The organism is Microcoleus sp. Pol14D4 (assembly GCF_036701245.1).
Classification (GTDB): domain Bacteria; phylum Cyanobacteriota; class Cyanobacteriia; order Cyanobacteriales; family Microcoleaceae; genus Microcoleus.
Genome location: NZ_JAUBQM010000003.1, coordinates 78,830 through 136,500 on the forward strand (window position 1 = coordinate 78,830; position 57,671 = coordinate 136,500).

General features: G+C 45.4%; 43 protein-coding genes and 1 tRNA gene (2 of these 44 running past the window's edge). 20 read left to right on the forward strand and 24 right to left on the reverse strand.

The annotated features are described in order from the left end of the window. A protein-coding gene (locus QUA33_RS02685; protein WP_333146256.1) for a hypothetical protein crosses the window boundary here: on the reverse strand, nt 1-81 show its 5' portion. It extends 312 nt beyond the left edge of the window; 81 of the gene's 393 nt are visible here — the first part of the coding sequence; it begins with the start codon at nt 79-81; its stop codon lies off the left edge, out of view. On the opposite strand from QUA33_RS02685, the gene proS reads away from it, so the two are divergent. Both proS and QUA33_RS02695 read left to right on the forward strand, forming a co-directional pair. Next, nucleotides 80-1,885, forward strand: coding sequence for a proline--tRNA ligase (gene proS / locus QUA33_RS02690; RefSeq protein WP_333146258.1), 1,806 nt, complete (start codon nt 80-82; stop codon nt 1,883-1,885). The genes QUA33_RS02685 and proS overlap by 2 nt on opposite strands. A 175-nt stretch (nt 1,886-2,060) precedes the next feature. Beyond that, on the forward strand, nt 2,061-5,036 hold the full coding sequence (locus QUA33_RS02695; RefSeq protein ID WP_333146260.1) for an adenylate/guanylate cyclase domain-containing protein: 2,976 nt from the start codon (nt 2,061-2,063) through the stop codon (nt 5,034-5,036). Between the two features lie 78 nt (nt 5,037-5,114). On the opposite strand, the gene rpmB is transcribed toward QUA33_RS02695, so the two are convergent. From rpmB to rppA, 6 genes are all read right to left on the reverse strand, one after another. Beyond that, nucleotides 5,115-5,351, reverse strand: coding sequence for a 50S ribosomal protein L28 (rpmB, locus tag QUA33_RS02700; protein ID WP_333065932.1), 237 nt, complete (start codon nt 5,349-5,351; stop codon nt 5,115-5,117). A gap of 146 nt (nt 5,352-5,497) precedes the next feature. Further along, complete coding sequence (htpG, locus tag QUA33_RS02705) at nt 5,498-7,486, reverse strand: molecular chaperone HtpG (RefSeq protein WP_333146262.1); 1,989 nt, start codon at nt 7,484-7,486, stop codon at nt 5,498-5,500. 264 nt (nt 7,487-7,750) lie between these two features. After that, entirely contained in the window at nt 7,751-9,082 is a 1,332-nt protein-coding gene (gene rppB / locus QUA33_RS02710; RefSeq protein WP_333146264.1) for a two-component system sensor histidine kinase RppB, read from the reverse strand. 20 nt (nt 9,083-9,102) lie between these two features. Further along, nucleotides 9,103-9,450: a type II toxin-antitoxin system PemK/MazF family toxin gene (locus QUA33_RS02715; protein ID WP_333146266.1), complete on the reverse strand. Its 348-nt coding sequence runs from the start codon at nt 9,448-9,450 to the stop codon at nt 9,103-9,105. Next, on the reverse strand, nt 9,447-9,677 hold the full coding sequence (locus QUA33_RS02720; RefSeq protein ID WP_333146268.1) for a hypothetical protein: 231 nt from the start codon (nt 9,675-9,677) through the stop codon (nt 9,447-9,449). The genes QUA33_RS02715 and QUA33_RS02720 overlap by 4 nt, the downstream gene beginning before the upstream one ends. A gap of 86 nt (nt 9,678-9,763) precedes the next feature. Next, nucleotides 9,764-10,453, reverse strand: a complete 690-nt coding sequence (rppA, locus tag QUA33_RS02725) for a two-component system response regulator RppA (RefSeq protein WP_333146270.1) — start codon at nt 10,451-10,453, stop codon at nt 9,764-9,766. A 205-nt stretch (nt 10,454-10,658) separates the two neighbouring features. Between rppA and QUA33_RS02730 the strand changes: the two genes are divergently transcribed. The 3 genes from QUA33_RS02730 to QUA33_RS02740 all read left to right on the forward strand — a co-directional run bounded on the left by QUA33_RS02730 (nt 10,659) and on the right by QUA33_RS02740 (nt 13,884). Next, nucleotides 10,659-11,663, forward strand: a complete 1,005-nt coding sequence (locus QUA33_RS02730; RefSeq protein ID WP_333146272.1) for a multicopper oxidase domain-containing protein — start codon at nt 10,659-10,661, stop codon at nt 11,661-11,663. A gap of 160 nt (nt 11,664-11,823) precedes the next feature. After that, the gene (locus tag QUA33_RS02735; RefSeq protein ID WP_333146274.1) at nt 11,824-12,852 is read left to right on the forward strand and encodes a helix-hairpin-helix domain-containing protein; all 1,029 of its coding nucleotides are present in this window, start codon (nt 11,824-11,826) and stop codon (nt 12,850-12,852) included. An 87-nt stretch (nt 12,853-12,939) separates the two neighbouring features. After that, nucleotides 12,940-13,884, forward strand: a complete 945-nt coding sequence (locus tag QUA33_RS02740) for an FTR1 family protein (RefSeq protein WP_333146276.1) — start codon at nt 12,940-12,942, stop codon at nt 13,882-13,884. Nucleotides 13,885-13,997: 113 nt separating this feature from the next. Here QUA33_RS02740 and QUA33_RS02745 read toward each other — a convergent pair whose 3' ends face one another. The 5 genes from QUA33_RS02745 to QUA33_RS02765 form a co-directional block, all read right to left on the reverse strand. Next, nucleotides 13,998-14,477, reverse strand: coding sequence for a hypothetical protein (locus QUA33_RS02745; protein WP_333146278.1), 480 nt, complete (start codon nt 14,475-14,477; stop codon nt 13,998-14,000). 39 nt (nt 14,478-14,516) lie between these two features. After that, complete coding sequence (locus QUA33_RS02750; protein ID WP_333146280.1) at nt 14,517-17,630, reverse strand: efflux RND transporter permease subunit; 3,114 nt, start codon at nt 17,628-17,630, stop codon at nt 14,517-14,519. 243 nt (nt 17,631-17,873) lie between these two features. Then, complete coding sequence (locus QUA33_RS02755; protein ID WP_333146282.1) at nt 17,874-19,817, reverse strand: efflux RND transporter periplasmic adaptor subunit; 1,944 nt, start codon at nt 19,815-19,817, stop codon at nt 17,874-17,876. Between the two features lie 202 nt (nt 19,818-20,019). Then, a complete protein-coding gene (locus tag QUA33_RS02760) occupies nt 20,020-20,217 on the reverse strand; it encodes a hypothetical protein (RefSeq protein ID WP_333135785.1) in 198 nt (65 codons plus the stop codon). A 348-nt stretch (nt 20,218-20,565) separates the two neighbouring features. Then, nucleotides 20,566-21,288 carry a DUF305 domain-containing protein gene (locus tag QUA33_RS02765; protein WP_333146284.1) on the reverse strand — a complete coding sequence of 241 codons (723 nt, stop codon included), beginning with the start codon at nt 21,286-21,288 and terminating at the stop codon, nt 20,566-20,568. Between the two features lie 322 nt (nt 21,289-21,610). On the opposite strand from QUA33_RS02765, the gene QUA33_RS02770 reads away from it, so the two are divergent. The 4 genes from QUA33_RS02770 to gloA all read left to right on the forward strand — a co-directional run bounded on the left by QUA33_RS02770 (nt 21,611) and on the right by gloA (nt 25,168). Further along, nucleotides 21,611-21,805, forward strand: coding sequence for a heavy-metal-associated domain-containing protein (locus QUA33_RS02770; protein WP_333146286.1), 195 nt, complete (start codon nt 21,611-21,613; stop codon nt 21,803-21,805). 36 nt (nt 21,806-21,841) lie between these two features. Then, on the forward strand, nt 21,842-24,097 hold the full coding sequence (locus QUA33_RS02775) for a heavy metal translocating P-type ATPase (protein ID WP_333146288.1): 2,256 nt from the start codon (nt 21,842-21,844) through the stop codon (nt 24,095-24,097). A gap of 19 nt (nt 24,098-24,116) precedes the next feature. After that, entirely contained in the window at nt 24,117-24,629 is a 513-nt protein-coding gene (locus QUA33_RS02780) for a cupredoxin domain-containing protein (RefSeq protein WP_333146290.1), read from the forward strand. Nucleotides 24,630-24,739: 110 nt separating this feature from the next. Beyond that, a complete protein-coding gene (gene gloA / locus QUA33_RS02785; protein ID WP_333146292.1) occupies nt 24,740-25,168 on the forward strand; it encodes a lactoylglutathione lyase in 429 nt (142 codons plus the stop codon). 112 nt (nt 25,169-25,280) lie between these two features. Here gloA and QUA33_RS02790 read toward each other — a convergent pair whose 3' ends face one another. From QUA33_RS02790 to QUA33_RS02800, 3 genes are all read right to left on the reverse strand, one after another. Beyond that, nucleotides 25,281-27,050 carry a hypothetical protein gene (locus QUA33_RS02790; protein WP_333146294.1) on the reverse strand — a complete coding sequence of 590 codons (1,770 nt, stop codon included), beginning with the start codon at nt 27,048-27,050 and terminating at the stop codon, nt 25,281-25,283. 276 nt (nt 27,051-27,326) lie between these two features. Then, complete coding sequence (locus QUA33_RS02795; protein ID WP_333146295.1) at nt 27,327-28,298, reverse strand: DUF459 domain-containing protein; 972 nt, start codon at nt 28,296-28,298, stop codon at nt 27,327-27,329. Between the two features lie 5 nt (nt 28,299-28,303). Beyond that, the gene (locus QUA33_RS02800; RefSeq protein WP_333146297.1) at nt 28,304-29,656 is read right to left on the reverse strand and encodes an MBOAT family O-acyltransferase; all 1,353 of its coding nucleotides are present in this window, start codon (nt 29,654-29,656) and stop codon (nt 28,304-28,306) included. 338 nt (nt 29,657-29,994) lie between these two features. Between QUA33_RS02800 and QUA33_RS02805 the strand changes: the two genes are divergently transcribed. Beyond that, a complete protein-coding gene (locus tag QUA33_RS02805; RefSeq protein WP_333146299.1) occupies nt 29,995-32,934 on the forward strand; it encodes an AAA family ATPase in 2,940 nt (979 codons plus the stop codon). Nucleotides 32,935-33,033: 99 nt separating this feature from the next. Here the strand turns inward: QUA33_RS02805 and QUA33_RS02810 are convergent, their stop codons facing one another. Continuing rightward, nucleotides 33,034-33,264, reverse strand: a complete 231-nt coding sequence (locus tag QUA33_RS02810; protein WP_333072942.1) for a photosystem II protein, Psb35-related — start codon at nt 33,262-33,264, stop codon at nt 33,034-33,036. A gap of 573 nt (nt 33,265-33,837) precedes the next feature. On the opposite strand from QUA33_RS02810, the gene treS reads away from it, so the two are divergent. Continuing rightward, the gene (gene treS, locus QUA33_RS02815; RefSeq protein ID WP_333146301.1) at nt 33,838-37,206 is read left to right on the forward strand and encodes a maltose alpha-D-glucosyltransferase; all 3,369 of its coding nucleotides are present in this window, start codon (nt 33,838-33,840) and stop codon (nt 37,204-37,206) included. A 607-nt stretch (nt 37,207-37,813) separates the two neighbouring features. Here the strand turns inward: treS and QUA33_RS02820 are convergent. The 4 genes from QUA33_RS02820 to QUA33_RS02835 form a co-directional block, all read right to left on the reverse strand. Further along, complete coding sequence (locus QUA33_RS02820; RefSeq protein ID WP_333146303.1) at nt 37,814-38,137, reverse strand: 2Fe-2S iron-sulfur cluster-binding protein; 324 nt, start codon at nt 38,135-38,137, stop codon at nt 37,814-37,816. Between the two features lie 174 nt (nt 38,138-38,311). Continuing rightward, on the reverse strand, nt 38,312-38,959 hold the full coding sequence (locus QUA33_RS02825; RefSeq protein WP_333146305.1) for a sigma-70 family RNA polymerase sigma factor: 648 nt from the start codon (nt 38,957-38,959) through the stop codon (nt 38,312-38,314). Between the two features lie 435 nt (nt 38,960-39,394). Next, nucleotides 39,395-43,105 (reverse strand): hydantoinase B/oxoprolinase family protein, encoded by a 3,711-nt coding sequence (locus QUA33_RS02830; protein WP_333146307.1) that lies wholly within the window; start codon nt 43,103-43,105, stop codon nt 39,395-39,397. Between the two features lie 186 nt (nt 43,106-43,291). After that, nucleotides 43,292-44,161 (reverse strand): M20/M25/M40 family metallo-hydrolase, encoded by an 870-nt coding sequence (locus QUA33_RS02835; RefSeq protein ID WP_333146309.1) that lies wholly within the window; start codon nt 44,159-44,161, stop codon nt 43,292-43,294. 47 nt (nt 44,162-44,208) lie between these two features. Between QUA33_RS02835 and QUA33_RS02840 the strand changes: the two genes are divergently transcribed. The 4 genes from QUA33_RS02840 to QUA33_RS02855 are packed head-to-tail and all read left to right on the forward strand — an operon-like array spanning nt 44,209 to nt 46,823. Continuing rightward, nucleotides 44,209-45,378: an AAA family ATPase gene (locus QUA33_RS02840; RefSeq protein WP_333146311.1), complete on the forward strand. Its 1,170-nt coding sequence runs from the start codon at nt 44,209-44,211 to the stop codon at nt 45,376-45,378. A 1-nt stretch (nt 45,379) separates the two neighbouring features. After that, a complete protein-coding gene (locus QUA33_RS02845) occupies nt 45,380-46,057 on the forward strand; it encodes a phage tail protein (RefSeq protein WP_333146313.1) in 678 nt (225 codons plus the stop codon). 50 nt (nt 46,058-46,107) lie between these two features. After that, a complete protein-coding gene (locus QUA33_RS02850) occupies nt 46,108-46,407 on the forward strand; it encodes a hypothetical protein (RefSeq protein ID WP_333146315.1) in 300 nt (99 codons plus the stop codon). Further along, nucleotides 46,404-46,823 carry a PIN domain-containing protein gene (locus tag QUA33_RS02855; RefSeq protein ID WP_333146317.1) on the forward strand — a complete coding sequence of 140 codons (420 nt, stop codon included), beginning with the start codon at nt 46,404-46,406 and terminating at the stop codon, nt 46,821-46,823. The genes QUA33_RS02850 and QUA33_RS02855 overlap by 4 nt, the downstream gene beginning before the upstream one ends. A gap of 18 nt (nt 46,824-46,841) precedes the next feature. Here QUA33_RS02855 and QUA33_RS02860 read toward each other — a convergent pair whose 3' ends face one another. After that, nucleotides 46,842-47,915: a DMT family transporter gene (locus QUA33_RS02860; protein ID WP_333146319.1), complete on the reverse strand. Its 1,074-nt coding sequence runs from the start codon at nt 47,913-47,915 to the stop codon at nt 46,842-46,844. A 276-nt stretch (nt 47,916-48,191) separates the two neighbouring features. On the opposite strand from QUA33_RS02860, the gene sppA reads away from it, so the two are divergent. Next, on the forward strand, nt 48,192-49,010 hold the full coding sequence (sppA, locus tag QUA33_RS02865) for a signal peptide peptidase SppA (protein WP_333094683.1): 819 nt from the start codon (nt 48,192-48,194) through the stop codon (nt 49,008-49,010). Nucleotides 49,011-49,141: 131 nt separating this feature from the next. Then, nucleotides 49,142-49,549, forward strand: coding sequence for a chorismate mutase (gene aroH / locus QUA33_RS02870; protein ID WP_333072926.1), 408 nt, complete (start codon nt 49,142-49,144; stop codon nt 49,547-49,549). Nucleotides 49,550-49,710: 161 nt separating this feature from the next. On the opposite strand, the gene crtR is transcribed toward aroH, so the two are convergent. Continuing rightward, on the reverse strand, nt 49,711-50,601 hold the full coding sequence (gene crtR / locus QUA33_RS02875) for a beta-carotene hydroxylase (RefSeq protein WP_333094682.1): 891 nt from the start codon (nt 50,599-50,601) through the stop codon (nt 49,711-49,713). A gap of 431 nt (nt 50,602-51,032) precedes the next feature. Here crtR and pyk point away from each other — a divergent pair, with 431 nt between their 5' ends. The 3 genes from pyk to QUA33_RS02890 all read left to right on the forward strand — a co-directional run bounded on the left by pyk (nt 51,033) and on the right by QUA33_RS02890 (nt 55,978). After that, nucleotides 51,033-52,820, forward strand: a complete 1,788-nt coding sequence (pyk, locus tag QUA33_RS02880) for a pyruvate kinase (RefSeq protein WP_333146320.1) — start codon at nt 51,033-51,035, stop codon at nt 52,818-52,820. A 94-nt stretch (nt 52,821-52,914) separates the two neighbouring features. Further along, nucleotides 52,915-52,986, forward strand: a tRNA-Thr gene (locus QUA33_RS02885). 529 nt (nt 52,987-53,515) lie between these two features. Beyond that, the gene (locus QUA33_RS02890; RefSeq protein WP_333146323.1) at nt 53,516-55,978 is read left to right on the forward strand and encodes a protein kinase domain-containing protein; all 2,463 of its coding nucleotides are present in this window, start codon (nt 53,516-53,518) and stop codon (nt 55,976-55,978) included. A gap of 11 nt (nt 55,979-55,989) precedes the next feature. Here the strand turns inward: QUA33_RS02890 and QUA33_RS02895 are convergent, their stop codons facing one another. Together QUA33_RS02895 and QUA33_RS02900 are read right to left on the reverse strand one after the other, a co-directional pair. Continuing rightward, entirely contained in the window at nt 55,990-57,048 is a 1,059-nt protein-coding gene (locus tag QUA33_RS02895; RefSeq protein ID WP_333146325.1) for a potassium channel protein, read from the reverse strand. 265 nt (nt 57,049-57,313) lie between these two features. After that, nucleotides 57,314-57,671 carry the final stretch of an LpqB family beta-propeller domain-containing protein gene (locus tag QUA33_RS02900; RefSeq protein ID WP_333146327.1) on the reverse strand. It continues 2,456 nt past the right edge of the window, so the window shows 358 of its 2,814 coding nt (coding positions 2,457-2,814); its start codon lies off the right edge, out of view — the gene reads right to left on this strand; it ends in the stop codon at nt 57,314-57,316.

The following is a 57,671-nucleotide window of genomic DNA, read 5'->3' on the forward strand; positions in this document are numbered from 1 at the left end:
AATCAAAATCGCCTCACGTCTGATAATATCAGAAGTTAATCTGAGATTACAATCATCCGGTATTTTAAGGAAATCAGCCATGCGACTCTCTCAAATGCTTTTTGTCACCCTGCGCGAAGACCCGGCAGAAGCAGAAATCCCCAGCCACAAACTATTACTCCGTGCCGGATACATCCGGCGCATCGGTAGCGGAATTTACGCTTATCTACCTTTAATGTGGCGAGTTCTCAAAAAAGTATCTCAAATTGTGCGCGAAGAAATGGACGCTACCGGCGCTCAAGAATGTCTCCTCCCGCAATTGCAACCAGCCGATTTGTGGCGGGAATCCGGCCGCTGGGATACCTATACTCAAGCTGAAGGTATTATGTTTGCAATGACAGACAGGCAGCAGCGAGAATTGGGATTGGGCCCGACTCACGAAGAAGTAATTACTACAATTGCTAAAGATATGATTCGTTCCTATCGGCAATTGCCCGTACATCTCTATCAAATTCAAACTAAGTTTCGCGATGAAATTCGCCCGCGTTTTGGGTTGATGCGCGGTCGCGAATTCATTATGAAAGATGGCTATTCTTTCCACACTAACGAAGAAAGTTTGAAAAAAACTTATCAGGATATGGCTCAAGCTTATAGCAATATGCTGCGCCGATCGGGCTTGCAATTTCGAGCAGTAGATGCTGATTCGGGAGCAATTGGCGGTTCTGGTTCTCAAGAGTTTATGGTGCTGGCTGAAGCGGGAGAAGATGAAGTTCTCTATACTGAAGACGGTCAGTATGCCGCTAATGTGGAAAAGGCTGTCTCGATGCCTGCGGATGCCGAACCGTCGCCCTTTGCCACTTTTGAAAAGCGGGAAACGCCGGGAACTGAAACAATTGATAAACTTTGCAAGTTTTTGAAATGTTCTCCGACGCAAGTTGTCAAAAATGTGCTTTACCAAGCTGTTTACGATAATGGCATTACAGTCTTGGTATTGGTAAGCATTCGCGGCGACCAAGATGTGAATCAGGTAAAGTTGCTGAATGAATTGACGAAGTTAGCGGGCAATTATCAAGCTAAAACAGTTTTATTTTTGACTGTTCCCGATGCAGAAGCTCAGCGGAAATGGGCGGCTAAATCTTTACCTCTCGGTTATATGGCTCCCGATGTTGCTGATGATTATATCGCTGGGAGCAAAGAGGTAAACTCTAAGTTTTTGCGTTTAGTCGATCGCACTGCAGTTGACCTGACAAACTTTGTCACCGGTTCAAACGAATCAGGATACCACGTTGTCGGAGCCAATTGGAACAAAGAATTTCCGCTACCAGCAACGGTTGTAGGCGTCAGAACAGCCAAAAAGGGCGATCGGGCAGTGCACAACCCCGAACAAACCTTGCAAAGTGCCAGAGGCATCGAAGTCGGCCACATCTTCCAATTAGGAACCAAATACTCCCAAGCAATGGGCGCCACCTACACCAGCGAACAAGGCGAAGAAATGCCCTTTATGATGGGCTGCTACGGCGTCGGCGTGTCGCGGCTAGCTCAATCGGCCGTAGAACAATCCTACGACAAAGACGGGATAATTTGGCCGGTGGCGATCGCCCCGTATCACGCCATCATTAGCATCCCCAATATTTCCGACGCCCAACAAGTAGAAGTCGCCGAAAAACTCTACGCAGAACTCAACCAATCTGGCATTGAAACCCTACTCGACGATCGCGACGAACGAGCCGGAGTCAAATTCAAAGATGCCGATTTAATCGGCATTCCCTATCGGATTGTTCCGGGCCGTTCGCTGAAAGCAGGCAAAGTTGAAGTTGTGGAAAGAGCAACTCACAAATCACATGAAATTCTTGTTGATGAAGTCAATTCTACCTTGAAACAGTGGATTGAAGCCGCCATCAACTAAGCCTTTATAATTGGTAAGGTGCGGAGTGCATCGCCCTACATTAACGCGCAACGTATAGGGTAAGGTGCGCGCTGCGCACCCTACATTAGCTTCCTTCTTCCTTCATCCCTCTTCCTTCTTTCTGCTGTGAACTTTAAAGACCAAATGTGAAATTTCCTAAAACTTAAAACTCGGTATGAATCTGAACCTAAATCGGTTTCTGCGATTCCCTCAATCCCGAATTGGGCGGTACTTGGCCCAAGTAACTGTCGTTGCTGTCGCTTACGCCGTGGGGGCGAGGCTAGCAATTTCAATTCAAGGTGTCAATCCCTTTGCTGCCTCGGTGTGGCCGCCTGCAGGAATTGCACAAGCCGGACTTTTATTGTTTGGAAGTAAAGTCTGGCCTGCCATAGTTTTGGGCACATTTTTGCTCAATTTGGTTAACCCAAGTGAACAGATATTTGCACTTTGGCTGGGAGGAAATGTCGGGGCAATTCTGCAAGCGGTTTTTGCAGTAACTGCCCTGAGCTGGTTCCGGTTTCGTCCCTCTATCGAGCGATTGAAAGATGTAATTAATTTAATCTTGTTTGGCGGTCTAATTGCTACTCAAATCAGTTGCACTATTGGCGCATTTTCTCTATATTTAGCGGGAAAAATAGAGTGGAGCGAATATTGGTCTGCTCGATGGAATTGGTGGTTGGGAGACACAATGGGAGTTTTAATTATCACTCCCTTAATCTTAATATTTTTTCGTCCTCAAGCAACCGCCTATCGTTTAAAAATACAAACAGAAACAAAGAAAAATTATTTAATTGAGCGAGCAGTATGGTTAATATTATTAATTGTGGTGAGCTGGCTGGTCTTTGAGTCGAAACAAGAATCTTCTATTTCTCGTTATCCCCTGGAATATTTGCCGTTTCCTTTGATAATGTGGGCTGCGCTTCAATTCGGTCAGCGAGCCGCTGTCCTAGCATCGTTTATTGTCTCAATCATCGCAATTTTTGGCAGTTCTCATGGAGGGGGACCCTTCACAGCCAAAGCCGACAATATTAATCAGGCTATCTTATTGTTGCAAGCTTTTATGGGTGTAATTACGATTACCTCGCTGTTATTGGCCGCGACAGTAGCTGAACGCACATCAGCAGAGTATTCTCTGCGGGAGAGCGAAATTAAATATCGAGAATTGGTGGAAAATGCTAACAGTATTATTCTGCAACTGGACGCTGACGGCAATATTACTTTTTTTAACGAATTTGCCGAAAAATTCTTTGGTTACAAAGAGGAAGAAATTCAGGGAAGAAATGCTTTGGGGACCATTATTCCACCGACGGACTGTGAAGGAAATAACTTAGAGTTGGTTTATAGTCAAATTTTACAAAATCCCGATCGCTTTACCAGCTATGAAAATGAAAATATCCGGCGCAGTGGCGATCGCGTTTGGGTATCTTGGGCAAATAAACCGCTGGTTGATGCAGCGGGCAAACTTTTGGGCATCCTCTGCATCGGGACAGATATCACCGATCGCCGAAAAGCTGAAATAGCCCTGCAAAAGCTCAATGAAAAGCTGGAAATCCGAGTTGAAGAGCGGACAAATGCCCTGAAACAAAGCGAACTTCAGCTACAGAAACAGAAATCGGCATTAATTGATTTAGCCAAAAATAAAGCGCTGAATCAAGGCGACTTAACAAAGGCGCTTCAAGAAATAACTGAAACTGCTAGCCGAACTCTGGAAGTTGCCCGCTCGAGCGTCTGGCTGTACGATCGCACTAAATCCAAGATCGAGTGCCTAGATTTGTTCGATCGCACTCTCAACCAGCACTCACACGGCTTGGAATTAGCAGCAGCAGACTATCCTGTCTATTTTCAAACACTGCGAGAAGAACGTGCAATTGCTGCCTTTGACGCACAAAACGATTTTAGAACCAGAGAATTTACCCAATCTTACCTAATTCCGATCGGCATCACTTCTATGCTAGATACGCCGATTCAAATAGGCGGAGAAACAGCAGGAGTTCTCTGTTTAGAACACGTAGGAATGCCCCGCCCTTGGACGATTGAAGAACAAAGTTTCGCTGTTTCTCTAGCAGATTCTGTAACTTTCGCAATGGAAGCGCGAGAACGCCAGCGGGCTGAAGAAGCACTGCGGCAAGCTGAAGAAAAATACCGCAGCATCTTTGAAAATGCTATAGTCGGTATTTTTCAAACTACCCCAGATGGGCAATATCTCAGCGCTAATCCTGCTTTGCTTCGCATTTACGGTTACAGTTCGCGCCAGGAATTGGTCGGCACATTAACTAATATTAGCCAACAACTTTATGTTGACCCAGATCGCCGCGCCGAAGTTGTCCGCTTAATAGAAGAACAAGGCAAAGTATCTGATTTTGAATCTCAAATTTACCGCCGAGATGGCACCATAATTTGGATTTCGGAAAATACTTATACCGTGCGCGATTCCTACGGAAATTTGCTTTATTACGAAGGTACTGTTCAAGATATCACAACTCGCAAAGAAGCTGAAGCAGCTTTGCGCTTAGAACAAGAAAAATCCGATCGTCTCCTGCTAAACGTTTTACCACAACCCATTGCCGACAGATTAAAACAAGACCAAAGCATCATCGCCGATACTTTTGCCGAAGTAACAGTATTATTTGCAGATATAGTCGGTTTTACCACCATTAGTTCCCAAATTTCTCCGCCAGAATTAGTGTCGTTGCTTAACGACATTTTTTCCACATTCGATCGCCTAGCAGAAAAGCACGGATTGGAAAAAATTAAGACGATTGGCGACGCCTACATGGTAGTAGGAGGGCTGCCCATGCCCCGCAGCGATCATGCAGAGGCGATCGCCCAAATGGCCCTCGATATGCAGCAGGCAATTACTGAATTCAGCGATACCCACGATCGAGATTTTAGCATCAGAATTGGCATTAACACCGGCCCGGTTGTCGCCGGAGTAATCGGTATTAAAAAATTTATTTACGATTTATGGGGAGACACCGTTAACACCGCTTCCCGCATGGAATCCCACGGCTTGCCGGGGTGCATTCAAGTCACGTCGGCAATTTATGATATATTGCACGATAAGTATGTATTTGAAAGTCGGGGCGCGATCGAAGTTAAAGGCAAAGGCGTGATGACTACTTATTTACTGGAATGCCGAAAATTGCTCTAGTCAAGGTTTTTCCCTAAAATAAGGGCGATCGCACCAGTTAATTTGCCCGATCGCCCTTTTCTCAATTAGCCAAGTTTTTTAAAGCTTGTACAGGTTAATTCCAGCTTCCTTCGCCATGATTTCCAAACCCTTGTTTTGCAAGGTTTTAATCGCCTTTGTAGAAAGGTGCAATCTTACCCAGCGCTTTTCCTGCGGCCACCAAACCCGCTTCCACTGCAAATTGGCCTCTTGCAATTTGTGAGTGCGGTGGTGCGAGTGAGAAACTGCAAAACCGTTATTCGCCTTCTTTCCCGTTAGCTGACATTTCCGTGACATACTTCCCTCCTGATTACCGTTTTTTGCGTGCAGCATTTCATTATACCCGAAGGAAGAAGGAAGAAGGAAGAAGGCTTGACTTATCCCTTTAGCAATAGAAATAAACTCTTGCTCCCCCCCTTAGCAAGGGGGGTTCGGGGGGTTAATTACATTGCACGTTCAGTCAATTTTGTCAAGACTTGATTCGATCGCTCGACAAAATCCTTCATCCCTTCAGCATCGAAACCCTTCTGGGCCATCAAAGCCAAGTCGTAAACGTGGTGACAAATCATACTCGCCAACTGACTTGATGGAGACTCCCCGCCGCCTTGAATAATCGCACCCTGACTCAAACTAGCCAAATTTTGAATCAGCGGGTGAGACGTATTCACCAGCAAAACGTGTTCTTCGGGGAATTCGGCCGCTTGCTGCTGCAAAAGCGCCGTCATGTCGCGCATCCGGCGCAAAGCTTCCGGCAAAAGTACGATCGCAGGTGGCGTCGCCTCCGCAGAGTCAGACTTCAAAGCTTCTGTGCGAATGTTCACTTTCGGCTTGTTGAGAGCTTTTTGGAACATTTCTTTAACTTGTTCGCTGCGAGTCTTATTCGTCGCCGGATCGACAATTTCCGCTTCTTTCTCTTTGTCAATTAGCGTTTCGTCGATGTCGGAATCAACCCGCGAGAATTTGACATCTGAGTATTCTCTTTCCAAGAAGCTGATAAAGTGCGTGTCGATGAAAGAATCCATAAACAGCACTTCTAAACCTTGGCTTTTGTGCATTGCCACGTAAGTTGCTTGAGACGCCGGATCGGTACAATAAAACACGCGATTTTCGTGGCGTTTTTGATTGCGTTCCAAATACTCTTTTAGAGTCGTGTAAGGCTGCGTGGAACTAGAATTTTCCGACTTCGGAGTGACATCTTGCCACAAATCTCCTTCCTCACTTTGCACCTGAACTTCGGGCGTCACAGTTTCTGACTTCTCGGCTGTTGGTTCGTAGGTGCTGCGGTAGATTAAGATATCTTCGACTTGCTTTTTGAACTTGTCATCGTTGAGAGTTCCGAACTTGACAAAAGTGCCGATATCTTGCCAGCAGCGGATGTATTCGTCGCGGTCGTCGCGGTAGAGTTCTTTCAGGCGATCGCCCACTTTTTTAGCAATATAATCAGCGATTCTCCGCACAGTCCGATTGCTTTGCAAAGAACTGCGAGAAACGTTCAGGGGAATGTCGGTACTGTCAATAACGCCCCGCAGCGGCATCAAGAATTTCGGGATAATTTCTTCGCAGTGATCGCTGACAAAAACCTGGTTGCAGAATAGCTTGATATTGCCTTGGGTAACATCGACATCCGGCCGCAGTTTGGGAAAGTAAAGAATCCCGTTGACAATAAAAGGATAATCTGTATTCAGGTGTACCCACAGCAGCGGCTCGTCTTGGTACGGGTAAAGGTAGCGGTAGAGTTCTAAGTAATCTTCTTTTTGCAAATTGCTGGCTGATTCTCGCCAAATTGCTTTGTGCTTGTTGAGCTCCTCTCCCTCAAATTTGATGGGAACTGGCATGAAATCGCAGTAAGTTTTGATTAACTGCTTAATGCGAGTGGGTTCTAAATATTCTTCTTCTTCGTCTTGGAGGGTAAGAGTAATAGTAGTGCCGCGTTCCGTGCGGGAAGATTCTGATAGTTCAAAAGCGGGAGAACCGTCGCAAGACCAGTGTACTGCTTGGGAGCCTTCTTGGTAAGAAAGAGTATCAATGTCTACTTTCTTCGCCACCATGAAAGAAGAGTAGAAACCGAGACCGAAGTGACCGATAATTGCGTCCTCGCCGCTGCCTTGGTATTTTTCAATAAATTCTTCTGCGCTGGAGAAAGCGACTTGGTTGATGTATTTTTTTACCTCATCGGCGGTCATGCCGATGCCGTTATCGGAAATTGAGAGGGTTTTGTTTTCTTTGTCGATCGCTATGTTGATTTGCGGTTCGCCCGTGTCGCCGCCGTATTCGCCGGAACGGGAAACCATTTTGAGTTTGGCAATGGCATCGACGCCGTTAGAAATTAGTTCCCGCAAGAAGACTTCGTGGTCAGTATATAGCGACTTCTTGATAATCGGGAAAATATTTTCGGTATGGATTGAGATTGTTCCCTGTTCTAAAACTGTCATAATTTTTCTCTCTGATGACTGCTAGTTGCTTAGAAATAGCTATTTAATGATTTTCGGCGATCGTGCTCTCTTCTGCAAAAGGGATTACCACAAAAAGATGATTCGGTTTTCCCCACATCTTGCACAATTCTCAATTAGCCTTTCACGGGCGGGTTCTCCTGTCCAACCCCTACTCCCCACAAGATATTTCAATTTTTGTGGAACAGGCCGAAAAGCCTGTTAAGCGAACATGGTGCAAGATGTCAGTTGCCCTCACATAGTAGCTCACAAAGGCAACTGCAGGAGAAAGGTGCTGCCGGAACCCAATTCGCTGCGGGCGCTGAGGCTGCCGCGGTGTGCCCGGGCTATGGTTTGGGCGATCGCCAATCCCAGTCCCGAACCGCCGGTATTGCGCGATCGATCGCTGTTGACTCGGTAGAATCGATCGAATATTCGCTCTAAATCTGCCGCCGCTATCCCAATACCGGTATCTTGAACCTGAACGATGGCCTCTTGGTGGCTGCAATCTAAAATAACTGTTACTTTCCCGCCCGCCGGAGTGTATTGAATGGCATTAACAATTAAATTAGCAACTAAGCGATAAAGTTGGTCGGAATTGCCGACAACATTTAATTGCTGCTGCACTCGCACGGACGTTGTTAGGGCTACCTTAGAAGCGATCGCCAAAGCTGCCAATTCCTCTACTAAATCGCTAACAAGGTCATTCAAACAACATAATTGACGGCGATCGCGTATCACTTGATTATCCATGCGAGCCAGCAGCAGCAAATCAGCAACTAACTGAGTCAATCGTCGGTTTTGGCGCTCTACCGTCCGCAAAATTTCCCGCGCCTCTTTTTCATCTAATTGAGGCGTCAACAGCGCCGATTCTACAGTCGCCTGCGAAGCCGCTAAAGGCGTCCGCAATTCGTGAGCTGCATCCGCTGTAAACTGTTGGATTTGTCGGTAGGAAGAGTAAATCGGTTTCATGGCCAATCCAGCCAATAACCAACTAGCAAAGCCTATCAAAATCAATGCTGTAGGCAATCCTAATTTCAAAACCCATTTCACTGTACTGAGATAATCATTGAAGTCTTGCAGGCTCCGACCAACTTGAAAATATCCCCAATCTTGCTGTGTTTGGGTATGTAGCGCTACTGAAATTTGGTGATAAACATTGCCTTTGGTGTCAGTTATTGTTTGCCAGTATTGGGAATTCAATGCTGGTGGTAATTCTTCGGGATAAGCGCCTGCTGTAGCAATTAATTTCCCCGAATAATCAAATAAACGAATATAATAATAGCCTTGGTTGATAGCGCTTAAAATATGGCGGCTTGGCAACTGTTCTTTAATGCCTTTAACTCCAATTAGGCGGAGGTTGGGCAAAAGTTCGTTGACTATTGGCTCCAATCGTCCGGGCTGCTGCAATTTGAGTTCTAGGCTGTCGTGTAGCGTCCCCGCTACGGATTCTAATTCGCGGTCTATGGCTACCCAGTGAGCGTGGGCGATCGCCTTATATACGCCAAATCCCAACAAGCTTAAAATCAAACCCATTACAGCCGCATAGGAAATGGCTAATTGCCAGCGAGTTCGGTTAAAGAGTTTATTTTGATTCACATTGAGTCGAGCGCTCTTTTTTAAGGTAAATATCCCAAGGTAAATAATACATTATTTTCTAATTGTACCAAGATATCTGAATTAACTTCACCAATTTTATTTCGCAAGCGTGTTTTATCCAAAACTCGCATTTGATGGCACAATGCAACGGAATCTTGAGTCAATCCTCCCTCACCGCTGGGAATTAAAACACATGAAGGGAGAGAGGCACGGCGCAGATTAGTTGTTAGAGGAATACTGATAACAGTAGTCGTGTATCTCGCAATAGTATCGTTCTGGAAAATAATTATGGGACGTACACCGGCCTGTTCGGAACCTTGTGTAGGATCGAGGGCTGCAATCCAGATTTCACCTCGTCTGACTGTCATGCCAAATCCTCATGTTTTAGGAGTTCTGCATATTGGCTCATTCCGAGTTCCGCAAGTTGTCGGTCTTCTTCGGCAAATTCGCCGTATAGTGCAGCTAAGTTAGTTTCATCGATTGCTGGAATAGTAACTAATCTGGCACGGAATTTCAGGAAGGCAATAAATTCAAATACTTGTTTGAGTTGTTCTAGATCGAGCTTTTCTAACTCTTGTTGGATTAAATCTTTCATGGCAGTTATATTTCTGATGGAGCTTTCTATATTATAGCCAGATACTGGAAACGAGGTATATTCCCCCCGCCGTTGCCCCTACAGCTTTAATTTCTCATGCGGTATCCGACGCCGTGTACGGTTTCAATTAAATTCGCGCCGCCCACCGACTCAAGTTTGCGCCGCAGCAAGCGCACTTGAGCTGCTACCACATTGCTAAAGGTATCTGCACTAGCCTCCCATAGCTGATTCCGAATTTGGTCAGTAGTCACAATTTGGTTCGGATGTTTCATAAAGTATTGTAACAGTTGAAATTCTTTGTTTGTCAGCGAAATGATCGGCTTTTGGCCGTTGCGATCGAGATGGCACACAGTTCGATTTCCGCAGTCCAAAACCAGATTTCCTACCTGTAGCTGTTGCGGTTGAATTTGGGGCGATCGCCTTTGCAAGGCCCGCAATCTTGCTAACAGTTCCGCCATGCCAAACGGTTTAACTAAATAATCGTCAGCCCCGGCGTCTAGTCCCGCCACTTTATCTTCCATGCGGTCTTTTGCTGTTAGCATCAAGACGGGCAGGGCGCTATTTTTAGCACGCAATCTCCGCAGCAGTTCCAATCCTGACAATCCTGGTAGCAACCAGTCAAAAATAGCCAGGTTATATTGCGTCCACTGACTGTCTAAATATTCCCAAGCTTCACTGCCATCTACGGCCCAATCAACTATATATTTTTCCTGCTTTAAAGTGCGCTCGATCGCTTTCCCTAAATCTGGCTCATCTTCAACTAGCAAAACTCTCATAACTCTAATTTATAGCGGTAAATCCTTATACATTGTTAGCGATCGGCAGCATCTACCCCAACATCTAACCTCACATACTGAGATGAAATCAGCATGAAATTTTCTGACTTCGCAGAAAAAATAACTGTTGACAATAATTGACAACAAGCTGGTAATGTCTTATAATCAACCACGAGTAAATTTTTGCGAAAAATTATCAATAAGTATGACAGATTTATCCGATCGTCCCGCCATTAAAAAGGCTGGGCGCTGGAGTCGCCGCCAACTGCTACAGCTAGGAATAGCTGGGGCTGGGGTAGCGGGCGGCGCGATCGCACTTCAAAACTTGACTCGCAAACCGACATCAGTGGCGAGAATTCCGCCAATCCCGGCAGATGCACTCACCGTCAGCAATATCAACCCGATGCAAATTGCGCGGGATTTTGATTACGGCACCGTGACGCGCGAAAACGGGCGCACGGTTCGGGAATTTCGCCTGGAAGCTAATACTTCGATCGTCCAACTTAACAGCGCCGTCACTTTCAACACCTGGAACGTCAACAATCGCGTGCCCGGGCCGACATTGAGGGCAACAGAGGGCGATCGTATCCGCGTCATCTTTTCTAACAAAGGTGGACATTCTCACTCGCTGCATTTTCACGGCATTCACCCCACAGAAATGGATGGCGTTAAACCAGTAAGGAACGGTTCGGTATTTATTTATGAATTCGATGCCAATCCTTATGGAGTCCATCTATATCACTGCCATATTGCTCCCGTAACACGCCACATCGGTAAAGGACTATATGGAATGTTCATTATCGATCCGCCAAAACCCCGCCCTCCCGCCGATGAAATCATGTTAATCATGGGGGGATATGACGTAAACGAGGACGAAAAAAACGAACTATACGCTTTTAATGGGTTGCCCAATTATTATATGAACAACCCGATACCTATTTACAAAAATCAGTTAATTCGGCTCTACGTTCTCAACCTGATTGAGTACGAAGCAGCAGTAACTTTTCACTTGCACGCCAACTTTTTTGACGTATATCGCACGGGAATGACTTTAACTCCCAGTGAAAGAACTGATGTCATCACCATGGGAGTAGCTGAAAGACATATATTAGAATTTACCTACGGCTACCCTGGAAAATATATGTTTCATCCCCATCAAGATGCGATCGCCGAAGCAGGCTGCATGGGGGTATTTGAAGTCATCACTTAAACCGAATCCTGCTACCAGGGTGCGCCGATTCACATAAAGTATGAAATTATTTGACAAGCTCGATCGCAAATAGGTAAAATGAATAGCTCGCAAATAATTGAGAAAATTTCTTAATAACTTGCGATTCCAAATGCACATAACGTAAAAATTAGCAACTGCCATGTTATCAACTTTTCGTTTATTACCTACAGTCACTGCTACAGCCATCCTCGTTGCTCTGACCGGTTGCGTTTCCCCCACGGCTAGCAACACCGACAGCACACCCTCACCCGCTGCCACAGCCAGTCCCGCATCCACAAGCGGTCACAGCGGGAATCACGGCGGCAAGGGCGGCATCAACATCAATACTGCCATTCTTTCAGAGTTAGATAAACTCGAAGCCAAGTTAGGAGTGCCGGCACTTTCTAACAAAATTCAAGCCAGCCGCCCTTACGGAAAAGTCGAAGAATTGGTTTCAAAAAATGTCATTACTCAAGCCCAATTCGACCAAATTAAAGACCTGGTAACTATTGAAAATGTGGTGCTGACAGGCGAAGCCAAAGATGTAGATTACATGACTAAACTTGGCTTGATGAAAGGGCATCTTTTCGTAGCCCAAGAACTATTGGATCAAGGCAAACCCGACCAGGCAGAACCGCACATCGGGCATCCAGTCGAAGAAATTTATGCCGATGTGGAAGATCAGTTAAACGAGCGTAAAATTCCTGAATTTAAGGCTACTTTAATTAAATTGCAGGATTTAGTTAAAGCGGGTGCAAAAGATCCGGCTCAAGTCAAGGCGGAATTTGACACATCTATGCAAGCAGTTGATGGAGCAATTGCCGCCCTTCCCGAAACGCAGCGAAAAGATCCGAAGTTCGTGCTGCAAGTGATTAACGGCTTGCTGGATACAGCTAATTCCGAATACGGAGCCGCAGTTGCTAACGGCAAGATTTCCGCAATTATTGAATATCAAGATTCGCGGGGTTTTGTCATGTACGCGGAAATGCTGTACAAAGATATCGCCGAACAAGTGGCTAAAACCAGCCCTGAAATTGACAAAGCAATTGTTGCCAACATGGCTGAACTGAAGACAAATTGGCCAACGGCGATCGCACCAGCAGCACCCGTAAAAACAACCGAACAAGTCAACCAGCTAGTTAAAACGATCGAAAGCGACACCCAAAAAGTTCTCAAACCAGCATCCTAAAAACATTACTCTGATCGAGAGCGGTAATTGGTAAATAACCTGCCAATTACCTCGCTCATTAACCACTCTCATTCCCACCATAAAAAAATGAATTTTGGCGAAGCATTGCCCACATTTGTAATTACCCTCCGCGAAGGAGTCGAAGCCGCTTTAGTTGTCGGAATCGTTCTAGCTTGCCTCAAAAAATCAGGACAAAGTTATTTAAGTCCTTGGGTTTTCGGTGGTGTTGGCGTTGGACTTATCGCCAGCGCTTTGATAGGTGTACTTTTCGGCTGGACGATTCAAATTTTGTCCGCATCCAATCAGCCTTTTGCACCGATTATGGAGTCGCTGCTAGAGGGAATCTTTGGGCTGATAGCGATCGCAATGCTTAGCTGGATGCTGATTTGGATGACCAAGCAAGCGCGATTTATGAAAGCCGAAGTTGAAGGCGCTGTGAGTGCCGCCTTAACGCAAAACTCTCATGCTGGTTGGGGCGTATTTAGTTTAGTTTTTATTGCCGTTTTGCGCGAAGGGTTTGAAACTGTTTTGTTTGTCGTCGCCAAGTTTCAACAAGGCATTATTCCAGCCCTCGGCGCTTTGGCGGGCATTCTCTCAGCCGCCGGACTTGGCGTCCTGCTATTTAAATGGGGAGTCAAAATTAATATCCGCCTGTTTTTCAAATATATGGGCATTTTATTGCTCTTTATTGTAGCAGGTTTAGTGGTATCTACTTTGGGAATTTTTGACAGCGCGATGAATATTTTATCGCAAACAAATCGCGAATCAGCAGCACTGTGTTTCTATTACGAAAGATTTACTAAAATTCACTCTTGCATTCTCGGGCCGATGGTCTGGAATACCTCGCAACTGCTTCCCGAAGAAAAGTTTCCCGGTTTGTTGTTGAGTGCGCTGTTTGGCTACACGGATAAGCTCTATGTCGTGCAGGCGATCGCCTATTTGATGTTTTTAGGTACTGTCGGTGGCATCTACTTCCAAAGTCTGGCAGGTAGAGTTTTCTTCCCACTCAAAAAAACTCAGGCAACGAAATAGGAAATAAAGTGCGATCGAAATACGATCGGTTTTTTAGTGGAAATGCAGGAGGCTGTTGTTTGTTGCTAATAACTAATGCGCCCCTAACTTAGAGCGCATTAGTTATTAGCTATCTATTGATTGAAGGTAAAACGACCGTCAACTTTTTCTCCGTTAATATCCGCAGTCACTTTTACGGGATAACTTCCTGCATCTTTGCCGGGAAACACCACAGCGTAATGTTTGTCCTCAGCATCATACTTGAGAGCTAGGGTTTGCTGCTTTCCATTCGGCAACTGCACTTGAGCCGTCACTTTGGCGTTAGGAACTGGTTCCTTTTTCTCCCCTTTTTGCACAAAAACATCTAAATGAGTTCCGGTAGCTTCTTTTTCAGGTACAAACTCTAAATAGTAAGCTCCAGACTTTACAACTTGTCCCCCTTTAGTTGCTGTTGCAGGAGCAGTGGCGGGAGTAGAAGACGCAGGTTGAGAGGCGACAGGAGGGGAGGCTGGAGTGTTATTTGGATCGCTTGCTTGGTCGCCTTTACTGCAAGCTCCCAAAAACAGCAATCCGACACTACCTAGAATAACTAAGCTAGACTTGAGCGATTTCATTGGTTTGACTCCTTGTTGACGGACAATAATTAGAAAATATCACACATTAAGTACCTTACCGTCTTCAATAACTGGCTGAGGTTTTTGAGGTCGTAAAAATGTCCCAAATTGAGCATACAAAGCTGGCAAAACTAACAGAGTTAGTGCTGTAGAAGTAAATAAACCTCCTAAAACTACTACTGACAGCGGTTGGAGGATTTCCTTGCCCGCCCCGCCTTCAAATACTAAAGGTGCTAAACCCAAAGCTGAAGTTAAAGCGGTCATCAGGATGGCATTGAGCCGTTCCATCGAACCTTTAATTATTGCTTCCTTAAAAGGCAGTCCTTCGGCAAATTTAGAGTTGTAGTTGTCTACTAAAAGCAAGCCGTTACGGGTAGCAACGCCGAATAATGTGACAAAGCCAACCAGGGAAGCTACAGAGATGATGCCGCCAGTCAAAGCTACCGCAATTACTCCTCCCACTAAGCCGATCGGCAAATTAATCATAATCATAGCAGTTGAAGGAAGGGACTTGACGGACAAGTACATCAATACTGTAATTACCAAAAAGGCGATCGCACTAAATATCATAATATTTTGCGAAGCTCTTTGCTCAGCTTCAAATTGACCGCCGTACTGGATAAAATAGCCAAAAGGCAACTGCACCTCTCGTTTGACTTTAGCTTGAATTTCGTTCACAACCGATCGCAAATCCCTACCTTTAGCATTCGCCGCAGCCACAATCAAGCGAGAAACATTCTCGCGGTTAATCGTATTTGGGCCCGTACCGTATTTTACAGTAGCAACTTGGGCCAGGGGAATTTTGTTGCCACTTGGAGTATCAACCAGCAAATTCTGAATAGTTTCTAAGTTATTTCGGGCTTCAGGCTGCAACCAAACAACTAAGTCAAAAGTTTGCTGCACCTCCAAAACTTGAGAAACAACTTTGCCGTTCAAAGCTGTCTCAATTATTTCAGAAAGCTCTCCGATTTTCAAACCGTATCTACCCGCAGCTTGACGGTTAAACTTAATTTGAATTTGTGGCACTGGCACCTGCGGTTCGAGTTGCAAATCCACAATTCCGTCAACTGTTTTCATTTGCTCTTCAACTTGGGCACCGATGCTGCGAAGTTGATCCAAATCAGGGCCAAAGATTTTAACAGCAATCTGACTTCTGACACCAGATAAAACCTCATCCATCCGGTGAGAAATAAAACCGCCGATATTGGGTGCAACTCCCGGCAATCTAGCAAATTCCTGCCGCAGCGACTCCAAAGTTTTCGGCCTGTTTTTCATTCCTGCCTCGCTCAAACCGATATCGATGTGAGCTAAATTGACTCCTGCAGCATCAGCATCTCCCGGAGCTCTGCCCGATCGCACTTGCACGTATTCAAACCTGCTATCATCCTTAAGAGCATCTTCGATCGCAAAAGCCGCGCTATCTGTTGTCTCCAAAGACACCCCCGGATAAAGCTGAATAGTATTCACCAAAGTTTGCTCCTGAAACTCCGGCAAAAACACCCGTCCAAAGGATGGCAAAATAATTAATGCAGCCACCATGCTGGCAGCAGCCAAAGCTAAAATAATCCCCGAATAGCGCATTGACAAATTTATCAAAAAATGATATACTTTCTTGCAAAATCTCGGCAGCCAAGGTTCCGCAGCACTCATGCGTTTGTTAGGCAACAAAATAGCGCAAAGGGCCGGAGATATTAACAGCGATTCCAGACTAGAAATTACAACAACTACCAAATAAGTAATCCCCATCGGCGTAAAAATTCGACCTTCTACACCGGGCAAAGTAAAAATGGGCGAAAACACCACAATCCCAATTACAGTCGCCCCAATTAAAGAATCGCGCACCTCTTGACTGCCGTCAAAAATCACATCCATCACCGGGCGCGGATCGAGAGAAGACGTATTTTCTCTCAAATTGCGGTAGGTATTTTCCGCATAGACGATCGCATCGTCGATCGCAGTGCCGATCGCCACCGACAAACCCCCCAAAGTCATCGTATTCAGCCCCAGCCCCAGCCAATACATCGCCAGCAGCGCCAATAGCCAAGTCAGAAAGAAATCCAGCAAAACAACCGCCAGAGTGCGCCAATTCATCAAAAATGGGATGAGAATCAGGGTGACGATAATACTGCCTTCAACTAAAGCCGATCGCACATTCTCCACCGAGGAATTGATATATTCTTCCTGTCGAAAAGTCACAGTAACTTTAATATCTTTTGGCAGAGCTTGCTGCACCTGGGCCATTGCTGCCTCAACCGCCTTAGTTACCGTCGGAGTATCAGCAACTGGCTGTCTGTTTACCATCACAATCACAGCTTTTTTGCCGTTAAAACTGCCATCGCCCCGCTTGATTGCAGCACCAATTTTGACATCAGCCACATCAGCAATTCTGACGGGTGTTCCGTGGCGAGAGGCGATCGCCGATTGCTGCAAATCTTCCACAGACTCAATCCGCCCCACCCCCCGGATTAAAGTTTCTCGATCCGGCGTAATTAAATACCCCCCCGGCGCGTTAACATTTGCAGCAGCCGCCGCTTCAGCTACTTGCTGCAACGACACATTAAAAGCTTTCAATTTGGCAGGTTCTACTAATACTTGATACTGCCTTTCTTCGCCTCCGTAAGCCACCACTTGAGCAACGCCTGTCACTGCCAAAATCCGATTTGTGACTTGCCAATCAACTAGACGGCGCACTTCCATCAAAGGAGTAGTTTCCGAGGTAAAAGCATAGGTAATAACAGTGCCCACAGGAGAAGTTGTGGGAGAAATTTGCGGTGTTTCTACCCCAGCCGGGAGTTTGCTTTGAGCTTGCTGCAACCGTTCTGTTATCAACTGCCGCGCTTGATAAATTTCAGTTCCCCAATCAAAGATTACCTTAACCGAAGAAAGGCCCACAGCGGAAGACGATCGCACTGCTGTCACCCCAGGAGTTCCGTTAATTGCACTTTCAATTGGCAGTGTTACTAAAGACTCGATTTCTTCCGGCGCGAGCCCCGGTGCTTCCGTCTGAATTTCCACTTGCGGGGGCGCAAAAGGAGGGAAGACATCAAGCGACATTTGGGGGATGATATATAATGTCCAAAGACTAATAATAATGGTGGCGATAACGACTAGCCAGCGACGGTTAATTACCCATCTGAGAATTGTGCTGAACATTTAATAATTTGGGAATTGGGAATTGGGAATTGGGCATGGGGCATTGGGCATTGATAAAAACAGCTATCCGTGTATCCGTGACTTCCGTGTCGTGCTGTTACTTTAAACTCTTGACCGAAAGCATCCAGGATACAAGCCCCCGGATTCATCCGTGGAGAAATAAAAAACGTGTATCCGATGAAACTTGCCCCCCGAATTTATCCGTGGGGTCAATGCTTCAATCTAAAATCTAAAATCTAAAATCTAAAATCGATTGACTTCTGCCTCTTGAGTTTTAACGTGATGGTTGTTATTGTGTAACAACAATTCATTGTCCAACGCCGATGCAGAGGCGGAAAAACTATTGTTTCCGGCATTGTTTCCAGAATCCGCTGCTATTGCGGGCAATTTGCGCCGATTTCCCCACAACACGCCGGCTGTGAAAGTCAGAGAGGCGATCGCAACTCCTCCCCCTATTCCCGCCCACCATAAAGACACGGGTAAATTATTAAAATTAACCTCTGTTACCTTTGGAGTTGCGTCTTTCTTTGCCTCGTCTTTTGAGGGCTTGCTGCCGCCCCGCAAAGATTGTGCGTAAAGTTGAGGTGCTCGCTGCGTTACTATCAAATCTCCCTCGAATAAACCCCTCTTAACTTCAACTAAATCTCCCGCAGTTTGACCGAGTTCAATTTCAACAGCTTGATAAGCATTGCCATTTTGGAGGTAAACGGTTTTTTTACCGCTAACATCCACTACCGCCGCACTCGGAATTGCTAAAATATTTGTGGCAGTTTTGTCGGTTAAAATCTCCAACTCAGCAAACAGTCCTGGCTTTAATTCGCCGTTAATATTATCTAGTTCTGCTTTGACCGGCACAACCCGCGTTTCTCCTTCCACGGATGACCCAATTAAGGCGATTTTTCCATTGAAAGTGCGATCGGGTAAATTAGCGACTTTTACCCTGACTTCCTGACCCTTTTTTACTTGATTCAGGTCTTTTTCGTAAATATTGGCTGTGGCAAAAACGCGACTGTCATTTAACAGACTCATCAACGGTTTTTCAGCGTTTACTGACTCTCCTGGGGTGATTTCGCGATCGGCTACCGTCCCTGAAATCGGAGCAACTACGGTAACGAGTCCTCGATCGTTGGCAGCAGTTCCTAATTGTTGCAGTCGCGCTTGATAGGCTGCGTCAGCCAAGCGAATGCGCGATTGAGCGACTTCGACGGCAGTTTTGCCGCGTTTGAGTTGGTTCTCGGCTTCTAGGACTTCGCGGCGGCTCAGAGCTCTGGTAAGTTGAGCTTTTGCGTCTGCTACTCTGCCTTGAGATTCCCGCAATTCCCGCATTGGGAGGTCTACTTCGGCTTGTTTAATTTCGGTTTGGGCTTTGATAACTTCAGGACGGCTTTTTGCCTTAGCAACAGCGGCTTGTGCTTCGGCGAAGTGGGCTTGCGATTCCAGCATTGTGCGCCGTGCGATCGCCCCAGATGCCACTAATTCTTTGTCGCGATCGAACTGTTCTTTAGCAATAGTTAATTCTGTTTCTGCCCGCGCTATTTCTGCTTGCGCTATTTCAACTTGACGCTGATAGTTTTCTTGAGCGGCTTGCACCACGGAACGCTTGTTTACTAATTCTTGTTCTTGCTGGTACTGCTTAGTTACCGCTGTCAATTGGGTTTGGGCTTGGGCGATTTCTGCTGCGGATATTTGAAGTTGGCGAGCGTAATTTTCTCGTGCTAGTTTGAGATCGCCTTCGGCTTGCTGAAAATCTGCCTCAGCTTCGGCACGTTTCGAGAGAGATTCAACCCGCAATTGTCCTAATTCTGAACTCGATAAAACCGCAATTGGTTGACCTTTAGATACTTTGTCCCCAGGCTCAACCAGCAACTCTACTACTTTGCCAGCAACAGGAGCCGTCACTTCTACTTTTTGGTTGGGCAAAGTTTCAATTTGTCCTGTGGTTTTGATGCCGATATCTAGTCGCTGGCGGGCGGCAGGGGAGACTTTAATTCCTAATCGTTTTGCTGTTTCGGCATCGACAGAAATAGCAGCAGGAGTTTGAGGTGTTTCGCTGCTTTGGTGAAATTCATTTCCGTGGCCAGCGTGGGCAAAAACTGCGGCGGGAGAAGTTAGCAAAATTAGGCTGAACAAAATTCCAGAAAAGCTGCTAATAATTGCCGGAGACTGAGCATATTTGTGAAATATCATCGTTGGCATTGTCCTTGAAATCAGGTTGAGTGCCACAGGTTTAACGGTTGGTATTTTGCCAAGGTAAGTAAGTGATACCACTTAAGTAAAGCTACTTATTAGCATTTTCCAAGAAGCGACCGCTAAGCAATGACCGAGAGCTAGAAATGCTCTACTCAACCTAGTATTTCACCGTCAAATGAAATTAGGATGAAATTTTGAATCAGCAGCCCAGATGCCCACCAGATTCTAAAATACGAAGATAAGTTTCGCCTAATGACAAGCGATTTTGCTGTAGATTTTTTTCTGGTTTTTTTATCTCTGCTGGCGCTGCAATTTCTTTTGTCAATTCGCTCAGTAGCTCATCTACGGCTGCATTCGATTTATAAGTGCTGTTTAATTCCAAGGTATTCAATATCATAAACTACCCTCTCTATGTATATAGCTTTTTGCTGACCTATCTACTACTTTAGATGTAGGGCTGAGCAATTGTCTACAGTATTCTTACGTAACTTTCTACTACTTTAGAGGTAGAGCGGTTCAATTATCTACAGTAGGTGTAGGTACTCTCAGGGAAGTGAGGTGGAGTCAGACAAATGCTGACAGCCACAGTCGAGCTACATTACTTTGTCTACCAAGGTTGTCGCGACTTTTTCATTTGCTCAATTTCTTGCTTTGGTAAAGCAAGTATTTTCGGAACTCTTGAGCTACTGTGATTAATGTCACTCATTTTCGCGATTTGGGTCACTTTTTATTGAGGTGAGCTAAATTATTGTTTATACCAAGTTTGCCGCCACTGTTTCATTTGCTCAATTTCTTGCTTTTGCGAAGTCAAAATTTCTTGAGACAATTTCTTCATTTCCGGGCGTTTTGACTTCTTCAAAGCATCTTCAGCCATCACTAAAGCTCCTTCGTGATGAGGAATCATCGCATTGATAAATCGCAAGTCAAATTGGTCGTCAGCGGCCCCTAAATCCATGCTCATCATCATGCTTTGCATTTGTTCGGGAGTCATGGCCATCATGTGACCCATTGGAGCGTGATAAGCCATCGGCGTACTGCTGGCTTTGGGATACCAAGTTTTTCGCCACTCTTTCATTTGATTTATTTCGCGGTTTTGAGCAGCAATTATATTAGTGGCAAGTTTTTTCATTTCCGGGCGTTTGGATTGTTTAAGCACATCTTGAGCCATGTTTACAGCACCTTGATGGTGTACTGTCATGCCATCAATAAACCGCAAATCGTAATCGGCATCGGCAGGGCCTAAATCCATTGACATATCGTGATTCATGCCATGATTCATGCCATGATTCATGCCACCGCCTTGGGCCACGTTTTGCTTGTTGTTTGCTTCGGTTGCAGCCGTAACATTTGGGGCTTGAGTTTCGCTGGAAGGGGCTTTTGAACAAGCTGCAAGCACTCCGCTGGTTAAAGCGGCTGCGGCGGTCAATATCAGGACTGCAAAGCCTGTTTTTAATGAAATTGGTTTCATAGATTTTATATCCTTAAAACTGCCATTTATTTTCATTTTTTCATATATAAATGAAATTAGGATGAAATTTTTGCTGCGAACTTGTAAAGAATTATTGCTGTGCCGTCGATCGCACTCAAATTTAAGATTTACAGAACTCACTTGAATCTAATTATCTATGGTGCACAGCGCGTGCCTTACCCCTATGGGTAGCGTGTCAAACCAGTTTTTTTATAATTCCTGATTTATTTTGCAATTACCCTTGACTCTCCAGTTAACAGGAGACTTTACAATGGAGTTAATTCATTGATTGAGCAGAGTAGTTTCTGCTGAGGTTCAAATTATGACTTTACAGCTACAAGTTCCTAAAATGGCTTGTTCTGCTTGTGCGACTACGATCGCAAAAGCAGTCCAAGCCATTGACTCAGCCTCAACTGTTGAGGCGGATCTCAAGACAAAATTGGTCACGATTCAAACCGCTAAGTCGGAAAGTGAAGTTAGGAAAGCGATCGCATCGGCGGGCTATCCAACTATTTAAAGACAAAGGGTAAATGTCTCATTGAGGATGGCATATATGGACAATCTCACACTTAAATTGCGGGGCATGAGTTGTGCTTCTTGTGCTTCCTCTATCGAACAAGCAATTCAATCTGTTCCCGGCGTAATTGAGTGTCATGTCAATTTTGGGATGGAACAAGCAACCATCCAATACGACTCCCAGCAAACCGACTTAGAAACAATTCAATCGGCGGTTGATGATGCGGGATACCAAGCTTTGCCACTTCCAGAAATGGCGGCGACAGAGGATGATTCCGAACAAGCCGATCGCAAATCTGAATCTCAAACCTTGCAGCGGAAACTCTGGACAGCAGGCATCATAAGCATCCTGCTAGTTGTGGGCGCTATTCCAGCGATGACCGGCTTGCACCTGCCATTTATTCCCGCATGGCTGCACAATTTTTGGCTGCAATTAGTCCTGACATCCCCCGTACAATTTTGGTGCGGCAAATCGTTTTATGTGGGAGCTTGGAAATCCCTAAAACGGCGTGTAGCGACAATGGATACTCTGATTGCCTTGGGTACAAGTGCTGCTTACTTTTATTCTGTATTTGTGACATTTTTCCCAGGTTTCTTGACAGCCCAAGGTTTGACTCCTAGCGTTTACTACGAAGTAGCAGCTAGCGTTATTGCCTTAATTTTGTTGGGGAAAACCCTAGAAAATCGGGCGAAGGGAGAGACTTCCGAAGCCATTCGGAAACTCATGGGTTTGCAAGCAAAAACTGCTCGGATAGTTCGCAACGGGGAAGAGTTGGAAGTGCCGATCGCCCAAGTGGAAATTGGCGATGTTGTGCAGGTGCGGCCGGGAGAGCAAATCCCCGTAGATGGAGAGGTAATTGAAGGCTCTTCCACTGTAGACGAAGCAATGGTTACGGGAGAAAGTTTGCCTGTCAAAAAGCAGCTTGGCGACGAAGTTATCGGAGCGACAATTAACAAAACTGGCAGCTTCAAGTTTCGGGCGACAAGAGTTGGCAAAGATACCTTTTTAGCTCAAATTGTCAAGATGGTGCAGGATGCACAGGGTTCAAAAGCACCAATTCAAAAGTTAGCCGACCAAGTGACGGGTTGGTTTGTTCCTGTAGTAATTTCCGTCGCTTTAGCTACTTTTATTGTCTGGTTTAACACGACGGGAAACTTCACTCTAGCGACCGTGACAATGGTGGGAGTATTGATTATTGCTTGTCCCTGCGCTTTGGGTTTAGCGACTCCGACTGCTGTGATGGTTGGCACTGGTAAAGGTGCAGAAAACGGAATTTTAATTAAAGGAGCCGATAGTTTAGAATTGGCTCACAAAATCCAAATTATCGTGTTAGATAAAACTGGAACTCTTACCGAAGGTAAGCCGACTGTAACTGATTTTGTGACAATTAAAGGAACGGCGAACAGCAATGAGTTAAAATTGCTGCAATTGGCGGCGTCGGTCGAGCACAATTCGGAGCATCCTTTGGGGGAAGCTGTTGTTAGATACGCTCAATCTCAAGAGGTAAATTTGAGGGATGTTAAGGATTTTGAGGCGATCGCGGGGAGTGGTGTTCGAGGGGTTGTAGGCGGAAAGTCGATCGCCCTGGGAACGCTGAGGTGGATGCAGGAACTAGGCTGCGATACTGAATATCTGGAACTGCGCGCCAGAGCTTTGGAAGCTGCAAGCAAAACGGTTGTTTGGATGGCTGTAGAAGGCCAAATAGAGGCAATTCTCGGCATTGCTGATGCTCTCAAACCATCGTCAGCGCAGGCGGTGAAAGCACTTCAAAAACTCGGTTTGGAGGTAGCGATGCTGACGGGGGACAACCGCGCGACTGCGGAGTCGATCGCCCAATCCGTGGGCATTACTCGCGTTTTTGCCGAAGTTAGACCCGACCAAAAAGCAGCTCAAATTCAAGCCCTGCAACGGGGAGGAAAAATTGTCGCGATGGTGGGAGATGGGATTAACGACGCGCCGGCTTTGGCCGCTTCAGACGTGGGAATTGCGATCGGCACCGGCACAGATGTGGCGATCGCAGCCAGCGATATAACCTTAATTTCAGGAGATTTGCAAGGCATAGTTACAGCAATTAAACTTTCCCGTGCAACCATGCGGAACATCCGCGAAAATCTGTTTTTTGCGTTTATTTACAACATCGCTGGAATACCGATCGCGGCTGGCATTTTGTACCCTATTTTTGGCTGGCTGCTAAATCCAATTATCGCCGGTGCAGCAATGGCTTTTAGTTCAGTTTCCGTACTTACTAATGCTTTGCGCTTGCGGAATTTTAAACCAAAATCTATTGCCTAAATTTGGAGGAATTATAAAAATGTTACACCATCGTCAAATTTTGGGAATTCTCGCGAGTTTAGGAATTGTGATGGGAATGACATCGGGAGTTCAAGCTTCCGAAATGTCCGTCCAGCATTCTACTTCTACGACTCAATTCCGCAGCATTGAACAGCCACTAGGTTTAAAAGTTGGCGTCACAATAGGGGGTTTAACATTAATTGGTTGGGAATTGTGGTGGTTTTTGTTCAGTAAAACTAAAGGGCAGCAAGCTGAATCTATTCAGGGGATACAAGAGTTGACTATTACTGTAGACGGGGGTTATGAGCCTGCCACTGTAGTTGTGAAAGCAGGTCAATTAGTCCGGCTCAATTTCTTGAGGCGCGACCCCAATAGTTGTCTTGAAAAAGTGTTGTTACCAGATTTTCACATTGTGCGAGAATTACCTCTAAATCAGGTAACGGCTGTTGAATTCACCCCTGACCAACCTGGACGATACCTATTTACGTGCGGCATGAATATGTTTAGGGGTGTGGTGGAAGTACAAAGCTAAATCAAATAGACAGTTATCAACCTGCGGCAACTGCGACGGTTGAAGCGCGAGTTTTTTCAGCAAGAAATCGCTAAAATAGATGAAAGCTTAAGAAATTTGGAGTGAGCTAAATGCAACTACTACACACGATGCTCCGAGTCGGCAACCTGGAAGAGTCCCTCAAATTTTACACCGAGGTTCTGGGCATGAAATTGCTACGAAAAAAGGACTATCCAGACGGTAAATTTACTCTGGCTTTTGTGGGCTACGGCGACGAATCAGACACTACAGTTTTGGAATTAACATACAACTGGGGCGTCACAGAGTACAATTTGGGGGATGCTTACGGTCATATTGCGATCGGCGTTGACGACATTTACGGTACTTGCGAAGAAATTAAAGCTCGCGGCGGTAAAGTTAGTCGCGAACCCGGCCCGATGAAGCACGGTTCAACAGTCATCGCTTTTGTACAAGACCCAGATGGATATAAGGTTGAATTAATTCAACTGGCAAATCAAGGTAGCAACACCCAGAAAGTAAGTGCGGCAACCGCATCTTAGAGATCGTCCTCCTAGTCCTGGTAGGGTGCGTCAGAAACAAACTTTTTGAGTTAGGTTGAAACTCTTTCTCTGACGCACCCTACTGAGGGGATTTAGGAAGTTTTCAACATTTTTAATGCGATCGCACCGACGGTACAAACTGCTGCAAGTAACTCTTTTGCCACAAAATAGCAAAACTGCTGCCTATTTGACTTAAACTATCAAATTTAGGAATTAATTTAGATTCTCGGCGCTGGTCTAAAGCAGCGAACCCCGAAAAGAATACAGCTAATACTAACAAAAATACCACCATCACACTAAAAAAAATAGTCCAATAAACTAGAAATTCGCTTTGGTAGCTCACAGTGGATATCGAGTTAATTACTACATCAGATAAATATAAAAGCAGCCCTACTGAAAACCACACCCCGAATAATACCCACGTCCACTTAAACATATCTGTTGCAGTCTTGTTATTTTTGGACACAGAAAGTTCTAACTCTCTAATTTTGCTGTTAATATTTGAGGTGATTTCATACAAAGTATACTGCAAAGCGTCTCTGATATAATTAAGTTCATTGTCTAGGTTGATGCACTGCTCGGAGGTGTTTTTGTCTAAGCTCAGGTTTGTGAGTTGTTTGCGATGGGCAGCCAGTTTATTGTCGAGGGTGTAATCCCATTTTTCTAGCCGCTCTATAGTCAAATACAAAAGCTCCCTATTAGCATCTAACAAACTCTGGCAATATATGATTGATTTAACTAACTTGCTGAGATTGTTGATATGCTCGTCTAGAGTATTTTGGTATTTATTTTGTTTAGATGACAAGAAACTTGCGAGTTCGACATCCCGATCGCCGCACAGCGACAAAGCCTGACTATACATCTCGTCAATTTCCCTTTTACCTCGATACAGTGACGCTTTGTACTCCTCAATTTCGGGAATAGTCAGACATTCTAAGGGCTGATACTTTACATTAAATTTATATACGATCGCTGTCATAATCTGCGCCGCTTTTCGGTCTAGCTTGTCTTTGTACGGTTCTAAAATAATAGCAGCTAGATTTTTTACTCTCGCTTCCGGGTGGTGCAGGAACTCAAAAATTTTGGCAAGTATTTTGGAGAATTCCCAGTCATTAAAATTATTTTCGGCAACTTCCCAAAAGTTTGTTACCGCTGCATCGTTTTCGGCACTCAATTTGTACGGACTCGTAACTGCGATCGCAGCAAATACTCGCTCGATCCAAAACAGATATTCTTCGCAATCCATTGACAGGCTCGGCAGCAGCCAGCTCGGCCCGTACACCCAAAAATCGAGACAATTCTCATATTCCTTACTGCTGTCATTTCTGCTGCTGTCGCCCAAAGCAAATTTGTTGCTTGTTAACACTTTAATTTGCTCTTCTACAACCCGCCGCTCAATTTCCTCTGCATTGATGGTGATATTGACAGCACCTTCCTTGCCTTGCCGTGCTTCATCCAAGCAAATTGACTTAATACTAACAGCCGCAGACCAGCGAATTAAAGGAGTCGATCCCCCTCGCGCTTCCACTTCTAACGCCGCCAGCAGATTTTTGCTAAAATCAGTGGCTCTAGCCGCTATCTCACTTGATATCAGCCCCTCTCGCATCTTCCCAAATGCCTGAATTGCCAAAGCGCGAAACAGCAAATTCGGATGTGGTTTTCTGAGCGATTCCGGTATATTAGCCCTTAATATTCCGCTGTTCTGTACGCCCAAAACTTCAGCAAAAGGCTCGATCCCGCAATGTTGCAAAGTTCGTTCAACTGTGTTTGCTCTTTGCCAAGGTTGAGTATATTTAGTGAGAGCGATGATTAGTGCTGTACCACTGCATTCCATTGGCTCAGGGATGCTAGGGCGATCGAGTTTCCACATATTGCTCGTCATAATTTGTCCCCAGGACAATTACTAGATATGGACGCCGTTGTTTGATGCTAAATTCAGCATTACATTTACTGCTGCTTTTTGTCAATATTAGTCCTGGAGGCATAGGCAGTTATAAACCCGGTTTCACCAGTAAATTTCTCCTGACTAAACCCCAGATTTTTCTTATAAACCTGGTTGAGCAAGGCAAAGGCGCGCCCCTAACTAAATATATAATTTAGCAGTAATCGGTGAAATGTCAAAATTTTAGGTTTGGTCACGAAACCCAACCTACTATAGTCATTTCTTTGTCGGAACTTTTAATATTTTGTCGCTCACCATTTTGTCAACAATTAAGTCGCTGATAATTTGAGCTCCGTGGGAGGTAAAGTGCAACCCGTCATTATTTTTTACATAGCCTCGCTTACCCGATTTATTGGCAACTACAGGAACAAGTTTTCCGGCTTGTCCAAATGTCTCCCAAGTAGAAATAAATTCTATTTTGGATGAAGATTTGCTGGCATTTTTATAAATATCGTTCATGATGGGAAAAGCTTTGAGATAAAAAGACTTTTTAGGTATGGATTGACCTATCCAATACACTTTTCTCACGGATGACGCATCCAGTAACTTGGCATATCTTTCTACTCTTTCTTGATAAGCTTTTTGCCATTCTTTTGTCATAACAACCCGGGCTTTTCCTTGAAAATCAATAATATTTTGAGGATCGTTTGCTCCGAACAAAACTATCACTACATCGGGCTGGTAATTATTAAGAACTTGGCGAGTTCTGGCATACCAGTCATAATAATCTATCCGATTTAACCCCGTCGAGACTTTGTAGTCAATTTTCGTATCGGCGATATTGTATTTTTTCTTAAGAGTGTACTGGAGTTGAATTCCTAAGTCGAACATTACGGAATCTCCAATAAATAAAAATCTGCGATAAGGTCTGGTTAGTTTGGGTTTAGCTGGGGTTGGTTTTTTAGCATTAGCAGGCTTTGGGGGTTCAACGGTCGCTTTTGTTTCGGTTTTGACTGGAGGGATTTCTGGTTCTTTGGGGAGGCTATCAAAGTTAATATCTTTAATTTTGCTCCAAAAATCTTGTTCTGATTTTCGGAAACCGTGTATTTCTATTTGGCGCGCAGCTTGTTTAATTTCTGGACTGGCGAAAGGAGTTGAAGCAAAGCTTTTGAGAAATAATGATAAGTTTGAAAATATTAAAGTGAGAATTACAGAAGTAACAATCAGCAAAATTTCCCGGTCTTTCATATTTATTAGAAATTAAAGTAAATAAAAGGCGGAACGGTACTCGGCCCCAACATCAAGATAGTATATACGAGCAGCGAAACTAAGACAACCCGAAAGAAAATGTTTTTTAATGACAATACGGTTTGCAATAGTTTCGCGATGCGATCGCCCCACAAGTTAATCGCGCCGATAACTGCAATTACTAAATACAATTGCCAAAAGTTAAATTGAAAAGTTGCGACTGCAGGATGGACAATTCCTTCAAAAAAACTCACCGCAGTTTCCCAGTTGGGAGTGCCGAAAAATACCCAGCTACAAGTAACAAAACTAAATGTTAACAACCAACTGCAAAATTTTGCAAATCTGGGAAACGCATAGTCTAATTTAAAGTGGATAGCTTGGGGGATATCTTTACATAAATGGTTGACAATTAATCCTAAACCGTGAATTGCTCCCCAGAAAATAAAGTTTAAACCTGCGCCGTGCCAAAATCCACCGCTCGCCATTGTCATCAGTAAATTTACGTACTTCCTCAACTTGCCGTATTTGTTACCGCCCAAGGGAAAATAAACGTAATCCCTCAACCACTCGGAAAGACTGATGTGCCACCTTTTCCAAAATTCTTGCAGACTGAGCGATCGATATGGCATATTAAAGTTGGCAATCGGTTTGAAACCCAGCAAACAGGAGATACCGTTGGCTAAATCCGAATAGCCGCTGAAATCTACATAAATTAAACAGGAATAGGAAATTGCAGCGAGGATTAAATCGATGCTGCTGTACTGCTGGGGGACTTTGAATGGTAAGTCAGTGAAGTTAAACAAAAAGCTCGATAAAGTATATTTTTTGAAGAGCCCAGACAAAATCAAAACTATAACTTCTTCAATTTGATAGTCGTATTTTTTCCTTGAATTTAGCTGCCAATAAAATTCGCGAGGTCGCGAGATTGGCCCAGAGGCAATTTGCGGAAAGTAGGTAATGTAGGCGGCATAGTCTATAAATTTTGGACAGGGTATTTTTTGCTGGTAGCAGTCGATTAAATGAGAAATCATTCTAAAAGTGTAGAAAGACACGCCGACGGGGGCGATTATTTGCAAAACAGGAAAGCTGGCTGGAATTTGTAGCTGGTTCAGTATCTCAAATAAAGAAGTTACAAAGAAGTTGCAATATTTAAAGATGCCGAGATAGGCAATGTTAAAAACTAAGCCGGAGATTAAAGCAATTTTTTTATATTTATTGTTGCAGAGAACGCGGAGAATGATATAGTTAGAAGCTGTAGAGAAAATCAGAATTAAGAGAAAGTCGAAACTCCAAAATGAATAAAATAATAAACTTGAAATTAACAAGACAATTTTATACAAATTGACTTGAGGTTTCACAGATAGGATCGCGCTAAAAATAATTAGGAAAAAAACTAGAAATTGGTAAGTGGGAAATAGCATAAGTCTCAGCCGATAAAAAATCTTGTTTCTGGCAATATTTTTATAAGTACGACCAGCGAAACTATCCCGAAGGGAATCGCCAGAGTCGGTCTGACCTCACCAAATTTCGGGGTGGATTGCGGACTGTAAGCTTTTGTAAGAGGCCAATTATGCTACAACTTCCGCCCTAGTTAACCGCACTCATAAATTCATAATCCTGTTTAAAGATTATGATGGTTGTGAGACGATGTATTAACGGATAACAACAGGAATCCCCTTGATTGCGAGGAACCAACGTGCAGCCAACAGACCCTAGCAAATTTACAGATCAAGCCTGGGAAGCCATTGTCAAATCCCAGGATGTAGCCCGCCGCTTTGCCAATCAGCAGCTAGAGGTTGAACATTTAGCCATCGCCCTTCTCGAACAGCAAGGCCAGGCCAACAGCATTCTCAGCAAAGCTGGAGTCGATGCCGCCCGCTTTGGCCAGCAGTTAGATGCTTTTGCCAAACGACAGCCCAGAGTTGCCAACGCTGACCAACTATACCTCGGTCGCGGCTTAGAAGTGATGTTAGATGTTGCCGAGGCCACCAGGGCGACTTGGCAAGATAATTTTATCGCCGTTGAACATTTATTAATTGGTTTAGTAGAAGACGAACGAGTCGGCCGCAGGTTGCTGACAAAAGGCGACGGCCCGCCGGGCCGCCCAGGTTACGATCGCAAACCCCCAGCCGGTACACTCGATCGACCAAAACTCGAAGAAGCAATCAAATCTTTCCGCGCCACTGCTAAAACCCAAGAAAAAAATTCCGAAACGGGGAAAGGCAGCCGTAGCAGCGCTAAAGCCCAAGATCAAGATGGCGAAGCTAACTCCGACGCCCTCAGCAAGTACGGCCGCGATTTGACAGAAGCCGCCAAAGCCGGCAAACTCGACCCAGTAATCGGCCGCGACGAGGAAATCCGCCGCGTGGTACAAGTTCTTTCCCGTCGCCAAAAAAACAATCCAGTGTTAATTGGCGATCCCGGAGTCGGAAAAACGGCGATCGCCGAAGGTTTAGCCCAACGAATTGTCAACGGCGACGTACCGGAATCTTTGAAAAATCGCCAGCTATTTAGCCTCGACATGGGCAGTTTAATTGCTGGGGCAAAATTCCGGGGCGAATTTGAAGAACGATTGCGATCTGTTCTCCGGGAAGTCATCGATTCCGACGGGCAAATTGTCCTATTTATTGACGAATTGCACACGGTTGTCGGCACTGGCGGCGGTGGCAGTTCCGGTTCGGGAATGGATGCGGGAAATTTGTTAAAACCGATGTTGGCCAGAGGCGAATTGCGCTGCATCGGCGCTACAACTCTCGACGAATTCCGCAAGAATATTGAAAAAGATCCTGCCTTGGAACGCCGCTTTCAACAAGTATTTGTCGGCGAACCCAGTGTTGAAGATACTGTTTCGATTTTGCGCGGTTTGAAAGACCGTTACGAACGCCACCACGGGGTAAAAATTACTGATTCGGCCCTGGTAGCTGCTGCAACTTTGTCTTTTCGCTATATTTCCGATCGCTTTTTGCCGGACAAGGCGATCGACCTCGTAGATGAAGCGGCCGCCCACTTGAAAATGGAGATTACCTCTAAACCTGTGGAATTGGAAGGCATTGACCGCCGGGTGATGCAGTTGGAAATGGAAAAATTGTCGATCGAAGGCGAAGGAAAAGGTGCTCTCGCCCCTGGGCTCGGCTTCCGCGTCGAACGCATCACATCTGAGATTGACATTTTAAAAGTCAAGCAGGAAAAATTGTCCTCTCAGTGGTTGGGCGAAAAGCAGTTGTTGGATGCAATCAATAAATTGAAAGCAGAAGAAGACCAACTGCGAGTACAAATCGAACAAGCAGAAAGGGCTTACGATTTGAATAAAGCCGCACAGTTAAAGTATGGCAAGTTGGAAACTGCGGTGCGCGATCGCGAAGCCAAAGAAGCGGAACTTTTGAAACAGCAAGCTCAAGGTTCTTCCCTGCTGCGCGAAAAAGTTACTGAGGGCGACATTGCGGAAATTGTGGCCAAATGGACGGGCATTCCGGTTAATCGATTGTTAGAATCGGAACGCCAAAAATTGCTGCAATTGGAAAAACATTTGCACCAAAAAGTCATCGGTCAAGAGGAAGCTGTAACAGCCGTGGCGGCTGCAATTAGGCGCGCTAGGGCGGGGATGAAAGATCCCGGAAGACCGATCGGCTCTTTCTTGTTTATGGGCCCCACAGGCGTCGGCAAAACTGAGTTAGCGCGGGCGTTGGCGGAGTTTTTGTTTGACAGCGATGATGCGATCGTCCGCATCGATATGTCGGAATACATGGAGAAGCACAGCGTTTCCCGGTTGGTAGGAGCTCCTCCCGGATATGTCGGTTACGATGAAGGGGGACAACTTTCCGAAGCAGTGCGGAGACATCCTTATTCGGTAGTGCTGTTTGACGAAGTGGAAAAAGCGCACCCGGACGTATTTAACATTTTGCTGCAAGTGTTGGATGACGGCAGAATTACCGATTCTCAAGGTCGAGTGGTTGACTTTAGAAATACCGTAATTGTGATGACTAGCAATATCGGCAGCGACCACATTTTAGACGTGTTTACTAAAAAGGAAAAAACCGTCAAAAAACCTGCTAGCCGGAAGCAGGAAACGAAAGATTTGTCAAGTCAAAAGACAGATTATAAAGTGGCTGCCGACGGTACTGTTGAGGTGTCGGCCCAGCGAGTCGATGTTGATACTGTAACTAAGAGTGAAAACAAGACTGAAAATGAAAATTTATTGACTCAAGAACGGGAGACAGATCAAGAGTACGAACAGATGTTAAAACGGGTGATGACAGCGCTGCGATCGCACTTCCGGCCCGAATTTCTCAATCGGGTGGACGAGATAATTTTGTTCCACACTTTGAGCAAGGTCGAACTGCGGCAAATAGTCAGTATCCAAGTGAAGCGGATCGAGCGTTTGTTGGCCGAACAAAAAATCACTTTGGAACTGTCAGATGCGGCGAAAAACCATATCACAGATGTCGGTTACGACCCGGTTTACGGCGCTCGTCCCTTGAAACGCGCCATCCAGCGGGAGCTGGAAAACCCGCTGGCAAACAAGATTCTGGAAAATGCGTTTGTGGAGGGAGATACAATTGCGATCGACTGCGAAAATAATAGTTTACTATTTCGCAAAAAAGATTCTCGCCCAGCGCTGACAGGTAACAGTTTGTAGTTGCCGAATAGTTTGGAACAGGCAAGATGCCTGTTCCACAAACAATCAATTTTCTTGTGGAACAGGCATCCTGCCTGTGATTAAAAATGGTGAAATATGTCAAGAATTAGAGATGGTGCGGCTACCATAGGCATCCAGGCTGTAGGCGGGAACGCGAACGCTGTAATCCATCTCTGTTGCCGTGATTGCTACAGCCAATTTTTCAAAAGATTCATCGTTCCAATTCCGCTCGTGGATGGGCTTTGACTGTTCCCCGAGGAAATATGCTTGAGTGCCAATTACTGAGGCCGCGACCCAACCGACGATTAAAAGAGCGATTACAATAGCCATATTTGCTTTTTCCTTAACTTTTGTTGCTTTATGTAAACTAATGTAACGAAAATTAGTCATAAACGTCAAGGTACTGTAATGTCGTGGCAACCGCCCGGCAGGTAGTAAATACCGCACCTAATCCTGAGTCTGGAGGGTGCGCTTAGTGTCAACAAGGGCTCGATCCCCCCTAGCCCCCCTTAATAAGGGGGGGACAAGAGTGTTCTCAAAGTCCCATCAAGGGGGAGTTAGGGGCATCTAGACTGGGCTACCAGGGTGAGATTCAGGCTTAAGTTGACACGCCTTGGTAGGGTGTGCACCGCGGACCGGTCTTTCGGGTGTGCACCGCGCATATGTATCGGAATTGTGAACCGTATCCGAAATAGCAAAACAGCTTGTTGAGATTTTATAGTTAAGAAATTATAAGTTTTGCGTTAATAAATTACGATTAAAAGTCTGCCGCTGGCATGAGGAATAGCTGCTAAATTATGAGTTATGATTTATCGTTTGGATGGGGACTAACAAATCCCAATTACCAAATTTTAAGTACAAATTACCAATTACCAATCATCGCTACAAATCATGCCAAACTCAATGTTAAATGACGACCCCTTGTGGTTCAAAGACGCAATTATTTACGAAGTACCAGTTCGGGCTTTTGCGGACAGCAATGCAGACGGCATCGGCGACTTTAGAGGACTGACAGAAAAACTGGATTACCTGCAAAACTTGGGAGTAACAGCAATTTGGGTACTGCCATTTTTTCCCTCGCCGCTCCGAGACGACGGCTACGATACATCTCACTATACTACCGTCAACCCGATTTACGGCACATTAGAGGATTTTAAAGACCTTTTAGAAGCAGCGCACCAGCGGGGAATTCGAGTCATTATTGAGTTAATTGTCAACCACACTTCCGATCAGCACGCTTGGTTTCAGCGAGCGCGCCGCGCCCCGAAAGGAAGTAACGAAAGAGATTTTTATGTGTGGAGCGACACGCCAGAAAAATATCAAGATGCTCGGATTATTTTCCAAGATTTTGAAACATCTAATTGGGCTTGGGATGCGGTAGCAAAAGCTTATTACTGGCACCGTTTTTATTCTCACCAACCAGATTTAAATTACGACAATCCAGCCGTCCGCCAAGCCATCTTAGATGTGGTAGATTTCTGGTTGGCACTGGGAGTAGACGGACTGCGGATGGATGCGGTGCCTTACCTGTACGAGCGCGAAGGTACTAACTGCGAAAACCTGCCAGAAACTCACCAATTCCTGAAGCAATTGCGGCAGCACGTAGATGATAAATTTCCGAACCGGATGCTGCTGGCTGAGGCGAATCAGTGGCCGGAGGATGCAGTTCAATATTACGCTGCCGGGGATGAATGTCATATGAACTTTCATTTTCCGCTGATGCCGCGTTTATTTATGGCTTTGTACATGGAAGATAGCTTCCCAATTAGCGATATTCTCCAGCAAACTCCGCCGATTCCAAATAACTGTCAGTGGGCATTATTTTTGCGGAATCACGATGAATTGACGCTGGAAATGGTGAGTGATGAAGACCGAGATTATATGTATCGGGTTTACGCTCAAGACACTCAGGCGAGAATTAATTTGGGCATCCGCCGCCGCTTGGCTCCTTTGATGGGAAATAACCGCCGCCGCATCGAGTTGATGAATGCTTTGCTGCTGTCTCTTCCGGGTACGCCGGTGCTTTACTACGGCGATGAAATTGGCATGGGAGACAATATCTATTTGGGCGATCGCAACGGGGTGAGAACTCCGATGCAGTGGAGTGGCGATCGCAATGCCGGTTTTAGCCGCGCGAACCCGCAGCGCCTGTACGCGCCGCCAATTGTTGACCCTGAATATCACTACGAATCTGTTAACGTGGACGCGCAGCGGGCGAATCCGAGTTCTCTGTGGTGGTGGATGAAACGCCTGATTGCAATTAGGCAGCGCTTCCAAGCATTCGGCCGCGGAACTTGCGAGTTTCTGTACCCGGAAAACCGGAAAGTTTTAGCTTTTGTACGCACTTATCAAGACGAACACATCCTGGTAGTGGCTAATTTGTCACGCTTCGTCCAGACGGCAGAATTAGACCTTGCGCCCTTTAAAGGTGCTGTTCCGGTAGAGATTTTCGGTCGCACGGAGTTTCCGGCGGTTGGCGAATCGCCTTACTTTTTGTGCTTGAGTCCTCACACGTTTTACTGGTTTACTCTTACTGTTAAAAACGAAGATTTGGCGCTGCACGGCGTTCCCACAGACTTGCCTACTTTGGCGGTGATAGGCAATTGGAAAACTGCTTTTGCTACAAGTCAGTTAAGCGATATGCTGCTTAATATTTTGCCGGGATACCTGCGGCGAAATCGCTGGTTTAGCGGTACAGATCGGACAATTCAATCATTAGAAATAAGTGAGATTGTACCGATTGAATGTAAAGATAGTGCGGGGGAGGAATCTCAAGTTTACATTCTGTTTTTGCAGTTGAATTATACTGAAGGTATGCCGGAAACTTACGTTTTGCCTTTAGGGTGGGAAGAGATTAAAGGCGATGTGGACGATCGGGCGATCGCGCGCCTGCACTTCCCAGAAACCAAAAAGGAAATCGGGGTACTATTTGACGCTGCCGGGGACAAAGGTTTTCTGAGCGCGCTGCTGGGGGCGATCGCCAATTCTCGCAGTTACAGAGGTGCTGCAGGTCAACTGCTAGGAATTGCCGACAGTTCATTCAACTCAGAACAAGATTTATCGCAGCTCGACCCTCACCTGTTCAAAAAAGAACAAAGCAATACATCCGCAGGTTACGGCGACCGCTTCGTCCTGAAAATATTGCGAAAAATCGAGGAAGGAATCAACCCCGAATTAGAAATCGGACGCTTTTTAACAGAGCGCACCTCGATCCAACACTACGCTCCAATTGCCGGAGCATTGGAATATCACACACCAGCAAAACAAGTCCTTACCGTCGGAATACTGCAAAAATTAATCCCCGACAGCATAGACGCTTGGTCTTATACATTAGACACGCTGCGCGACTATTTCGAGCAAGTAATGACCGTAGAAGCAAAGCATTCCGGCGAGAATTTATCTACTGCCCCCGAAAATTATTTACCGAGCGCTTTGACCGGACAAATGCAGCGGAACTCAAACTCGCTAGTAGCGGATTTATCCCTAGAAATTCCCGCCTTAGCTCGCGAACTCATCGGCTCTTACTTAGCATCAGCCGAACTTTTAGGTCAGCGGACAGCCGAACTTCACCTCGCTTTAGCTGCTGACACAGAAAATCCCGCTTTTGCCCCAGAAAGCTTCACCTCCTTTTACCAGCGTTCCATCTATCAACACATGAGAAATCTGGCAGGAAGAACTTTGCTGGAGCTAAAAAAACGGCTGTCCAAACTGCCGCCAGAAATACAAAAATCGGCGCAAAAGCTCCTCAACCGTGAAGATTTGCTCATGGAACGTTTCAAGTCTATTCTGAACTTGAGAATCACTGCCGATCGAATTCGCTGTCACGGAGACTTTCATTTCGGGCAAGTTCTTTATACAGGCAAAGACTTCGTAATTATTGATTTCGGAGGAGAACGCGATCGACCCTTAAACGAGCGGCGGATGAAGAGGTCGCCCCTGCGAGATGTTGCGGGAATGCTGCAATCTATAAGTTACGCTGTTACTTTGGCACTCCGCAATGAAGTAGAAAGTGGGATGATTCGCCCGGAAAATCTCCCGGAGATGCAGCAGTGGGCGAACGTTTGGCACCGCTGGGTCAGCCTCACTTTTCTTAACAGCTATTTGCTAACAGCAGCCGATGCGAATTTCTTGCCCAAATCTATACCGGAACTACAAGTTTTGTTGGATGCTTACATTTTGGAAAAAGCGGTTGGCGAGCTAGCCTACGAACTTAATTACCGCTTGGATTGGGCGGAAATTCCCCTGAAGCGGATTCTACAGTTGCTAAATTAATAAGGAGGGGTTTATCTATACTCGTTAGGGTGCGTGGCTTTCTAGCCACTAAAGTTGCAGCCAGATGCTGGAGAGTCACGCACCTTACATCACACGAAATCTGGTTCAACAACCATTTCCAGTGGCTAATATTAGGTAGGAGTTACAACTGATTCACGTATTTTTGCGATCGCTTTGAGAATTTCTTCTCGATTCTTACCTGATTGTATCCATTTTGGAAGTCGAGAGAACAGACTCTTATTAGACCAGCCATAAAGTTCATGAGGTTTTCGTTCCCTCAGCTTTGCCCGAACAAAGGCCTCAATAAATTCTAAATGTCGAAGATTGTAAGCCCAAAGCGTATCACCGCAACAGGAAGTTTGAAGCCACAGAGGATAGTGAAAGTAGTTATCCAGTACCTCACTATACCAGCTTTCAATCTTATGTTCAGACCAATCTTTTGAGGAACCACAAGCTGTACAGGAAAATCTCCGAGGAGCGAAGCTATCGGCGTTATCAGGATCGATACAACGCACGATCGCACATGAATCACAAAAAGGGCATCGCACCAGAAATTCATTCTGGAATGAGTAGATGTCTTCACGAGTATCTTTAAATCGGTTCATACTTACGACTTAAAATAGAGAGATGTTTGATATAAAACTTGTTCTTGATGAGTTAACAAAGTGCAGTCAGAAAGCGGGTAAGCCACACAAGTAACAGCGTAACCAGCTTGCAATTCTGACGGCTTCAAAAACTTTTGTTCGCTTTGGTCGATTTCACCGCTCAGCAGTTTGACAACGCAAGCAGAACACTCTCCTTGCTTGCATCCATTCGGCAAGCGGATGCCGGCCTCTTCTGCCATATCTAAGATATACTGGTCGTCTGGTACTGCGATCGTGCGATCGAGCGCGAGAGCCTCATTCACCAACCGAACTTGATAAACAGCCATTTCCACCTCTTATATTTGGATTGCTTGTATTCAACCAAAATAGATGATTACAACTTACAGAAAAAATCAAAATGTAGGGTGCGGACGGAGGATATGCCGCTATACATGATAGCTAAAAAACCCAGTATTTTCAAAACACCGGGTTTTTGACAAACCACAACCTCGATCGCGATACTAGACAAGTGCTTCTTGATAATCGAGATTTTCATCTAGATAAATAGCCCGAATATCCTCCGGCAAGTTGGATTCTAAAGTTTGATAGCCTTTTTGCAGCAAAGCCTTTACCTGAGCGGGCGAAATAGCTTCGCCTTCTGCTTGCAAATAAGCTGCAATTCGAGTTTCGCTCCAGCGGAAAGTCTGAGCCATCAACACCACTAAACGCGGCAGCGGCGCTAACAATTCTAAGGCTTGTTTGACGTAACACCACAGGGGAGGCGGAGCCGATTGCAAAGAGTAGTGAATCGACTCAACAGGGGGCAATTGGGCTTGATTTATGCAGACTGCGGTGACATTAATCAGCCAGTTTTGGAGACTGAGATTTTCGCCATCAGACTCTTGGATCTCGCGGCGCAAATCGAGGCCTCGGAGTTCGTGATAGATGTGCTGCCAAGTGTGGGCAAACAGGTAATCGCCTTGTACGGGCGATCGTACGGAATGGCGAATCAGGGAGTGTACAATTTGAGCGTAGCGGCAAAAAATCGCCGTGAAGAAGCGACCCTGATCGGGATGGTTTTGAAACAGAGTCAATAATTCCTGGTCGCTGTGATGGAACAGGGATTTGACCACAGGATGGTTGAGTTCTGAAAAATTAGGTGTTTGCACAATTGTTCTGGAAAGGTTTGGAGAATAAATGCTGGTGCAGCCCGATTCTACACGATTTGTCGATCGACATTCCAGAGTTGAGGGCCATTTTTTAGCGGTGCGGTGCCAGCAGAGCGGTATTTATGGCATTTTGTCCCTCTTTCAAGATATATATTTTTCAGTTGCGCGATCGAGCTTGTCACACATCAGAAAAGTTCTCAAAAACTCTGGCTATATTACTTCCCATAAAAAAGAATCTTCACCGCAACAATGCGTGTCGGTTCAGCACGATAAATTAAAAGCGCTCGCTTACTTATATCGTTTCCGGTAGAATCAGAATGATACCGAGGACACGGCAGTGCCGTGTCCCTACCCGATTAATTGTAGGGACACGGCACTGCCGTGTCCTGACTGTGGGTAATATTAATTCCGATGCTACCGGAGTTTATATTACTACTATAAATAACCATATCCTCCGCCCCCCGGAGTCTCAATTACAAGCACATCCCCAGACTGCATTTCCACAGTCGCCGTACTCCCTAATCCCTCAACTTTACCATCAACTGTTTCAATATAATTCCGCCCAACTTTACCAGCTTCACCCCCATTCAAACCGCAAGGAGAAATCACCCGCCGCCCCGATAAAATTCCCGCCGTCATCGCCTCCAGAAACCGCACTCGCCGCACAACTCCATTACCGCCGCGATGATATCCATTCCCGCCGCTATTAGCCCGAATTGCAAAACTTTCTAACAACACCGGGAAGCGCCATTCTAATACTTCTGGGTCAGTTAAACGCGAATTAGTCATGTGAGTTTGAACCGCATCCGTACCGTCAAAACTTGCACCAGCACCCGAACCGCCACAAATAGTTTCATAATATTGATAGCGCTGATTTCCAAAGGTAAAATTATTCATAGTTCCCTGAGAAGCCGCCATCACTCCCAAAGCACAATACAAAGCATCGGTAATATTTTGCGATGTTTCCACATTTCCGGCAACTACCGCCGCTGGATAGCGAGGATTCAGCATACAGCCTTCGGGATTGATGATTTCGAGAGGTTTCAAACAGCCAGCATTTAGAGGAATATCGTCATCTACCAAGGTGCGGAAAACATACAAAACAGCGGCTTTGCACACCGCAGCGGGAGCATTAAAATTGTTGGTTTGTTGAGCAGAAGTACCCGTAAAATCTATTTTTGCACTGCGCGCAGATTTGTCAATTGTAATCGCTACCTTAATTTGTCCGCCGCTATCCATCGGATAAGTAAATTCGCCATCACTCAAAACCTCAATCACCCGCCGTACCGACTCCTCAGCATTGTCTTGTACGAAGCCCATATAAGCTTGCACAGTCTCTAATCCATAATGCTCTACCATCTTGAGAAGTTCTTCTGCGCCGCGCTTGTTAGCAGCAATTTGTGCTTGCAAATCGGCTATATTTTGAGCCCAATTGCGAACAGGAAAATTCCCCGCTGTCAGAAGTTCTAGTAATTCTTTTTCTCGAAAATTGCCCTCGCTTACTAACAGGAAATTGTCAAGCAATACACCTTCTTCAGTTACTGTTGTACTGTTAGGGGGCATGGAACCGGGAGTAATGCCGCCGATGTCGGCGTGGTGTCCCCGCGAGGCAACATAAAACAAAGGAAGGGAGGAATCACGATCGAATACTGGAGTAATAACGGTGATATCTGGCAAGTGTGTGCCGCCGTTGTATGGATTGTTAGAAACATAAACATCGCCCGGTTGAATCCCATTGCCTTGTGCTAAAATTAAAGCTTCAACGCTTTCGCTCATCGAGCCTAGATGTACGGGAATGTGGGGCGCGTTGGCAACTAATTGCCCGTTTTTGTCGAAAATTGCACAGGAAAAGTCGAGACGTTCTTTGATGTTGACTGAAGAACTTGTGTTTTGTAATGTGACGCCCATTTGTTCGGCGATCGCCCGAAACAAATTATTAAAAATTTCCAGCAAAACCGGATCGGATTTAACCGCAGATAAACTCGAATGAACGCGAATATTATCTGCGTCCATCTGCGTGCATCTGCGGTTCAAAATTAAATCATTATTTTCGGTGATTTCCGCTTCCCAGCCCGGTTCTATGATATTAGTTCCCGTAGCTTCAACAATCATAGCAGGGCCTTCTATGCAGTCGCCCGATCGCAAATCGTCTCTCTGATAAACAGGCGTTGCCCGCCAGCCGCCAGCAACATACATTTGCACCGTTGAAATTGGTTGCACGGGCAAGATGCCCGTCCCAGAAGAGGGGGAAATTGTGGATGCTTCCGGCACATCCATTCTTTCTACAACTTCCACCGAAACAGCTTCCACAATCAGCGGTTTTTCTGGCATAATAAAACTGTAACGCTGTCGGTGGGCTGCTTCAAATTCAGCCTGCATCGCCTCAATATTGTCAGCAAAATTGACCGCCAAAACCGAGTCACTTCCCTGATATTTTAAGCGCAACTTGCTAACAACTAAAACCTCTGACTCATTCTCTGTGTTCTCTGCGCCTCTGCGGTTCAATTCCCTCTTTGCCTCAGCCTCCAATTCGGTTAAAATATCATGCAACTCAGGTAATAATTCTGCATTTAATTGTTGCTCGATCGCCCTTTCGCGAATAGCCCGCACATCAGCCAAACCCATACCGTAAGCCGACAACACACCCGCATAAGGGTGAATAAATACCCGTTTCATCCCCAAAGCATTCGCGATCGCACAAGCGTGTTGACCGCCCGCACCGCCGAAACAGCACAATGTATACTCCGAAACATCGTAACCGCGCTGAAGCGAGATTTTTTTGACAGCATTTGCCATCTTTTCCACAGCGATCGCCAAAAAACCCTCCGCCACCTCTTCGGCCGTCTTCTCGCCCCCAATTTCCCCCGCTAATTGCCCAAATTTTTGCTTTACTACGTCAGGGGCGATCGGCAAATCTCCATGCAATCCAAATACTTTCGGGAAAAAATCCGGTTGAATTTTCCCCAACATCACATTGCAATCAGTCACCGTCAAGGGGCCGCCTTTGCGATAGCAAGCAGGCCCAGGATTGGCCCCTGCAGACTCCGGCCCGACGCGGTAGCGAGCCCCGTCAAAAAAGACAATTGAACCGCCCCCGGCTGCTACAGTGTGAATTGCCATCACGGGCGATCGCAATCTCACCCCAGCAATTTCCGTCTCAAATTCGCGTTCGTATTCGCCGTTAAAATGGGCAACATCTGTCGAAGTTCCGCCCATATCAAATGTAATAATTTTATCAAAACCTGCCTTTTTGCTCGTTTGAACAGCACCGACAATTCCCCCAGCCGGCCCGGATAAAATACTGTTTTTTCCTTGAAATTGTGTCGCGTCCACTAAGCCGCCATTCGATTGCATAAACATTAATTTGGGGAATTGGGAATTGGGAATTGGGCATTGGGCATTGGGCATTAATAATCCCTCGTTCCCGGAATCGGCCTGGATTAACTGACTGATTACTTGTTCGACATAACGCCGCAAAATCGGAGACAAATAAGCATCGACAACCGCAGTATCTCCCCGCGAAACTAATTTCATCAGCGGGCTAACTTCGTGAGATACTGAAATTTGAGAAAAGCCAATTTCTTTCGCTATTTTAGCAACTTGTTTTTCGTGTTCCGAGTAGCGGTAGCCGTGCATGAATACGATCGCACAACTGCGGATTCCCTCATCGTATGCTTGCTGCAAAGACGGGATAAACTCGGGATTGACAGCAGTTAACTCCTCACCTTGAGCGCTGTAGCGTTCTGCAACTTCAATAACTCGATCGTACAGCATCTGGGGCAAAACAATGTGACGCGCGAAAATATTCGGGCGGTTTTGATAGCCAATTCTCAGCGCATCGCGGAAACCTTTAGTAATTAACAGAATTGTGCGATCGCCCTTTCGTTCCAGCAAAGCATTTGTCGCTACCGTCGTCCCCATTTTAATCGCTTCAATTTCGGCGGCGGGTATAGCTGCGTCGGCGGGAATTCTCAAAATATCGCGGATTCCTTGAACTGCGGCGTCCGTGTAGCGTTCTGGGTTTTCCGACAGCAGCTTGTGAATGACTAATTTACCGTCGGGGCTGTTGGCGACAATATCGGTAAAAGTACCACCGCGATCGATCCAAAATTGCCAGCGAGTGCGATCGGGAAAATCAGCATTCATATCTTCTTCCTGAGTTTTGTTGTTTGACTGATTCAGAATTATTCAACAAAATTATCTGAAAGTCAATTCATAAACTTCATAAAATTCAGAACCTTAGACTCATAAAACTCCTATCTGTTTCTCTCTCATCTTCTCTTTCCTTCCTTCGCGCCCTTCGCGCCTTCGCGGTTCGTTAAAATAAAACTGCTATATATATCGAATAGCCTCAACCAATCCCTGACAAACACCAGCGAGAAAATCCAAATCCAAAGTCTCAATCCTATCACTTCCTCGATGATAATGCGGATTTCGCATATTAGCAGTATCAGTCACCATAATAGCCGGATAACCATTATCCCAAAAAGGAACATGATCGCTGCGGCGAGTATCCGGCACAATTAAACCTCGATTCGGCACCGGCAGCCACTCGCAGGGCTGACCAGACTTGCGAATTTTGCCACTCAAATTAATCAAATCGGGAACCGTCCGCAAAGTGCCAATTAAAGCAATAAAATTGCCACTATTTGGATAAAAATATTTCAAGCCAGCGGGATAGCTTTGAGAATTAGGATTATGGTTGCAATAACCCAACATTTCCAAAGAAATCATTAACCGGATTGACTCTTGCTGTTGCTTGTATTTAGCTGCATGATGACTGCTTCCCAAATAACCGTATTCTTCCATATCGAAGGCGACTAATTGCACTGGATATTTGAGCGGCGCAGATGCAATCTCCCTTGCGAGTTCCAGCAAAACAGCCACACCAGTAGCATTATCATCGGCCCCAGGCGATCCGGGTACAGTATCGTAATGAGCACCAATTACGATCGGCTTTTCTTGCTTCTTTTCTTGCTTCCCCCCCTTAGCAAGGGGGGGACTGAGGGGGGGTAAATCCAAGATAAAATTGTGATGAATTCGCCCGCGCACGGAAAAATCGTCAATTTCTACAGTTCCCCACTGTGCCAACTGTTCGCGGATGTATTGCTGAGCATAAAAATGCCCTTCGGATGCGAGGTATGGATTGCGATCGCGTACAATTTGAATCAGATGGCTGTGCAAGCGTTCTTTGAGATTCATGCGATCGGAGATACAATGAGTACACTAAGATTATATGGGATTGAATTATGATTGGAGAAGTCAGAATCGAAAATTATAAGTCCATTCAAAAGCTGAAGCTAGAATTAGGACGAGTAACTGTATTGATCGGTGAAAATGGCTGCGGCAAGAGCAATATCCTAGAGGCGATTGCCCTGGCTTCTGCGGCTGCTAATGATAAACTTGATAATGAGTTCCTAGCTGCACGGGGGATTCGAGTGACTGAACCTCGATTTATGCGATCGGCTTTTGAAAAAGATAATCTTACTAAAGAGATCAGCATTGAATTAAGACAGAATGATAAAGAACAATTTAGTTGTATTTTACAAAATGATAATTTTCCCTATTCTCAGTGGATTAGTAAGAACTTTTTAGCCAATACTGAAACCTCTATAAAGGATGCTGCTAATTTGCTTATTCAAAAATATGGGGGAAAAAACAAATTAAAATCTCTCTTAGAAGAAGAAACCGAGCTTTCTAAACAAGTATTCTCAAGCTTTCAAAAGGATGCCGAATCATTTATTCCAATACTTAAGTTAAATGAATTTATAATTTACTCTCCTGAAAACCCAGCGTTACGAACTTTTGAAAAAGAAGGGCAAATTCAACCGTTAGGCATTAATGGCGAAGGCTTATTTAAACTTATAAATGTCTTGAGCGCCGACCCAAACCAAGATAAACTAAATCAAATCAAAGAAAATCTGCAATTGATAGATTGGTTTAAAGATTTTAAAGTCCCTCAGAATTTAGCAGCAATGCAAACTTCTATCCAAATCACAGATAGGTACTTAGATGCAGATTTAAGTTATTTCGACCAAAGAAGTTCTAATGAAGGCTTTTTATTTTTACTCTTTTACTTTGCCTTGTTCATTAGCGATCTCACACCTAAATTTTTTGCAATAGATAACATTGATGCTTCTCTCAATCCCAGATTGTGCCGCCGATTAATGCAAGAATTAGTCCAATTAGCAAAAAAACACGACAAACAAGTAATTTTTACAACTCACAACCCGGCAGTTTTGGACGGTTTGGATTTAGATGATGACGAACAGCGGCTGCTTGTGATTTCCCGGAACCAATTAGGTTATACTAAGGCTAGACGCATTCTCAAACCTAAACCTTTGGAGGGACAAGAACCTGTGAAATTATCAGAGGCATTTTTGAGAGGCTATATCGGCGGACTTCCTAAGAATTTTTAATATGATTAGTTTTGGATTGATTACAGAGGGACTTACTGACCAAATTGTAATTGAGAATATTTTAGCTGGATATTTCAAGAGTCTCGATATAGATGTCGAACCACTTCAACCAGAAAGAGATAAAGATAATGAGAATAAATCCAAACACGGCGGCTGGACTCTAGTTTTTGATTATTGCAAGTCAAAAGATTTTCGAGAATCATTTCAATTTATTGACTATATCATTATTCAAATAGATAGTGATGTTTCAAAAGATTATACTATCGCCCACCAAGATGAAAATGGTGAGTTTACTCCTCAGCAGTTGATTGCAAAAGTTATTGAGAAATTTAGAGACGGGATGGGTGAGGATTTTTACAACACCAATCAACAGAAGATAATTTTTGCAATATCTGTACATTCTATTGAGTGTTGGTTGCTCCCATTGTATTATACAGATAAACAGAAAAAAGCTAAATGCAAAAACTGTCTTAATACGTTAAACTATGAGCTTTCCAAGCAACACAAATTTACCATTGACAAGAAGGCTAAAAATCCTGAATATTATCGAGAGATTGCCAAACAATATGGCAAGCATAAAGTTTTAATGAAGCATTACCAAGATAATCCTAGTCTGAAAATTTTTATAGAAGAGATTGAGAGTAGAAATATTCACATCATTGAAGAGGATGACTGGTAACGATCCCGATTTTCATGTCGTATAATAGAGACAAAACTTAGGAGATTACCATGCAAGCATACAAACTTAGAGGTAAAATCGATGCAACTGGCAACTTGGTAGTAGTCGAACCCCTGAATATGCCACCGGGAGACGTGGAAATCATCGTCTTGCAGCTAGCTGAAACGGTTAAACAAGCCAGCGCTTCAGAAAGTGCGATCGCACCTGAAGCACCTCAAAAAAAGTTTAAAACTAATGTGAAGGCATTTCAAGGTTTATTCGATCGAGAGGCTGTACCGGAACCGCTGGATTTTGACGATCCAGACAAACAAGCAAAATGGGAATATTTAAAGGAGAAACATAACTTGTGAAAATCCTGATAGACACCAATATAATAGTAGATGTTGCTCTCGATCGAGAACCTTTCTTTGCTGAGAGCGATCGCATTTTAACTTTGGTTGAAGAAGCACAAATTCAAGGCTATATTTCAGCCTCAACTTTTAGCGACCTTTACTATATTATCCGCAGAGACAGAGGCCGCGATTGGACGCTGGATTTTTTGCGGCAGCTAGCCACATTTTGTCAAGTAGCAACAGTAGATAGCTCTGTTATTTCAATGGCATTAACTTGCAACTTCAAGGATTTTGAAGATGCGATTCAGTACAGCACTGCTGTAATCAATCGAATTGATGCCATTGTCACCCGCAACCCGCGAGATTTTCCGGTTACTACTCCTAGGATTGTAACTCCAAATCAGTTAATTCTTGAATTAACTGATTCTCCCTAAATTTCTCAAAGCGCTACGCTACACTTCTGATTCCAATTCGCTAACCCGCAACTGCACGGGTAATTCTACAGAATTCAACTCAGACGACTCTAACAATCCTGTTGCTTCAACTTCTGCACTCGCTTCACCCTGCCGCACTTTTCGCAATTTCTCACCCAAAGTATCCCGCTGATTAATCAAATAAATACTAACCAAAGTCAGCCCAACTCCCATCGATTGCAGCGGATTGAGCACTTCGCCCAAAAACAAATTGCCGAACAGCAAAGCAAATACAGGCGTAAGAAAGGTAAGAGAACTCAAACTTGTTAGACTGCCACTCGAAGCAAAATAAAAGAATAAACCGTAGGCGATCGCACTTCCGAACACAGTAGAATAACCTAACGCCATCCAGCCGGAAAAATCAATATTCACAAACTGGTCAGACTCAGTTGCAGCCGAAATTGCCAACAGCGGCAAACCGCCCAAAATCATGTGCCAACCAGTCGCTATAACCGGATCAACATAACGGCAAACCCAGCGCACCAAAACCGTACCCACAGCCATCGACAAAGCCGCCAACAGCATCAACCATTCTCCACCCTGAAACAACTGTTCGATACCCGCAGAAACCTCCCTGTTTTCAGGATGAAACAGCCCCAAAATCCAGCCATCCGGCAACCCGATCAAACTGATGCCGACTACGCCAATAACTAATCCCAACCAGCCCCAAAAACCAATTTTTTCTTGAAACAGCCACAAACACAAAATCGCCACAGCTAGCGGTTGAGAATCAATCATTACCGAACCCAAACCCGCACCGGTTCTCGCCAAACCTTCGGCTAAAAAGCCTTGAAACAAAGTAGCGTCAACCAAAGCAAACAGCGAAATCCACAGCCAAGCTTTCCAACCCTGCGGCTGCGGTTTTCCCATCAGCGCCGCCGCCAGCAGCACCAACACGCCGGCAGGTACTAAACGCACGAATGCCACAAACAGCGGCGTTGTGTGGGGCATCACCCCCTTCATTGCTACCATCGCGGTTCCCCACAGGAAAAACGGCGCAATTAGCAACAGCGGGGCAAAAGGCAGTTTTGAATCGGTAAGCTTTAGCTGCATGGCGGAGACTCCAAATAATTGGTGAGAGTGGCTCTCACGAGAATGATGTAGATTTGTTAAGCAATTTTTACAATTATTATATAGTGGTGTTGAGTTAAATTCGATCGTACTTATGGCAGAGGAACCCGATAGTCGGAGAGTGGGAGATCCCGATAGTGAGGGAACGCCAGATGGCGAAAATCTTCCCTCTGCCCGATCCGAATGCCTTCTTCCCTCGGATGAGTCACACTATAAGAGTTAGCTACAAAAATCCGTAACATTGCCCGAAAACTGCCCATGATTTGGCCATTCAAGCCCCGCTACCGCAAACAAATCGCCCGTATCGAAATCACCGGAGCCATTGCCGGAGAAACCCGTAAACGAGTCCTAGAAGCTCTCAAAACCGTTGAAGAACGAAAATTTCCCGCCTTGCTGCTGCGGATAGACAGCCCCGGCGGCACTGTCGGCGACTCCCAGGAAATTTACAGCGCACTCAAGCGTCTGCGCGAAAAAGTCAAAATTGTTGCCAGTTTTGGCAATATTTCAGCTTCTGGCGGAGTTTACATCGGCATGGGAGCCGAGCATATCGTTGCTAATCCCGGTACAATTACCGGCAGCATTGGCGTGATTATCCGGGGTAACAATTTAGAACGGCTGTTAGAAAAAGTAGGCGTTTCTTTTCAGGTGATTAAATCGGGGCCGTATAAAGATATCTTGGCATTCGATCGCGAATTGACAGATCCTGAACAGCAAATTTTGCAAGACTTGATCGACACCAGCTACCAGCAATTCGTGGAAACCGTTGCTGAAGCCCGGAAATTGGCTGTTGAAAAAGTCAAAAGTTTTGCCGACGGTCGCGTTTTTACCGGTCAGCAAGCCTTAGAATTGGGTTTGGTCGATCGGCTGGGAACAGAAGAGGACGCTCGCCGCCTTGCCGCCGAACTCGCAGGCCTCGACCCGGAAAAAACCGAGTCTTGCACGCTAGAAAAACAAAAACCTTTCCTAAATCGCGTCTTGGGGAGTAGTCTGGATATATCTGGGCTTTCAGCTTACAATAATTTGCTGGAATTCGAGCTTTCTACTAGCGGTTTGCCGCTGTGGATGTATCGCCCGTGATTAAATAGTCAGTTGGCACTTGGCAGTAGTTAGTTGGCAGTGGTAATTGGTAATTAGTAATAGGTAATTGCAACTAGCAACTGACAACTAGCAACTGACAACTGACAACTGACAACTGACAACTGACTAAAATGGAGGAAATTTGCGTGGAGTGGCAAGTGCGGGGGATTCGTGGGGCAACTACTGCTAGCGAGAATTCGGTGGCAGCAATTCGAGAAGCGGTGAGAGAATTGTTAGATGAATTAGAAGCAAAAAATGATATAAATCCAGAATTAATTATTAGTGCTACGTTTTCTGCTACTCGCGATTTAGATGCTGTGTTTCCGGCCGCGATCGCCCGCGAACGTTCTCACTGGTGCAATGTTCCTTTGTTGGACGTACAGCAAATGCACGTTGAGGGTGCTTTGGAACGCTGCATTCGGTTTTTAATTCACGTCAATTGGCCGGCACATACTGAAATTTATCATCCTTATTTGCGGGGAGCTCAAAATTTGCGTCCCGATAGGAATTTAGCGGTGGCGGTGGCTGGGGAAAAATAAATAATAGATTCACTTTGGGATTGATTTAACAGTTAACTCACCATTACAGGTGGGTTTATTTTTTACGGCATTTGATACAGTACAAAACCTGCCCTGGGGATATACGGTTAAAAGGTTTTATTATAAAAAAACCCGGTTTCTTTGAGAAGCCGGGTTTTTTGTCAATCAGACGCTTTTTTGTGATGCAACCTAATCCCTAAAAAAATGTCATATATAAAACTCCAAAAGTCCTTTTTCCCTTCCAATATTCCCAAAGTTTGAGGAGAACCCTTTTCATCTAGCAGCGGCTTCACAGCTTCGTAAGCAGGCTTGTAATTGTACCAAGGAATTGAAGGCCACAAGTGATGGATCAGATGATAATTCTGCCCCAAAATTAAGATATTCAGAATAGGACTCGGATATACTCTGGCATTTTTCCAGCGATCGCGATCGTGAAACGGACGGTGCGGCAAATAATCAAAAAACAACCCCAAGGCCAACCCCACCACCAAAGCCGGAGAAAACCAAAAATTCAGCACGTAATCTAAATGACCGTATTGAATCGAGATATACACGATCGCGATCACAAACAAACGGCTGAGGAACCATTCCAATAATTCGTATTTCCGCCACAGTTTGCGCTTAAAAAAGAAAATCTCGTGGTAAAAAAACCTCGCAGCAATCAACCACAAAGGCCCGCCGGTCGAAACATAATGGTCTGGATCGTTATCTGGGTCATTGACGTGGGCGTGATGCTGCATATGTACCCGCGTAAACACCGGGAAAGCAAAACCCAACATCAGCGCGCTACCGTGTCCCAAAATAGCATTAACTGTGCGATCGCGATGGGCTGCATTATGAGACGCATCGTGAATCACAGTTCCGGCCATGTGCAACGCCAACACATTCAGCGAAAAACAGCACCACTGCGGCCATCCCCAACACCAGAAACCCAAGTTAGAAATCACGATAATCGCTACTGCACTCAAAAACAGCAGCAGTGTCGGATTAAAGTCACCGGGAGGACTCAGAAACTCTTTCGGCACTGTCAGCGGCCGTCCTGCCTCCGACATCTTTGTTAAGACTCCTTAATATTTCACTCTTGCGTAGTATAAGATACAAGCCGGACAATAGTAAAGTTTTATGAAAGAACAGAGTTCGATCGCCAGAAACTAGCCTCTGCACAACCAGGAAAGTATTGCTGTTGTGCAAGGATACCAGTGCTAGATTAGCCAAAAGAACTCTGCAGACCCAATAAAATCAATGGGTATCTTTGTATTTATGTCAAGCCTGAGAGCAGATAAATTTGCAAAAAAGCGCGCTGCCCGAGAAAAGATTACCGATGGGTAAAAAGTCAGATATTCTATATATTGTTCAATACCTGCTTTTTTGACGACTATCAAAATTTTTAAGACTTGAGACTAGCGTCATTGCTTGTAGTGAAAGATGAAACGTTAGCCGAAATTTAAACAAGAAATCCACCTGCCTCCCCAGAACACCGCTGATGCAATTGCCAAAAGCCCTACGCCGGACTAAAATCGTCGCCACCATTGGCCCAGCAACTTCGGACCCACAAGTGCTGCGCCAGCTCATAGAAGCCGGTGCCACAACTTTGCGACTCAACTTTTCCCACGGAACAGAAGAAGACCACCAGCGCAGCATTCGCTTAATCCGGCAAACGTCCTTTGAACTCAACCAGCCGGTTGCCATCCTCCAAGACCTCCAAGGTCCGAAAATTCGTTTAGGGCGCTTTGAGACAGGCTCTATAGTGGTCAAAAACGGCGATCCTTTTATTTTAACCAGCCGCCCGGTTCCCGGCACCGAACTCATTTCTTCCGTCACCTACGACCCCCTAGCAGACGAAGTTCCAGAGGGAGCAGTGATTCTGCTCGACGACGGCAAAGTGGAAATGCTGGTGGAAAAAGTAGACCGCGCAGCGCGGGAATTGTACTGCCGCGTCGTCGTCGGCGGGCCGCTTTCCAACAACAAAGGCGTGAATTTTCCGGGAGTTTACCTGTCAATTAAGGCGCTGACTGATAAAGACCGCAAAGATTTAATGTTCGGCCTCGACCAAGGTGTGGATTGGGTGGCCCTGAGCTTTGTGCGAAATCCCCAAGACGTGCTCGAAATTAAAGAGCTCATTGCCAGTGCGGGCAAGCAAGTACCGGTGATTGCCAAGATCGAAAAGCACGAGGCGATCGAACAAATGGAGGAAATTCTCACCCTTTGCAACGGCGTGATGGTCGCCCGCGGCGATTTGGGAGTGGAACTGCCCGCCGAAGACGTGCCGATTTTGCAAAAGCGCCTGATTGCTACCTCCAACCGCCTGGGTATTCCGGTAATTACCGCTACCCAGATGCTCGACAGCATGGTCAACAATCCCCGTCCCACCCGCGCCGAGATTTCCGACGTGGCCAACGCGATTCTGGACGGAACTGATGCGGTGATGCTCTCGAATGAAACTGCTGTCGGCAAGTTCCCCGTCGAAGCGGTGGCGACGATGGCGAGAATTGCGGTGCGGATGGAGAGGGAAGGAATTAAACGGAATATTAGGAATGTAGAAGATATTGGTCGATCGATCCCCAACGGTATCAGCCAAGCAGTCAGCCAAATCTCCGAACAATTGAACGCCGCAGCCATCATGACGCTGACCAAAACCGGCGCCACAGCCCGAAATGTCTCGAAGTTCCGACCCAAAACTCCCATTTTGGCAGTTACTCCTCACGTAGACGTAGCCCGACAACTGCAATTGGTATGGGGAGTCAAACCCTTGCTGGTGTTGGATTTGCCCTCCACCGGCCAGACATTTCACTCTGCCATGACAGTCGCCCAGGAAAAAGAGTTAGTGTGCGACGGAGATTTAGTGGTGATGACCGCCGGTACTCTGCAAGGGGTTGCCGGATCGACGGATTTGATCAAAGTTGAGGTAGTGACAGCAGTTTTAGGCAAAGGCACCGGTGTCGGTTTGGGATCGGTGAGTGGCATGGCCAGGGTTGCTCGCACTGCGGCGGATGTAGGAAATTTCCACCCTGGAGAAATTTTGGTAGTGGAACACACCAGCGTCGCTTTTGTGGAGATGATTCGGAAAGCAGCCGGTGTGGTGACGGAGGAGGACAGTTTGACTTCTCACGCCGCGATTATCGGTTTGCGCTTGGGCGTGCCGGTGATGGTGGGCGTAAAGAATGCCACGCGGGTAATTCGGGACGGAACTATGCTGACGCTGGATATGCAGCGGGGTTTAGTTTATTCCGGGGCCAGAGGCGGCTCAACTGACGCGGAAGTGACCGTTTAACTGTTGGTGAGCTAGGAGTTGTGGAGTTTTGAATTAAATTCTACAACTCCTTGCTTTTTTCATTTAGGCTGTGCTATAATTCAAAATTGTCTGTGCCGATGTAGCTCAGGGGTAGAGTATTCGATTCGTAATCGAACGGTCGTGGGTTCAAATCCCACCATCGGCTTGCAATAAAACACATATTTTCAAGGGTTCTATAGCTTATTAATGCTGTAGAACCTTTGTTTTTTCCATGACTTGTCTATGGTTTGCCTATTTTAGTGAGGAATGCAAGTCCTCGGATTTTAAGGAGGACTGAAGTCCTCACTAGGAACCTATTTCATCGCGGATTTTAAGGAGGACTGAACTATTGACTACGAAGCTATTTGATTACCAATTTTTATGGTTTTTAGTCAGGAGTAAAGTCCTCGGATTTTAATAAGGACTGAAGTCCGATGCTGCAAACCTATGGCATTGCGGCTTTTGTCGATGGCAAAAATACCAGATAGAGGCTGGCTATTGCTTGTCAAATTGTTGCCAAAAATCAAGTCTCAATTGAGGTAAATTGCTAAAGAGGAAAGGGAACACAATTTGTAATTACTTTGCCGATCGCTAGTGTTTCTAAAACTTAACAGAAACTTAACAGAACTCGCTGTAAAAATGCGGTAAAATTAACCTTGAAGAGCGCAGACAGTTAAAAAAATAGCGAAAAATCTATGTGCCTGCAACCAGGAGATATCCTGCGCCAACGTTACCAAATTGTCAGTGAATTAGGTCGGGGAGGGTTTGCGAGGACATATACAGCTAGGGATTTAGACATACCGGATAACCGCCTGTGCGTTGTTAAGGAAATTAGGCAGCCAAGCGATCCGCAACTCTTGCCAGAAGCACAGCAGCGATTGGAAAGAGAAGTTCGCGCTTTGCGCCGATTGGGCGGACATTCGCGCATTCCACAGTTATTCGATAGCTTTCAAGAAAATGACAATTTTTATTTAATTCAAGAATACATTGAAGGACATCCGCTGAGGCAAGAATTCGCTCCAAATACTCAATGGACTCAAGAGCAAGTAGTTGAATTTTTGCAGGATATCTTGCCAGTTATCGCTTTTGTTCACGAACACAATGTCATTCACCGCGATATCACTCCTTCTAACTTAATTCGGCGCGATTGCGATCGACAAATAGTTCTGATTGATTTTGGTGCGGTCAAAGAAATCAGTTCCTTAGAACGAACTGGTTCGGGAGAGACTATCAGTCGAACTATTTATACGCGAGGATACGCACCTGCCGAACAATTGGCTGGCAATCCTCAATTTTGTAGCGATATTTACTCTGTAGGTATTGTCGCTATTGAAGGCCTCACGGGCTTGTGTCCTGCTCAAGATTTCTTGACAGATTCCCATCTGGGCGATATCGTTTGGCGCTACTCGACTCACGATCGCCCTATGGTACAGATTAGCGCCGGCATGGAAACGATTTTAAACAGAATGGTGCGCTACAACTTCCCCGATCGCTACCAATCTGTTGCTGATGTTTTGCAGGCTTTGAATTCGATCGCAACCTTACACCCGCCGCCCCCACTGTCACAGAATTTGAATGTACCGCAACAGTTGCAAGATAATCATTCAATCGTACCTCAATCGCCATCGCCGAAACGCAATCGATTTTCTGGATTTTCTCGATCGCACTTTCGCCGACTGCTGGGAATTGCAGGAATTATGGCTGGAATTGCGATCGCCCTTTTTATCCACAACATTCTTACCCCAAAAACTTGTCTTTTAGTGCAAGGTGATGGTTTAAGCTGCGGCGAAGAATCTCTCCTAAAATCCTCAACTCCTCGATTAAAGCAAGCAGGAGTTAATGAATTTGCAAAATCCAACTATCGGGAAGCATTTAATTACTTTAAAAGGTCGTGGCGTGAAGAAGAACGCAAAGATCCCGAAACTTTAATTTACATGAATAATGCCTTATTAAAGGCTAAAAAAGCAGATTATTACACGCTCGCCGTAATCGTTCCCGTTCGCAAAAACGCACAAGGTACAGCCGAGCTCGACTTGCCTAAAGAAATCTTGCGGGGGGTTGCTCAAGCGCAAACGGAAGTTAATTTAAAATTATTCAATTCAGAGATAGATCGCAACCTAAACGGTTTAGACTTTCAAGAAAATCAAGCTATTAAAGGAAAAGGTTTACAAGTCATAATTGCTGACGATGCCAATCTAAAAGAAGAGTCGATCGCCCGCGCTAATTCCCTAGTCAAACTGGGCGGTGTTTTGGGCGCGATCGGTCACTACACTAACGCAATGACAGCCCATACAGTCGATATTTACAACCAAAATCATTTAGTATTAATTTCCCCCGGCAGTACGACGGAAGCAGCCACAGAAAAACCCCGAAAATTTTTCTTTAGGACTGTGCCTCGGACTAAAGTTAGTGTTGAAGTATTCGTGAAATATCTGATTGAAAAAAAAGGTCAAACCACAGCAGCGGGTTTCTACAGCACCAGCAGCGAATCAACTTCCTCTTTTTGGGAAGAATTCAGAAAACAGTTTAGAGAACGGGGAGGAAATATTGCAAAAATCACCGAATTCGATCTGTCAAAAAGCGATTTTGATGTTAAAAAAGCCATACAAGAAGTCAGGCAAACAGAGAAAACAACGATCGTTTTAAGTCCGAGTCACGGCCCGATCGCCATCAAGAATGCGATGGCACTTTTCCAAGCCAATCAAGACCGCAATTGGGTAGTCGGAACCGGGGGAATATACAGTCAAAACACCTTAGAAGCTGCTGCTAAGTTACCGTCTTTTGAGAAAATGGCGGTCGCAGTTTCTTGGCATCATTTAAACTCTCCCGACCGCAAATTCCTTGAGGATACTCGCAAGCTTTGGGAAGGAAATGTCAGTCACCGAACTGCATTAACCTACGATGCGACTAAGACGCTGATTCAAGCCATAGAAGAGCAGCAGCAACCCAGCCGCGAAGGGATGCAAAAAACTATTGCCAATCCAGATTTTAGCGTCACCGGAGCCACCGGAACAATTCAGTTTGACAAAACGGGCTCGCGCAAAAATTTTAGTCCGATATTAGTGCATATTGTCAAGTGTTCTCAGGAGCAGTTTGGGGTGACTTTTGTGCCGATCGAATTTCCGACAGCAGCAGCGGCGGGTTTAAATTGCGATTGATCGTACTACTTCTACTTGGGAGGTCGGGGGAGGCGAAAACTCAGGGGACTGAGGATTTGATTGAGAGTTCGCAGTTGTTCGGCGGTGCCCAAACAAATCAGCATATCTCCTCCTTCGATCGCAGTTTCTCCGGTAGGCCCGACAATCAAAGTCCCGCCAGCGCGCCGCACCGCTAAAACCAAGGCCCCCGATTGCGATCGCAACTTGGCATTTCTCAAAGTTTCCCCGACGTAGACACAACTATTGGGATCGACCAGAAATTCTTCCATGTAAAAAGAACTATCGGTGCCGGTCAAAACACCGTCTAAAAAATCCATAACTTGAGGCCGCAAAGCTGCCGCCGCCATCCGCTTTCCGCCGGTGATGTAGGGGGATACGACGGCATCGGCGCCGCCCCGCTGCAACTTCTTTACGGCTTCTTCTGTGGTGGCGCGGGCGATCGCCCGTACCTTCGGATTCAGAGTTTTCGCTGACATGACAGTGTATAAATTCTCGGCGTCCGAAGGCAAAGCTGCTACTATGCAAATTGCGCGATCGATCCCCACACTCAGCAAAATTTCGTCCAGAGTCGCGTCTCCTTGGACAGCCGTGTACCCCAGCGCCAAAGCAGCCTCAACCGACTGTACCGCCGAATCTATCACCACAAAAGAGATATATTCGGCCTGAAATTCCAAGGCAATTTGGCGGCCAGTGCGCCCAAAACCGCAGAGAATGTAATGCCCGATCAAAGAATCTACCAATCGCCGCTGCTGCCTAATTCTTGCTCCTTCTTGAAAATATCCTTCAATCAGCGCTTCTGTAAAGCGGTTGACGATGAAACCAATCACAATCACCCCCATCAAAATCAGGCATATGGTAAACATTCGGCCGCGTTGGCCGAGGGGCTGAAGTTCACCGTAGCCCACAGTTGCTAGGGTAAATACTGTCATGTAAGCGGCATCTAGCAAAGACCATTTTTCCACCTGCCAATACCAAAGAGTACCCGTGCAGAAAATGCCGCCCAGGGCGATGACTCCGCCTGTTAAGTCTTTTTGCAGGCGCTGGTACTTTTGCTCTAGAGTTGAATACACCGATCGGGCTGACCTATTACCTATTAGCTGCTACCAAATTAAACCATATCAGCCCTAGACGCAGGGGCGGTCAATCGATTTTAGATTTTAGATTTTAGATTTTAGATTGACCCCAGGGATAAATGCGGGGGCTCTTCTGATTTTCGATTTTCGATTTTCGATTGATTCTACGGATAAATCACGTGGCGGGTACCCTCAAGAAATTCGTGGTCAAAAAGCCAGTTTCTGCCTAGATACTTTGCTGCCAAACTCAACATTTTGACTCTTAACCCGGTTTTTTTTGCGTGAGTTCCGACTGAGTTCCAATCCCATCGCAGAGGTGGCGATTGTTTTGATTTGCGATCGGATTTGTCTGCAAATAATTGCGGACTCCATTACAACCCTGCTGCAATAAATCGTCAAGATTAAAATTCCACAGCATCACCGTACCGTCAGCACTAGCACTAGCGATCGCTTTGCCGTCTGGACTAAAACTCGCACTCCACACAGCATCCTTGTTACCTTTTAAAGTTTTGAGCAATGTACCGTCAACGTTCCACAACCTCAGCATTTTGTCTGTGCTTGCAGATAGCAACATTTGACTGTCGGGACTAAAGCTGATATTTGTCACTCCAGTTGTATGC

What these genes read in the sequence shown, in the direction of transcription:
- aroH (WP_333072926.1), top strand. Translation starts at nt 49,142, where the DNA reads ATGGAGGAAATTTGCGTGGAGTGGCAAGTGCGGGGGATTCGTGGGGCA.
- pyk (WP_333146320.1), top strand. Translation starts at nt 51,033, where the DNA reads ATGCAATTGCCAAAAGCCCTACGCCGGACTAAAATCGTCGCCACCATT.
- QUA33_RS02720 (WP_333146268.1), bottom strand. Translation starts at nt 9,677, where the DNA reads ATGAAAGATTTAATCCAACAAGAGTTAGAAAAGCTCGATCTAGAACAA.
- QUA33_RS02745 (WP_333146278.1), bottom strand. Translation starts at nt 14,477, where the DNA reads ATGAAATCGCTCAAGTCTAGCTTAGTTATTCTAGGTAGTGTCGGATTG.
- QUA33_RS02770 (WP_333146286.1), top strand. Translation starts at nt 21,611, where the DNA reads ATGACTTTACAGCTACAAGTTCCTAAAATGGCTTGTTCTGCTTGTGCG.
- QUA33_RS02775 (WP_333146288.1), top strand. Translation starts at nt 21,842, where the DNA reads ATGGACAATCTCACACTTAAATTGCGGGGCATGAGTTGTGCTTCTTGT.
- QUA33_RS02695 (WP_333146260.1), top strand. Translation starts at nt 2,061, where the DNA reads ATGAATCTGAACCTAAATCGGTTTCTGCGATTCCCTCAATCCCGAATT.
- QUA33_RS02790 (WP_333146294.1), bottom strand. Translation starts at nt 27,050, where the DNA reads ATGACGAGCAATATGTGGAAACTCGATCGCCCTAGCATCCCTGAGCCA.
- QUA33_RS02755 (WP_333146282.1), bottom strand. Translation starts at nt 19,817, where the DNA reads ATGATATTTCACAAATATGCTCAGTCTCCGGCAATTATTAGCAGCTTT.
- QUA33_RS02715 (WP_333146266.1), bottom strand. Translation starts at nt 9,450, where the DNA reads ATGACAGTCAGACGAGGTGAAATCTGGATTGCAGCCCTCGATCCTACA.
- gloA (WP_333146292.1), top strand. Translation starts at nt 24,740, where the DNA reads ATGCAACTACTACACACGATGCTCCGAGTCGGCAACCTGGAAGAGTCC.
- QUA33_RS02735 (WP_333146274.1), top strand. Translation starts at nt 11,824, where the DNA reads ATGTTATCAACTTTTCGTTTATTACCTACAGTCACTGCTACAGCCATC.
- rpmB (WP_333065932.1), bottom strand. Translation starts at nt 5,351, where the DNA reads ATGTCACGGAAATGTCAGCTAACGGGAAAGAAGGCGAATAACGGTTTT.
- QUA33_RS02860 (WP_333146319.1), bottom strand. Translation starts at nt 47,915, where the DNA reads ATGCAGCTAAAGCTTACCGATTCAAAACTGCCTTTTGCCCCGCTGTTG.
- QUA33_RS02820 (WP_333146303.1), bottom strand. Translation starts at nt 38,137, where the DNA reads ATGGCTGTTTATCAAGTTCGGTTGGTGAATGAGGCTCTCGCGCTCGAT.
- QUA33_RS02830 (WP_333146307.1), bottom strand. Translation starts at nt 43,105, where the DNA reads ATGAATGCTGATTTTCCCGATCGCACTCGCTGGCAATTTTGGATCGAT.
- QUA33_RS02765 (WP_333146284.1), bottom strand. Translation starts at nt 21,288, where the DNA reads ATGAAACCAATTTCATTAAAAACAGGCTTTGCAGTCCTGATATTGACC.
- QUA33_RS02810 (WP_333072942.1), bottom strand. Translation starts at nt 33,264, where the DNA reads ATGGCTATTGTAATCGCTCTTTTAATCGTCGGTTGGGTCGCGGCCTCA.
- QUA33_RS02750 (WP_333146280.1), bottom strand. Translation starts at nt 17,630, where the DNA reads ATGTTCAGCACAATTCTCAGATGGGTAATTAACCGTCGCTGGCTAGTC.
- treS (WP_333146301.1), top strand. Translation starts at nt 33,838, where the DNA reads ATGTTAAATGACGACCCCTTGTGGTTCAAAGACGCAATTATTTACGAA.
- QUA33_RS02760 (WP_333135785.1), bottom strand. Translation starts at nt 20,217, where the DNA reads ATGATATTGAATACCTTGGAATTAAACAGCACTTATAAATCGAATGCA.
- sppA (WP_333094683.1), top strand. Translation starts at nt 48,192, where the DNA reads ATGATTTGGCCATTCAAGCCCCGCTACCGCAAACAAATCGCCCGTATC.
- crtR (WP_333094682.1), bottom strand. Translation starts at nt 50,601, where the DNA reads ATGTCGGAGGCAGGACGGCCGCTGACAGTGCCGAAAGAGTTTCTGAGT.
- proS (WP_333146258.1), top strand. Translation starts at nt 80, where the DNA reads ATGCGACTCTCTCAAATGCTTTTTGTCACCCTGCGCGAAGACCCGGCA.
- QUA33_RS02890 (WP_333146323.1), top strand. Translation starts at nt 53,516, where the DNA reads ATGTGCCTGCAACCAGGAGATATCCTGCGCCAACGTTACCAAATTGTC.
- QUA33_RS02840 (WP_333146311.1), top strand. Translation starts at nt 44,209, where the DNA reads ATGATTGGAGAAGTCAGAATCGAAAATTATAAGTCCATTCAAAAGCTG.
- htpG (WP_333146262.1), bottom strand. Translation starts at nt 7,486, where the DNA reads ATGACAGTTTTAGAACAGGGAACAATCTCAATCCATACCGAAAATATT.
- QUA33_RS02850 (WP_333146315.1), top strand. Translation starts at nt 46,108, where the DNA reads ATGCAAGCATACAAACTTAGAGGTAAAATCGATGCAACTGGCAACTTG.
- rppA (WP_333146270.1), bottom strand. Translation starts at nt 10,453, where the DNA reads ATGAGAGTTTTGCTAGTTGAAGATGAGCCAGATTTAGGGAAAGCGATC.
- QUA33_RS02835 (WP_333146309.1), bottom strand. Translation starts at nt 44,161, where the DNA reads ATGAATCTCAAAGAACGCTTGCACAGCCATCTGATTCAAATTGTACGC.
- QUA33_RS02740 (WP_333146276.1), top strand. Translation starts at nt 12,940, where the DNA reads ATGAATTTTGGCGAAGCATTGCCCACATTTGTAATTACCCTCCGCGAA.
- QUA33_RS02845 (WP_333146313.1), top strand. Translation starts at nt 45,380, where the DNA reads ATGATTAGTTTTGGATTGATTACAGAGGGACTTACTGACCAAATTGTA.
- QUA33_RS02780 (WP_333146290.1), top strand. Translation starts at nt 24,117, where the DNA reads ATGTTACACCATCGTCAAATTTTGGGAATTCTCGCGAGTTTAGGAATT.
- QUA33_RS02795 (WP_333146295.1), bottom strand. Translation starts at nt 28,298, where the DNA reads ATGAAAGACCGGGAAATTTTGCTGATTGTTACTTCTGTAATTCTCACT.
- QUA33_RS02730 (WP_333146272.1), top strand. Translation starts at nt 10,659, where the DNA reads ATGACAGATTTATCCGATCGTCCCGCCATTAAAAAGGCTGGGCGCTGG.